The sequence below is a fragment of the Amycolatopsis sp. NPDC024027 genome (assembly GCF_040638975.1).
In the GTDB taxonomy this organism is placed as follows: Bacteria; Actinomycetota; Actinomycetes; order Mycobacteriales; family Pseudonocardiaceae; genus Amycolatopsis.
In genome coordinates this window covers 1-56240 of the sequence record NZ_JBEZYY010000017.1, presented here as the reverse complement: position 1 = coordinate 56240, position 56240 = coordinate 1, and the positions used below count along the sequence as shown (strand labels likewise).

At 71.5% G+C, this 56240-nt stretch carries 58 protein-coding genes and 1 pseudogene (1 of these 59 running past the window's edge); 24 read left to right on the top strand and 35 right to left on the bottom strand.

Annotated features, from left to right (window positions below; genetic code table 11):
* Positions 1-520, bottom strand: the 5' portion of a protein-coding gene (locus tag AB0F52_RS34125) for a methyltransferase domain-containing protein (protein ID WP_360179987.1). 206 nt of this gene lie to the left of the window's left edge; only the first 520 of its 726 coding nucleotides appear in the window; it begins with the start codon at positions 518-520; its stop codon lies off the left edge, out of view.
* Between the two features lie 106 nt (positions 521-626).
* On the opposite strand from AB0F52_RS34125, the gene AB0F52_RS34120 reads away from it, so the two are divergent.
* The 5 genes from AB0F52_RS34120 (at position 627) to AB0F52_RS34100 (ending at position 5542) form a co-directional block, all read left to right on the top strand.
* Positions 627-1529, top strand: a complete 903-nt coding sequence (locus AB0F52_RS34120; protein WP_360179985.1) for a ParA family protein — start codon at positions 627-629, stop codon at positions 1527-1529.
* A 3-nt stretch (positions 1530-1532) separates the two neighbouring features.
* Positions 1533-2342, top strand: coding sequence for a DNA-formamidopyrimidine glycosylase family protein (locus AB0F52_RS34115; protein WP_360179983.1), 810 nt, complete (start codon positions 1533-1535; stop codon positions 2340-2342).
* A 123-nt stretch (positions 2343-2465) separates the two neighbouring features.
* Complete coding sequence (add, locus tag AB0F52_RS34110) at positions 2466-3512, top strand: adenosine deaminase (protein WP_360179981.1); 1047 nt, start codon at positions 2466-2468, stop codon at positions 3510-3512.
* A gap of 366 nt (positions 3513-3878) precedes the next feature.
* The gene (locus tag AB0F52_RS34105) at positions 3879-4439 is read left to right on the top strand and encodes a GNAT family protein (protein ID WP_360179979.1); all 561 of its coding nucleotides are present in this window, start codon (positions 3879-3881) and stop codon (positions 4437-4439) included.
* A 65-nt stretch (positions 4440-4504) separates the two neighbouring features.
* Entirely contained in the window at positions 4505-5542 is a 1038-nt protein-coding gene (locus AB0F52_RS34100; protein ID WP_360179977.1) for a quinone-dependent dihydroorotate dehydrogenase, read from the top strand.
* Here the strand turns inward: AB0F52_RS34100 and AB0F52_RS34095 are convergent.
* The 7 genes from AB0F52_RS34095 to rimO all read right to left on the bottom strand — a co-directional run bounded on the left by AB0F52_RS34095 (position 5514) and on the right by rimO (position 12892).
* A complete protein-coding gene (locus tag AB0F52_RS34095; protein WP_360179975.1) occupies positions 5514-6923 on the bottom strand; it encodes an amidase family protein in 1410 nt (469 codons plus the stop codon). The genes AB0F52_RS34100 and AB0F52_RS34095 overlap by 29 nt on opposite strands.
* 531 nt (positions 6924-7454) lie before the next feature.
* Entirely contained in the window at positions 7455-8441 is a 987-nt protein-coding gene (locus AB0F52_RS34090; protein ID WP_360179973.1) for a hypothetical protein, read from the bottom strand.
* A gap of 22 nt (positions 8442-8463) precedes the next feature.
* The gene (locus AB0F52_RS34085; RefSeq protein ID WP_103335140.1) at positions 8464-9303 is read right to left on the bottom strand and encodes a PspA/IM30 family protein; all 840 of its coding nucleotides are present in this window, start codon (positions 9301-9303) and stop codon (positions 8464-8466) included.
* Positions 9304-9589: 286 nt separating this feature from the next.
* Positions 9590-10048, bottom strand: a complete 459-nt coding sequence (locus AB0F52_RS34080; protein ID WP_360179971.1) for a helix-turn-helix transcriptional regulator — start codon at positions 10046-10048, stop codon at positions 9590-9592.
* A gap of 99 nt (positions 10049-10147) precedes the next feature.
* Positions 10148-10636, bottom strand: a complete 489-nt coding sequence (locus AB0F52_RS34075) for a CinA family protein (RefSeq protein ID WP_360179969.1) — start codon at positions 10634-10636, stop codon at positions 10148-10150.
* Positions 10637-10826: 190 nt separating this feature from the next.
* Positions 10827-11468, bottom strand: a complete 642-nt coding sequence (pgsA, locus tag AB0F52_RS34070; RefSeq protein ID WP_360179967.1) for a CDP-diacylglycerol--glycerol-3-phosphate 3-phosphatidyltransferase — start codon at positions 11466-11468, stop codon at positions 10827-10829.
* Positions 11465-12892, bottom strand: coding sequence for a 30S ribosomal protein S12 methylthiotransferase RimO (gene rimO / locus AB0F52_RS34065; RefSeq protein ID WP_360179965.1), 1428 nt, complete (start codon positions 12890-12892; stop codon positions 11465-11467). Before rimO ends, pgsA begins: the two co-directional genes overlap by 4 nt.
* A 159-nt stretch (positions 12893-13051) precedes the next feature.
* Between rimO and AB0F52_RS34060 the strand changes: the two genes are divergently transcribed.
* The 3 genes from AB0F52_RS34060 to AB0F52_RS34050 all read left to right on the top strand — a co-directional run bounded on the left by AB0F52_RS34060 (position 13052) and on the right by AB0F52_RS34050 (position 14769).
* Positions 13052-13561 (top strand): amino-acid N-acetyltransferase, encoded by a 510-nt coding sequence (locus tag AB0F52_RS34060; protein WP_360179963.1) that lies wholly within the window; start codon positions 13052-13054, stop codon positions 13559-13561.
* Between the two features lie 110 nt (positions 13562-13671).
* Positions 13672-14106 carry a phospholipase gene (locus AB0F52_RS34055; protein WP_360179961.1) on the top strand — a complete coding sequence of 145 codons (435 nt, stop codon included), beginning with the start codon at positions 13672-13674 and terminating at the stop codon, positions 14104-14106.
* A 51-nt stretch (positions 14107-14157) separates the two neighbouring features.
* Positions 14158-14769, top strand: a complete 612-nt coding sequence (locus tag AB0F52_RS34050) for a nitroreductase family protein (RefSeq protein WP_360179959.1) — start codon at positions 14158-14160, stop codon at positions 14767-14769.
* On the opposite strand, the gene AB0F52_RS34045 is transcribed toward AB0F52_RS34050, so the two are convergent.
* Together AB0F52_RS34045 and AB0F52_RS34040 are read right to left on the bottom strand one after the other, a co-directional pair.
* Positions 14762-15193, bottom strand: a complete 432-nt coding sequence (locus AB0F52_RS34045; RefSeq protein WP_360179957.1) for a hypothetical protein — start codon at positions 15191-15193, stop codon at positions 14762-14764. The two genes, AB0F52_RS34050 and AB0F52_RS34045, sit on opposite strands and share 8 nt — an antisense overlap.
* Positions 15194-15232: 39 nt before the next feature.
* Positions 15233-17725, bottom strand: coding sequence for a DNA translocase FtsK 4TM domain-containing protein (locus tag AB0F52_RS34040; protein WP_360179955.1), 2493 nt, complete (start codon positions 17723-17725; stop codon positions 15233-15235).
* Positions 17726-17953: 228 nt separating this feature from the next.
* Here AB0F52_RS34040 and AB0F52_RS34035 point away from each other — a divergent pair, with 228 nt between their 5' ends.
* Positions 17954-18769 carry a lysophospholipid acyltransferase family protein gene (locus AB0F52_RS34035; protein ID WP_233225498.1) on the top strand — a complete coding sequence of 272 codons (816 nt, stop codon included), beginning with the start codon at positions 17954-17956 and terminating at the stop codon, positions 18767-18769.
* A gap of 34 nt (positions 18770-18803) precedes the next feature.
* Positions 18804-19418, top strand: coding sequence for an NAD(P)H:quinone oxidoreductase (gene wrbA, locus AB0F52_RS34030; protein ID WP_360179953.1), 615 nt, complete (start codon positions 18804-18806; stop codon positions 19416-19418).
* Positions 19419-19460: 42 nt separating this feature from the next.
* Here the strand turns inward: wrbA and AB0F52_RS34025 are convergent, their stop codons facing one another.
* Positions 19461-20042 carry a hypothetical protein gene (locus tag AB0F52_RS34025; RefSeq protein ID WP_360179951.1) on the bottom strand — a complete coding sequence of 194 codons (582 nt, stop codon included), beginning with the start codon at positions 20040-20042 and terminating at the stop codon, positions 19461-19463.
* Between the two features lie 203 nt (positions 20043-20245).
* Here AB0F52_RS34025 and AB0F52_RS34020 point away from each other — a divergent pair, with 203 nt between their 5' ends.
* Positions 20246-21193: an EamA family transporter gene (locus AB0F52_RS34020; protein WP_360179949.1), complete on the top strand. Its 948-nt coding sequence runs from the start codon at positions 20246-20248 to the stop codon at positions 21191-21193.
* Positions 21194-21270: 77 nt separating this feature from the next.
* Complete coding sequence (locus AB0F52_RS34015; protein WP_360179947.1) at positions 21271-22647, top strand: amino acid permease; 1377 nt, start codon at positions 21271-21273, stop codon at positions 22645-22647.
* 119 nt (positions 22648-22766) lie between these two features.
* On the opposite strand, the gene AB0F52_RS34010 is transcribed toward AB0F52_RS34015, so the two are convergent.
* The 8 genes from AB0F52_RS34010 to thyX all read right to left on the bottom strand — a co-directional run bounded on the left by AB0F52_RS34010 (position 22767) and on the right by thyX (position 32241).
* Positions 22767-24410: a substrate-binding domain-containing protein gene (locus AB0F52_RS34010; protein WP_360179945.1), complete on the bottom strand. Its 1644-nt coding sequence runs from the start codon at positions 24408-24410 to the stop codon at positions 22767-22769.
* 153 nt (positions 24411-24563) lie between these two features.
* Entirely contained in the window at positions 24564-26261 is a 1698-nt protein-coding gene (locus tag AB0F52_RS34005) for a ribonuclease J (RefSeq protein ID WP_360179943.1), read from the bottom strand.
* The gene (gene dapA, locus AB0F52_RS34000) at positions 26258-27271 is read right to left on the bottom strand and encodes a 4-hydroxy-tetrahydrodipicolinate synthase (protein ID WP_360179941.1); all 1014 of its coding nucleotides are present in this window, start codon (positions 27269-27271) and stop codon (positions 26258-26260) included. Before dapA ends, AB0F52_RS34005 begins: the two co-directional genes overlap by 4 nt.
* Before the next feature lie 90 nt (positions 27272-27361).
* Positions 27362-28840, bottom strand: coding sequence for a serine/threonine-protein kinase (locus AB0F52_RS33995; RefSeq protein ID WP_360179939.1), 1479 nt, complete (start codon positions 28838-28840; stop codon positions 27362-27364).
* 351 nt (positions 28841-29191) lie between these two features.
* On the bottom strand, positions 29192-29626 hold the full coding sequence (locus AB0F52_RS33990; protein WP_360179937.1) for a hypothetical protein: 435 nt from the start codon (positions 29624-29626) through the stop codon (positions 29192-29194).
* A gap of 24 nt (positions 29627-29650) precedes the next feature.
* Complete coding sequence (locus AB0F52_RS33985; protein WP_360179935.1) at positions 29651-30892, bottom strand: Nramp family divalent metal transporter; 1242 nt, start codon at positions 30890-30892, stop codon at positions 29651-29653.
* Between the two features lie 201 nt (positions 30893-31093).
* Positions 31094-31489, bottom strand: coding sequence for an ACT domain-containing protein (locus AB0F52_RS33980; protein WP_360179933.1), 396 nt, complete (start codon positions 31487-31489; stop codon positions 31094-31096).
* On the bottom strand, positions 31489-32241 hold the full coding sequence (gene thyX, locus AB0F52_RS33975; RefSeq protein WP_103335111.1) for an FAD-dependent thymidylate synthase: 753 nt from the start codon (positions 32239-32241) through the stop codon (positions 31489-31491). The genes AB0F52_RS33980 and thyX overlap by 1 nt, the downstream gene beginning before the upstream one ends.
* 119 nt (positions 32242-32360) lie before the next feature.
* Between thyX and AB0F52_RS33970 the strand changes: the two genes are divergently transcribed.
* The 7 genes from AB0F52_RS33970 (at position 32361) to AB0F52_RS33940 (ending at position 38595) form a co-directional block, all read left to right on the top strand.
* Entirely contained in the window at positions 32361-32882 is a 522-nt protein-coding gene (locus AB0F52_RS33970; RefSeq protein WP_360179931.1) for a toxin-antitoxin system HicB family antitoxin, read from the top strand.
* A gap of 12 nt (positions 32883-32894) precedes the next feature.
* On the top strand, positions 32895-33818 hold the full coding sequence (locus AB0F52_RS33965) for a DUF4097 family beta strand repeat-containing protein (protein ID WP_360179929.1): 924 nt from the start codon (positions 32895-32897) through the stop codon (positions 33816-33818).
* 234 nt (positions 33819-34052) lie between these two features.
* Positions 34053-35597: an amino acid adenylation domain-containing protein gene (locus tag AB0F52_RS33960; protein WP_360179927.1), complete on the top strand. Its 1545-nt coding sequence runs from the start codon at positions 34053-34055 to the stop codon at positions 35595-35597.
* Positions 35594-36841 (top strand): hypothetical protein, encoded by a 1248-nt coding sequence (locus tag AB0F52_RS33955; protein ID WP_360179925.1) that lies wholly within the window; start codon positions 35594-35596, stop codon positions 36839-36841. The genes AB0F52_RS33960 and AB0F52_RS33955 overlap by 4 nt, the downstream gene beginning before the upstream one ends.
* An 11-nt stretch (positions 36842-36852) precedes the next feature.
* Complete coding sequence (locus AB0F52_RS33950; RefSeq protein WP_360179923.1) at positions 36853-37632, top strand: enoyl-CoA hydratase-related protein; 780 nt, start codon at positions 36853-36855, stop codon at positions 37630-37632.
* Positions 37553-38158: a sigma-70 family RNA polymerase sigma factor gene (locus tag AB0F52_RS33945; protein ID WP_360179921.1), complete on the top strand. Its 606-nt coding sequence runs from the start codon at positions 37553-37555 to the stop codon at positions 38156-38158. The genes AB0F52_RS33950 and AB0F52_RS33945 overlap by 80 nt, the downstream gene beginning before the upstream one ends.
* Complete coding sequence (locus tag AB0F52_RS33940; protein WP_360179919.1) at positions 38155-38595, top strand: hypothetical protein; 441 nt, start codon at positions 38155-38157, stop codon at positions 38593-38595. Before AB0F52_RS33945 ends, AB0F52_RS33940 begins: the two co-directional genes overlap by 4 nt.
* 23 nt (positions 38596-38618) lie before the next feature.
* Here the strand turns inward: AB0F52_RS33940 and AB0F52_RS33935 are convergent, their stop codons facing one another.
* A complete protein-coding gene (locus AB0F52_RS33935) occupies positions 38619-39833 on the bottom strand; it encodes a crosslink repair DNA glycosylase YcaQ family protein (RefSeq protein WP_360179917.1) in 1215 nt (404 codons plus the stop codon).
* Between the two features lie 95 nt (positions 39834-39928).
* Between AB0F52_RS33935 and AB0F52_RS33930 the strand changes: the two genes are divergently transcribed.
* Positions 39929-40486, top strand: a complete 558-nt coding sequence (locus AB0F52_RS33930; protein ID WP_360179915.1) for a GNAT family N-acetyltransferase — start codon at positions 39929-39931, stop codon at positions 40484-40486.
* Between the two features lie 66 nt (positions 40487-40552).
* On the opposite strand, the pseudogene AB0F52_RS33925 reads toward AB0F52_RS33930, so the two are convergent.
* Positions 40553-40855, bottom strand: a pseudogene (locus AB0F52_RS33925) (GtrA family protein); the annotation flags it as partial.
* A gap of 246 nt (positions 40856-41101) precedes the next feature.
* Here AB0F52_RS33925 and AB0F52_RS33920 point away from each other — a divergent pair.
* Entirely contained in the window at positions 41102-41620 is a 519-nt protein-coding gene (locus AB0F52_RS33920) for a hypothetical protein (RefSeq protein WP_360179913.1), read from the top strand.
* Here AB0F52_RS33920 and AB0F52_RS33915 read toward each other — a convergent pair.
* From AB0F52_RS33915 to AB0F52_RS33900, 4 genes are read right to left on the bottom strand one after another with little or no spacing between them, the layout of a single operon-like run.
* Complete coding sequence (locus AB0F52_RS33915; protein ID WP_360179911.1) at positions 41585-41773, bottom strand: DUF397 domain-containing protein; 189 nt, start codon at positions 41771-41773, stop codon at positions 41585-41587. The two genes, AB0F52_RS33920 and AB0F52_RS33915, sit on opposite strands and share 36 nt — an antisense overlap.
* 12 nt (positions 41774-41785) lie before the next feature.
* A complete protein-coding gene (locus AB0F52_RS33910; protein ID WP_360180309.1) occupies positions 41786-42583 on the bottom strand; it encodes a Scr1 family TA system antitoxin-like transcriptional regulator in 798 nt (265 codons plus the stop codon).
* A 59-nt stretch (positions 42584-42642) separates the two neighbouring features.
* The gene (locus tag AB0F52_RS33905) at positions 42643-43395 is read right to left on the bottom strand and encodes a hypothetical protein (RefSeq protein ID WP_360179909.1); all 753 of its coding nucleotides are present in this window, start codon (positions 43393-43395) and stop codon (positions 42643-42645) included.
* Complete coding sequence (locus tag AB0F52_RS33900) at positions 43392-44243, bottom strand: LysR substrate-binding domain-containing protein (RefSeq protein WP_360179907.1); 852 nt, start codon at positions 44241-44243, stop codon at positions 43392-43394. Before AB0F52_RS33900 ends, AB0F52_RS33905 begins: the two co-directional genes overlap by 4 nt.
* A gap of 58 nt (positions 44244-44301) precedes the next feature.
* Between AB0F52_RS33900 and AB0F52_RS33895 the strand changes: the two genes are divergently transcribed.
* Positions 44302-45270 (top strand): 4,5-dihydroxyphthalate decarboxylase, encoded by a 969-nt coding sequence (locus tag AB0F52_RS33895; RefSeq protein ID WP_360179905.1) that lies wholly within the window; start codon positions 44302-44304, stop codon positions 45268-45270.
* Here the strand turns inward: AB0F52_RS33895 and AB0F52_RS33890 are convergent.
* The 9 genes from AB0F52_RS33890 to truB form a co-directional block, all read right to left on the bottom strand.
* The gene (locus AB0F52_RS33890; protein ID WP_360179903.1) at positions 45256-45714 is read right to left on the bottom strand and encodes a tetratricopeptide repeat protein; all 459 of its coding nucleotides are present in this window, start codon (positions 45712-45714) and stop codon (positions 45256-45258) included. The genes AB0F52_RS33895 and AB0F52_RS33890 overlap by 15 nt on opposite strands.
* Before the next feature lie 10 nt (positions 45715-45724).
* A complete protein-coding gene (dapB, locus tag AB0F52_RS33885) occupies positions 45725-46465 on the bottom strand; it encodes a 4-hydroxy-tetrahydrodipicolinate reductase (protein WP_360179901.1) in 741 nt (246 codons plus the stop codon).
* The gene (locus tag AB0F52_RS33880; protein ID WP_360179899.1) at positions 46462-47826 is read right to left on the bottom strand and encodes a pitrilysin family protein; all 1365 of its coding nucleotides are present in this window, start codon (positions 47824-47826) and stop codon (positions 46462-46464) included. Before AB0F52_RS33880 ends, dapB begins: the two co-directional genes overlap by 4 nt.
* 93 nt (positions 47827-47919) lie before the next feature.
* On the bottom strand, positions 47920-50175 hold the full coding sequence (locus tag AB0F52_RS33875; protein ID WP_360179897.1) for a polyribonucleotide nucleotidyltransferase: 2256 nt from the start codon (positions 50173-50175) through the stop codon (positions 47920-47922).
* A 234-nt stretch (positions 50176-50409) separates the two neighbouring features.
* Positions 50410-50679, bottom strand: a complete 270-nt coding sequence (rpsO, locus tag AB0F52_RS33870) for a 30S ribosomal protein S15 (protein ID WP_003084034.1) — start codon at positions 50677-50679, stop codon at positions 50410-50412.
* A gap of 144 nt (positions 50680-50823) precedes the next feature.
* Entirely contained in the window at positions 50824-51327 is a 504-nt protein-coding gene (gene thpR, locus AB0F52_RS33865; protein ID WP_360179895.1) for an RNA 2',3'-cyclic phosphodiesterase, read from the bottom strand.
* Entirely contained in the window at positions 51327-51800 is a 474-nt protein-coding gene (locus AB0F52_RS33860; RefSeq protein ID WP_360179893.1) for a helix-turn-helix transcriptional regulator, read from the bottom strand. Before AB0F52_RS33860 ends, thpR begins: the two co-directional genes overlap by 1 nt.
* A gap of 86 nt (positions 51801-51886) precedes the next feature.
* Positions 51887-52870, bottom strand: coding sequence for a bifunctional riboflavin kinase/FAD synthetase (locus AB0F52_RS33855; RefSeq protein ID WP_360179891.1), 984 nt, complete (start codon positions 52868-52870; stop codon positions 51887-51889).
* 27 nt (positions 52871-52897) lie between these two features.
* A complete protein-coding gene (gene truB, locus AB0F52_RS33850; RefSeq protein ID WP_360179889.1) occupies positions 52898-53803 on the bottom strand; it encodes a tRNA pseudouridine(55) synthase TruB in 906 nt (301 codons plus the stop codon).
* A 63-nt stretch (positions 53804-53866) separates the two neighbouring features.
* Here truB and AB0F52_RS33845 point away from each other — a divergent pair, with 63 nt between their 5' ends.
* Positions 53867-54370, top strand: coding sequence for a GNAT family N-acetyltransferase (locus AB0F52_RS33845; RefSeq protein ID WP_360179887.1), 504 nt, complete (start codon positions 53867-53869; stop codon positions 54368-54370).
* Complete coding sequence (locus AB0F52_RS33840; protein ID WP_360179885.1) at positions 54367-54615, top strand: VOC family protein; 249 nt, start codon at positions 54367-54369, stop codon at positions 54613-54615. Before AB0F52_RS33845 ends, AB0F52_RS33840 begins: the two co-directional genes overlap by 4 nt.
* On the opposite strand, the gene AB0F52_RS33835 is transcribed toward AB0F52_RS33840, so the two are convergent.
* Positions 54616-55938 (bottom strand): MFS transporter, encoded by a 1323-nt coding sequence (locus AB0F52_RS33835; protein ID WP_360179883.1) that lies wholly within the window; start codon positions 55936-55938, stop codon positions 54616-54618.
* Positions 55939-56240: the final 302 nt, after the last annotated feature.

Here is a 56240-nt window from a genome sequence, read left to right as displayed (position 1 = left end):
GCAGCACGGTGTCGCCCGGGGCGACGCCGCCGGCGCTTTCGAGCAGCTGCCGGGCCTCGCCGACCCGGCCCGCCAGTGCGCGGTGGAGCACGGCCGCGTGGCGGTTCGCCACCAGCACCGACACCGCGCCGCCCGGCGCCACCGCCGTCGCGAGGGCCGTGAGCACCGCCGAAGGGTCGTCGACGATCTCCAGCAGCCCGTGCGCCAGCACCAGGTCGGCCGAGCCGGCCTCGACGTACCGGCCCAGCGCGTCCGAGTCGTCCGCGACCACCGTGATCAGCTCGGAGACGCCTTCCTCCTCGGCCCGGCGCTGCAGCGTGGCCAGGGCGTTCGGGCTCGGCTCGACGACGGTCACCCGGCAGCCCGCCGCCGCGAACGGCACCGCCCAGCCGCCGCTGCCGCCGCCGACGTCGACGACGCGGGGGTGCTCGGCGCCCCGGGCGCGGGCGGCCTCGATCTCGGCCTCGAGCACCCGGCGGACGGCGCCCGAACCCCGGGCGGCCACGGTCTCCGTCTTCATGTCGCACAGGGTAGTGCCCGCCACCGCCCGCCTCCCGAGCTCCTCCCTTCGAGTGAACGGCCCTTGCCCGGCGGCGCCTCCCGCCCGCACCCGTAGGCTGGACTTCGTGCACACGGTCGCCGTACTCAGCCTCAAGGGAGGCGTCGGCAAGACGACGGTCGCTCTCGGTATCGCGTCCGCCGCCTTGCGTAGGGGCACGCGGACGCTGGTGGTCGACCTCGACCCGCAGGGCAACGCCACCACCTCGCTCGACCCGCCCTTCACCGACGCCACCCTCGCGGACGTGCTCGAAACCCCGACCCGGGAGATGCTGGAACGCGCGATCGCCCCGAGCGTGTGGAGCGAGGACGTCGACGTCCTCGTCGGCACCGAAGAGCTGGAGCTGCTCAACGACCCGGACGCCGACAGCGAGCGCCTGGCCAACTTCTCCCGCGCGCTGGACGAGCTGCACCGCACGCCGCTGCGCGAAACGCCGTACGAGCTGGTGGTCCTGGACTGCCCGCCGTCGCTGGGCCGGCTGACGAAGTCGGCGCTGGTCGCCGCGGACAGCGCGCTCATCGTCACCGAGCCGACGATGTACGCCGTCGCCGGCGCGTCCCGGGCCCTGGAGGCGATCGAGAAGATCCGCAAGGAGCTCAACCCTGACCTGCGCCCGATCGGCGTCCTGGTCAACAAGCTGCGGGTGCGCTCCTACGAGCACCAGTTCCGGATCGCCGAGCTGCGCGAGAACTTCGGCTCCCTGGTGATGCCGACGGCGATCACCGACCGGCTCGCGGTGCAGCAGGCCCAGGGCGCGTGCAGCCCGATCCACGAGTGGCACTCGCCGGGTGCCCAGGAGATCGCGCTGACGTTCAACATGGTGCTGGCGAAGATCCTCCGCTCGAACCGGGCGGGCCGGCACCGCATCGCCGGCGAAGAACCCGAAGGCCCGGACTGGCCCGAAGGCCCGGCCCCGGAGACCCCCGAGGCCCCCGACGCGCCCGCCGAGGTGTCCGAATCCGCGGGGTGAGCCGTGCCCGAAGGTGACACCGTCTTCCTGGTCGCCAAGCGCTTCGCGAACGCGATGACCGGGAAGACGTTGCTGCGCGGCGAATTCCGCGTGCCCCAACTGGCCACTGTGGACCTGTCCGGCCGCGAGGTGCTCGGCGTCGGGACGGTGGGCAAGCACCTGTTCACCCGCTTCTCCGGCGACCTGACCCTGCACTCGCACCTGATGATGGACGGGATGTGGGACGTCTACCCCGCCGGCGCGAAGTGGCGCCGGCCCGGCCACCACGCCCGCGTGATCTTCACCGCGGCCGGCGTCCAGGTGATCGGCTTCCGCGTCCACGACCTGAAACTCGTGGCCACCGGCAAGGAACGCGACCTCGTCGCCCACCTCGGCCCGGACCTGCTGGATCCGAAGTGGACGGACGAGCACCTGAAGCAGGCGATCGCGAACCTGACCGCCGCTCCGGCGCGCGAGCTCGGGCTCGCCCTGCTCGACCAGCGCGTGATGGCGGGCGTCGGGAACCTCTACAAGTGCGAGATCGCCTTCCTGCTCGGCGTGACCCCGTGGACGCCGGTGTCCGAAGTGGACGCCGAGCGCACGGTCGCGCTGGCCCGCAAGCTGCTGCTGGCCAACGCCCTCGCCGGGCGCTTCGACCAGAGCACCACCGGCCACCTCGACCGCAACCGCAAGAACTGGGTGTACGAGCGCACCCGCCAGGGCTGCTTCCGCTGCGGCGGCAAGCTCCTGGTCCGCACGCAGGGCCACGACGTCCAGCGACGGCCGACGTGGTTCTGCCCGAAGGACCAGCCGGGGCCGTACCCGGCGCAGTAAGCTGGCCCACGTGACGACGTTCAAGCTCCCGCTCTACGGGGCCGACACCGAACGCGGCGACCTCGCTCCCTGAGCGCCGCGCGCTCCGTCCGTCACCCGTTTGAAAACCCAGGGAGCTTCGTCATGCCCGAAATCCTGACCGGGCCGGCGCTGCGCGCGTTCGCGCACGCCCTGCCCAAGGTCGAACTGCACGTCCACCTGGTCGGCTCGGCGAGCCTGCCGACGGTGCTGGAACTGGCCCGGCGGCGCCCCGCCGCCGGCGTCCCCACCGGGGAACGCGAGCTCGCGCAGTTCTTCACCTTCCGCAACTTCGCTCACTTCCTCACCGTGTACCTCGCGGTCACCTCGCTCGTGCGCGACCGCCACGACGTCCACACCCTCGTGACGGGCTTGGCGGCGGATCTCGCCGCGCACAACTGCCGCTACGCCGAAGTCACCGTGACCCCGTACAACCACCTGCTCGACGGGATGTCCGGCGACGACCTGCTGGCCGGGCTCGAAACCGGCCGCGCCCACGCCGCCGAACTGGGCGTGGAACTGTCCTGGTGCTTCGACGTCCCGGGCGAAAAGGGCATCCGGGCCGGGCGGGAGACGCTGGTGTTCGCGCTGCGCGAACGTCCCGGAGGCCTGGTGTCGTTCGGGCTCGGCGGACCGGAACTGGGCGTCGGGCGGGCGCAGTTCGAGCCGTACTTCACGCGGGCGCGGGAAGCCGGGCTGCACAGCGTCCCGCACGCCGGGGAGACCACCGGGCCGGCCACGATCTGGTCCGCGCTGCACGACCTCGGCGCCGAGCGGATCGGGCACGGCACGAGCTGCGCGGCCGATCCCGCGCTGCTGGAACACCTTGCGGCCCATCGGATTCCGCTCGAGGTCTGCCCGACGTCGAACGTGCGGACCGGCCAGGTCGCGGACATCGCCGCGCACCCGGTGCGGCGCATGCTCGACCACGGCGTCGTCGTGACGCTCAACACCGACGACCCGCCGATGTTCGGCGCCACGCTCACCGGCGAGTACGTCGCCGTCGCCGAGGCGCTCGGGCTCACCACGGCCGAACTGGTGCGCTTGGCGGAGAACGCCGTCGACGCTTCCTTCCTCGACGAGCGGCGGAAAGCCGTCCTGCGGACCGAGATCACAGAAATGACGTTGCCGCGCACCACCGACTTCGCCTAGCTTGGAAGTACACGAGAGAGGAGGTGGTCCAAAGTTGTATATCGACAGGACTCGTGAGGTGGCTGTCCGCTAGCGGATGGCACGTGGAGGACTTTGAGCAGCGCTACAGCTGAGCCACCTTCGGCTCATCGCCTGCTCCACGTGATGCCTGATAGCGAATACCAGGCAGTCACCGTGCCCCCGGGGTTTCCGAGCACCAGTCCGGCTCGGACTCAAGCGTTTGACGGCGCTCGAGAGGCACCCCGGGGGTTCCTTCATGCGCTCATTTGGGCAGGTCATGCCACCCGGCGTCGCAGGATGACCGTCCGGCGATCAGCATTTCGCCGCATCGTCCCCCGGACGGCTGATGCTCGCTAGCCTGGAAGCATGCTCAGGCCCGACTACCCGATCACCACGGGACGCCTGCTCCTGCGCCCGTTCACGCCCGAGGACCTCGACGCGCTGAACTCCTTCCAGTCCCGCGCCGACGTCGCCCGCTACCTGTACTGGGGCCCGCGCAGCCGCGCCGAGTCGGCCGCCGCGCTCGCCAAACGGGTGCACAGCTCGACGTTGACGAAGGAAGGGCAGCTGCTGGCCGTGGCGGTCGAGCTGGCCGCGACGGGGCAGCTCATCGGCGACCTGAACCTGGAGTGGCTGAGCAGCGAACACCGCCAGGGCGAGATCGGGTTCGTCTTCCACCCGGACCACCACGGCAAGGGCCTGGCCGCCGAAGCGGCCACCGAGCTGCTGCGGCTGGGCTTCGAAGACCTGGGGCTGCACCGCATCATCGGCCGCTGCGACGGCCGGAACACCGCGTCCGCCGCGCTGATGGAACGCCTCGGCATGCGCCGCGAAGCGCACCTGAAGGAAAACGAGATCGTCAAGGGCGAGTGGACCGACGAGCTGATCTACGCGATGCTCGAGGACGAGTGGAAGGACCGCGATTAGTGGCCGCCTTCACTCCGGCGTGACGCTCGGGTAGCGGGCCCCAGGCGATTTGGCAGCATAGGGGCGTGTTCTTCGACAAGATCGTCCGCCCGGCGCTGTACCGGCTGTCCTCCCACGACCCCGAGCTGGTGCACGAGCGCACGATCGGCGTCCTGGCCCGGCTCGGGAAAGCCGCGCCCGCGCTGGGTGGCGCACTCCGCGTCGACGACCCGGTGACGGTGCTGGGCCTGCGGTTCCCCAACCGCGTCGGCCTGGCCGCCGGGATGGACAAGAACGGCCGCGCGCTGCCCGCGTGGGCCGCACTCGGCTTCGGGTTCGTCGAGGTCGGCACGGTGACGCGGCTGGCGCAGCCGGGCAACCCGAAGCCGCGGCTGTTCAGCCTCCCGGCGAGCGACGCGGTGATCAACCGCATGGGCTTCAACAACGACGGCGCCGAAGCCCTCGCGGCCAAGCTCGCCCGCGACGGCAAGCCGGGCGTCCCGCTGGGGGTCAGCATCGGCAAGTCGAAGGTGACGCCGCTCGAGGACGCCGTCGAGGACTACCGGTTTTCGCTGCGGGCGCTGCACCCGTACGCGGACTACTTCGCGATCAACGTCAGCTCGCCGAACACGCCGGGACTGCGGCAGCTGCAGGACCGCACCGCGCTCGCCGAACTGCTCGGCGAGCTGCGCTCGACGTCGCTGGAGCTCGCCGGCGGCGGTTCGCCGACGCCGGTGCTGGTGAAGGTCGCGCCCGACCTGACCGACGACGCGCTGGCCGAGCTGCTGGAGGTCGCGCTCGAACACGGCGTCGCCGGGATCATCGCCACGAACACGACGCTGGCGCGCGACGGCATCGCGTCCGCGGAAAGCGGCCTGGCCGGACAGGCGGGAGGACTGTCCGGCCGGCCGCTGACCGCCCGCGCGGCCGAGGTCGTGCGGTTCGTGCACGACCACACCGGCGGGAGCCTGCCGATCATCGGCGTCGGCGGGATCATGGGCCCGGACGACGCGATCCGGCTCGTCGACGCCGGCGCTTCGCTCGTGCAGCTCTACACGGGCTTCGCGCTGCACGGGCCGGGTTTGGTGCGCCGCGTCAGCCGGGGTCTCGCAGCCCGGCGGTAGACGCGAAGCGCACGTAGCCGCGCCAGGACTCGTAGCGCTCCAGGCCGGGGCCCTCCGCGGCCGGGTCGCAGCGCACCGCCAGCGGGGTGGTGCCGTCGGCCAGTTCGACGCGCTCCAGGACGAACGGCGGCTTCAGCGTCGCCGCGAAGCGCTCGAACGCGGCCGGGGACAGCCGCCAGCGCTCGCCGTCGAGGCCGGTGCCGCCGTCGAGGACGCCGGGCTGCGGTGGTTCGGTGTCCAGGAGCACCATCCGGTAGCCGTCGGTGGTCCGGACCGGTCCGGTGAACCGGGCGCCGAGCGCGGTGAGGTCGGCGTTGAGCGGCTGGCCGCGCAGGTGCGCGCCGAACACGACGACGTCCTCCCCCGGCTCGGGGTAGGGCGTCATCGGCTCGTCCGTGCAGACGGTCGCCAGGTCGAGGGCGATCTGGTCTTCGAACGCGCGTGTCAGGAAGGTGACGCCGAAGGGACGGCGATCGCCCGGCAGCACCGGGACGGTCACCGAGGCCACGTCGAGGAGGTTCGCGAAGGCCGTGCAGGAGGCGAGGCGGTGGCCCACGCCGGCCGGGTCGGCCAGCGCTTCGGCGATCCCGGGGTGCTCCGGCACGGTCGGCACGAGGAGGGCGTCGAAGCCGTCGAACCCCTGCTCGGGCCCGGAGATCGGGGTGAGCACGGCGCCGGCCGCGGTCAGCCGGGTGACGACGGTCTTGAGCGCGAGGCTCGCCGCCTCGCCGAGGGGGAGGTCGGCGGGGTAGGCGATCCGCGGGTGCTCACCGGCGCCGAGGCGGACGTCGGCGGGCCAGCTGCGGTCGCCACCGGTCATCAGCGTGAGGGCGCGATGGGCCGCGATCAGGCCGTTCGCGTACACGGACACGGTGTCGGCGGCGGGCAGCAGGCCGCGCGTCGGCTTCACCGCGACGACGGCGTTCAACGCCGCCGGGACGGCACCGCCGGTGCTCAGCGCCAGGTCGACGACGCCGAGCGCGACGGCGACCGCCGCGCCGTTGCCACCGGTCTTGGTGCGGTCCCAGGCGCCGGAGATCGGGGCGGCGCCGGTCTTGCCGAGCACGACGGCACCGGCGGCGGTGAGCCGGGTGACGACCGCGGCGCTGGTTTCCGGGACGCCGTGGCCGGAGGGCTGGGCCGCGACGTCGATCAGGTCCTGGACGGCGATGACCGTGCCGGCCAGCGGGAGGACCTCGCCGGCCTTGACGCGTTCGTCGACGGCCTTGGCGTCGACGAGGACGTCTTCGACGGCGCGGAGGGTGGTCCAGAGTTCGGGGCGGCCGGCCTCGGTGAGGCGTTCGAAGGCCGCGATGACGCGCTGGGAGGCGGTGGGTGGGGTGATCGGCACGGGATCCGGGTCCGGCGGGAGCGTGTTCACGGGGCGTCCTTTCCTCGGCGGTCCAGAAAGTCCACTGTGTACGGTCGGCGCCGGCGGTCCTCAGTGCACGGCGGGCCTCCCGGCGAGTGACACCTCTTCATGCATGACAGAAACGTTAGGGCGTGGACGTTTCCGTAGCCATCAGATTCCGATTACGCCCGGGTTTCGGCACCGGAAGGTGAACAGGGCACGACGCCGGGGTGAAACGCACGATCACGCACACCGCGTGACGACCAGCCGGTACCCCCGGTCGGCGGCCCCCGAACGGCCGAGTTTCAGATCCCAATGGCCCAATACCGGCCCGATCCGCGTGATGATGCCCGAAACTGACGTGACGAGGCGAGAACTCGCGTGACCGGAGCCGGAACTCGCGTGTCTGGAGGGGCATCACGCGTGTCTGGAGGGGCATCTCGCGTGTCTGAGGGGGCATCTCGCGTGATTGGAGAGGCATCGCCGTGATGCCCCTCGGATCACGCGAGATGCCTGTTGGCACACGCGTGATGCCCCTTCCGTCACGCGGGTTGCGCGGGGTCAGGAGAGTTCGCGGAGGGCCATTGCGAGGCCGGCCAGGCGGTCGGTGGCGTCGGTGAGGGCCTGCTTGGACGTCACCAGGCCGTCGCCGGCCGCGGCGACCGTGTGGCCAGCCGCGGCGACCAGGCCGCGGTAGCCCTCGAGGCCGTCGTCGAGCTGCTCGCGGAGCTTGGCCACCGCCGCGTCCAGGGCCGCCTTCTCGCGGGCGGGTGCCGAGTCGCGGCCGCGCTCGATCGCCTGGATGCGGGCCGCCAGGCCGCGCAAGGCGGCCGCCGCTTCGGTGGCCGTCTGGCGGGCGTCGGCGACGGACACCTCCGAGACCTGAAGCGTCCCCAGCGAAGTCGGCACCGAGAGCTGGCGCAGCAGCTCCGTCAGCGAGGCCTCGCACTCGGCGAGACGCTCCATCGGCTCACGGGCCGCCGAGCGGGCGGGCGGCAGCGGCGGCGGTCCGGCCGGCGCCGCCGGGATCGGGGTGCGCTTGAGTTCACGCAGCTTGAGGCCGGAGCGGACGCTGAACGTGCCGAAGATGACGGCTCCCGCGAACGCCGTGATCGCCTGCGGCATCATCGCGGCGTGGGTCGGGCTGATCCAGCCCACCGCGGCGGCCACCGTCACGACCGCGCACAGGATCGTCAGGATGATCCACAACGTCAGCGCCTTCGACGTCCGGCGCTTGCGGCGTTCGAGCTTCGCGGCCGGGTGGTTCCAGCGGTCCCACTTGGCCCGGGCCTCGGCGAACGCCGGGACCTGGCTCGCCATGGACGACAGCGAGGACGTCATGTCGGGCCGCCGGACCGGCGGCCGCTGCAGCGGGTTCGGGCGCCGCGGGGCGGGCTTCCCGCCGGCCTGCTCGGCCGGCGGGAAGTACTTCTGCACCTTCTGGAGGTGTTCCTGGGCGCGCACCGCGTAGTCGGGCAGCTTCTCGATGTGCTTCTCCAGCTTCGCGCTCAGCTCACTGAAGTCACGCCGCCTGCCCTGCTGCCCCATGGTGCTCGCCCCCTCGGTGTCGTCAGGCCGGGTTCTTGCCCTGCTCGGCCTGTACCCGTGCCTGGATCTCACGCTGGATGTCGGCCTGGCTGCTCGCCGCCGGAGCCGCCTTGCCGCCGTCGGTCACCTGGGCGACCGAGTCACCGTGCATCGACGCGCGGATCTGCTGCAGCCGCGACTGGCCGGCCATCTGCGTGGTGGAGGCCTGGACCTCCATCATGCGCCCTTGGACCGAGTTCTGCGCCAGTTCGGCCGAGCCCAGCGCCGTGGTGTAGCGCTTCTCGATCTTGTCGCGGACCTCTTCCAGCGACGGCGTGTTGCCCGGCGCGGCCAGCTGGCTCATCTGGTTCAGCGAAGCGGAGACCTGCTCCTGCATCTTCGCCTGCTCCAGCTGCGAGAGCAGCTTGGTGCGCTCGGCCAGCTTCTGCTGCAGCATCTGCGAGTTGCGCTCCACGGCCTTCTTGGCCTGGGCCGCGGCCTGCAGCGACTGGTCGTGCAGCGTCTTCAGGTCCTCGATGCTCTGCTCGGCCGTGACGAGCTGCGTCGCGAAGCTCTCCGCGGCGTTCTCGAACTCGGTGGCCTTCTGCTCGTCACCCTTGCCGCGCGCCTCGTCCGCGAGGACGAGCGCCTGCCGGGTGGAAGCCTGGAGCTTCTCGACCTCGCCGAGCTGCCGGTTGAGCTTCATCTCCAGCTGCCGCTGGTTGCCGATCACGGAGGCGGCCTGCTGCGTCAGCGCCTGGTGGTTGCGCTGCGCCTCCTCGATGGCCTGCTGGATCTGTACCTTCGGGTCGGCGTGCTCGTCGATCTTCGACGAGAACGCCGCCATCATGTACTTCCAGAACTTCACGAACGGGTTGGCCATCTCCTCCGCCTGCCTTCTTGCGTCCCACGGGCCTTGGTACTCGGGGTGGGGCGTCACTCCCCTGCATCTGCAACGCACCGACCCCGGCGTCGGGTTCCATCGTGTCAGGTCGGCCACGTCCGTTCCAGGCGACCCCGGGGGATTTCAGGGTTCGTCCCTGATCACCCCTGGAGGTAACGCCGACGGCCCCGGGCGGGTTGCCCGGGGCCGTCGGCCGAAATCAGGGGTGAAACGGTGCTCGAAGCCACCGCTGGCGGCGGCGAGCAGGCCTCGCCCCCGCCACACCTCACGCGGCGATCGTGGACGCCAGCTTCGGCTGCCCGATCGTCGTCCGCAACGTCGTGTTCATCCTCGGCGCGGGCGAAATCCGCAGGTCGGCGAGGTCGTTGCCGATCAGTTCCGACATCAGGCGGCCGCCTTCGATGCCGGCCGCCGAGGCTTCGGCGCCCCGCTTCTCCCGGGGCGTGCCTTCCACGATCCGCTCGTCGACCGGTGGGACCTCGACGTTGTCGAGAGCCGAAACATCCGCCGCCACGTGGTGCAGCAGCTCGCCGAGCGGAAGGTCCAGGGCCTGGCAGATGGACGCGAGCAGTTCGCTCGACGCCTCCTTCTGGCCCCGCTCGACCTCCGAGAGGTAGCCGAGGCTGACCCTGGCGGCGCGGGAGATGTCGCGCAGCGTACGACGCTGGTTGGTGCGGGCATGACGGAGCCGATCACCGATCGCCTCACGCAACAGCACGGTCATCACGCGCCTCCCTTCCGAACAAGTACCCCCTACGTTACCCAGAGCGGCACCCCGGGCGCAGGAGTTGGTGTGCACGTACGCCAAGGGCGAACGCGTATTTCACCCCAAATGTTCCCCGAGCAGGGCAAACGCGGCCAAGACCGACTCGGTCCTGATCAAGTCGCGATCGCCGCTCAAGGCCAGGGTTCGGACTGTACGTGTTCCCGGCCCGGCGAGCCCGACGTGCACGGTGCCCGGTTCGACGCCGTCCTGCGCCGACGGACCGGCCACGCCGGTGAGCCCGAGGCCCCAGGTGGCGCCGCACCGGTCTCGGGCGCCCTCGGCCAGCTGGGCGGCCACCTCGGGGTGGACGGCGCCGTGCTCGGCCAGCAGCCCGGGGTCGACGCCGGCCAGGGCGGTCTTCAGCTCGGTCGCGTAGACGACCAGGCCGCCGCGCAGCGCCGCGCTCGCCCCGGGCACGCGCGCGAGGGTGGCGCAGACGAGCCCGGCGGTCAGCGACTCGGCCGCCGCGACCGTCTCGCCCCGCGCGGTGAGCGCGCCGACGAGCCCGGCAGCCTGCTCATCCGCCGGAGGTCGCGAATGACTCATTCGGGACGCCGGAGGCCGCGAATGAGTCATTCGCGGCACCTCGGCCCAGGTAGGAGGAGCAGGTGCCGGAAAGCCCCGGCAGCGCCGCACCCCGCCACCCCGCGCGCAGCCCGGCCCGCCGGAGGTCGCGAATGAGTCATTCGCGACGCTGGAGGTCCCGAATGAGTCATTCGCGGCACGTCGGCCACCTTCAGCTACCGGTGACCCGGCGCCCGGCGGCCCGCAGCCGGACCGCCCGCACCAGGTAGTCGACGCCGGTGACCACGGTCAGCACCAGTGCCAGCCCCATCAACGCCCACCGCACCGGGTCCGCCCCCGCCGGCAGCGGCAGCAGGTACGCCGTGATCGCGGCGATCTGCGCCATCGTCTTGGCCTTCCCGCCCCGGCTGGCCGGGATCACGCCGTGCCGGATCACCCAGAACCGCAGCAGCGTCACGCCGATTTCGCGGACCGCGATGACGATCGTGACCCACCAGCCGAGCTCGCCCAGCACGCTCAGCCCGACCAGCGCGGCGCCGGTCAGCGCCTTGTCCGCGATCGGGTCGGCGATCTTGCCGAAGTCGGTGATCAGGCCGTACTTGCGGGCCACCCAGCCGTCCAGCTGGTCGGTGGCCGAGGCGATCGCGAACAGCCCGGTGGCGAGCGCGCGCCAGGTCGTGTCGTGACCGTCGCCGACGAACAGCGCGGCGACGAACAACGGCACCAGGACCAGCCGCGACAGCGTCAGGAGGTTCGCGAGGTTGAGCGTCGGGACCGGGGTCGGCTCCGGGACCTGGGCGGGGGCATCGCGGGCCAGGCCCTCGTCGGCGGCGTCGCTGGGGAGCGCACTCACCGGACGGCGTCCGGTACCGCGCGGACGATCAGGTCCACGCCCGCCGAGTCCACGACCTCGCAGCGCAGGAAGTCACCGACCTGCACCTTCTCCGGCGCGTCGAGGATGATGCACTCGCCGTCGACCTCGGGGGCCTGGTGCGCCGCGCGGCCGGTGAGCTCGCCGTCGTCGTCCAGCTCCACCAGGACGTCGACGAAGGTGCCGATCCGGTCCTCCGCACGCTGGGTGGTCAGCTCCTCGACCAGCGCCGAGATCCGGGTGACGCGCTCGGCGACGTCCTGGGGATCGAGCTTGCCGTCGAACGTCTCGGCCTCGGTGCCGTCCTCGTCCGAGTAGCCGAAGACGCCGACGGCGTCGAGGCGCGCGCCCGTCAGGAACCGCTCGAGCTCGGCCAGGTCGTGCTCGGTCTCGCCGGGGAACCCGACGATCACGTTGGTCCGGATGCCCGCCTCGGGCGCGTACTCGCGGATCTGCTCGCACAGCGCCAGGAACGAGTCCGTCGAGCCGAACCGGCGCATCCGGCGCAGCACCTGCTCGCTGGAGTGCTGGAACGACAGGTCGAAGTACTCCGCGACACCCGGCGTGGTCGCGATGGCCTTGACCAGCTGCGGGCGCGTTTCGGCCGGCTGCAGGTAGGACACGCGGACGCGCTCGATGCCGTCGATCTCCGCCAGCCGCGGCAGCAGGCGCTCCAGCGCGGTGGCGCCGTCGCGGCCGAAGTCCTTGCCGTAGGACGTCGAGTTCTCGCTGACCAGGAACAGCTCCTTGACGCCGTGCTCGGCCAGCCACATCGCCTCGGCGACGATCTCGTCCGGCTGCCGCGACACGAACGAGCCGCGGAACGACGGGATCGCGCAGAACGAGCAGCGCCGGTCGCAGCCGGAAGCGATCTTCAGCGCGGCCACCGGCGAGTCGTCGAGGCGCGTGCGCAGCACCCGCGGACCCCAGCCGTGGCCCGGGACCTCGACCTTCTCCGCGGCGGCGGGCCGCTCGACCGGGCTGATCGGGAGCAGCTTGCGGCGGTCGCCCGGCGTGTGCGAGGCGATCTTGCGGCCGGCGACGACGTCGTCGAGCCGGGCCGAGAGGTCGGCGTAGTGGTCGAAGCCCAGCACCGCGTCGGCCTCCGGGAGGCTGTCGGCGAGCTCGTGGCCGTAGCGCTCGGCCATGCAGCCGACGGCGACGACCTTCTTGCCCGTGTCGGACGCGGCGAGCAGCGTGTCGACGGAGTCCTTCTTGGCCGACTCGACGAAGCCGCAGGTGTTGACCACCACGACGTCGGACTCTTCGGGGTCGGCCGCCAGCTCCCAGCCGCCGGCCGCGAGCCGGCCCGCCAGCTCCTCCGAGTCGACCTCGTTGCGGGCGCAGCCCAGGGTCAGCAGGGAGACGCGTCGGGTGGCGGCTGGGTCCGTGGCAGGGGAAGGCACGAAGTTCAGGGTAGCCGCCGGTCCCGGGCGGCCCGACGACGGCGTAGCCCGGTCGTGACAACCGGGGCTTCGCCCCGGGCCGGGGGCTCCGCCACCCGGACCCCCGAAAAGCAAGCTGTGTCGCCGCGCGCGCCGGAGGATGTGGCAGGGTGGACGATCGTGCCGTCCGACTCCCTCCGCCCGACCGTCCGCCGCGCCCGGATCGCCGACGTGCGCAAGATCAAGGCCCTGGTCGACTCGGACGCGGGCCGCGTCCTGCTGGAGAAAGACCTGGTCACGCTGTACGAAGCGGTCCAGGAGTTCTGGGTCGCCGAAGTGGGTGACGAAGTGGTCGGGGCGGCCGCGCTGCACGTGCTCTGGGAGGACATCGCCGAGCTGCGCACCGTCGTGGTCGACAAGGCCGTCCGCGGCCAGGGGGTCGGGCGGGTGCTCGTGGCCCGCTTGGTCGACGAAGCACGTGAGCTCGGTCTCAAACGGCTGTTCGTGCTGACGTTCGAGACCCGCTTCTTCACCGGGCACGGGTTCGTGGAGATCGACGGCACGCCGGTGTCGCACGAGGTCTACGAGGAGATGCGGCGGTCGCACGACACCGGCGTCGCCGAATTCCTCGACCTCCCCTACGTCAAGCCGAACACCCTGGGCAATTCGCGCATGTTGCTCGAACTCTGAGGGAAAACCTCGACTCTGCGTGAAAACCTCCTTTCGGGCGGTGACGTGCGCCACCCGCCTGCCCGAAGCTGATCGGGCACTTGTCCTCCGATCGGCAAGGGAAGCACGCGATGCGCACGACACTGCGGAACCTGGGGGCCACCTTGACGGTGGCCGTTTCTGTCGGCGCGGGTGCCCTGCTGGGCACCGGCACCGCGGCCGCCGTCGACATTCCGGCGGTCACCGACCAGTACCTCTTCTCGACGTCCCTGTCCGGCTTCGAAACGATCCGGAACTCCGCGCCGTACTCCGGCCAGCTCGACTGGTCGTCCGACGGCTGTTCGTGGTCGCCGGACACCCCGTTCGGCTGGCAGTTCCTGCCGGGCTGCCACCGGCACGACTTCGGCTACCGCAACTACAAGAAGCAGGGCCGGTTCACCTCGGCGAACCGGCTGAAGATCGACGACAACCTCTACACCGACCTGAAGAGCGTCTGCGGGTCCAACATCGCCTGCAAGGGCGCGGCTTGGACGTACTACCAGGCGGTCCGCAAGTTCGGCGGCTGAGCCCCGGCGGCCCGGGCCGCGTCCTAGGCCCGGGCCCGTCAGGATGGGCTCATGGACACAGATCATCTTCTGAGCACCACCCGCGCGATCCGCCGGAAGCTCGACCTCGACCGGCCGGTGGAACCCGAGGTCGTCGAGGAGTGCCTGAACCTGGCGCTGCAGGCGCCGACGCCCGGCAACGTCCAGGCCTGGCGCTGGCTCGTGGTGCGCGACCAGGACGTGAAGAACCGGCTCGGCGCGATCTTCCGCGAAGTCGGCGAGGCCTACCTGGCGGAACGGGCGAGTGCCGCGCCGTCGCGGGCGCAGGCCTCCGGACGGCACCTGATCGACGTGATCGAGCGCGTCCCGGTCTTCGTGATCCCGGTCCTGGCCGGCCGCCCGGCCGGAGACAACGCCGTCGACGCGGCCTTCTACGGAGGCATCTTCCCGGCGGTGTGGAGCTTCCAGCTGGCGCTGCGCTCGCGAGGGCTGGGCTCGACGCTCACGACGTACCACCTGGCGCGGGAGGCCGAAGCCGCGGAGATCCTCGGTATCCCGGACGGCCACACGCAGGCCGGGCTGCTGCCGGTGGCGTACACGACGGTGCCGGACTTCAAGCCGGCGCCGCGCACGCCGCTGTCCGAAGTGGCCTTCCTCGACCACTGGGGCACGCCGCTCAGCTGATCCGGACGGTGGCCTCCCCGCCGTCCTCGCTGACGGACACCAGCTCGACCCGGCTGCCGGCGAACGACGTCGCCTGCGGGCCGGTGCGCAAGCCGCTGTGCAGCTCGGCCGTGGTGCTCTCGCCGCGGCCGGGCTGCTTCAGCAGGAACGCGAGGGTCGCCTCGCCCTGCCAGATGCACTGCATGCCGGGCCGGCACCGTGAGTCGGCGACAACCCGCGTGTAGCGCACGGTGAGGTCCTTCCCCTGCACGGCGGCCTCCTGCCCGAGCCGCAGGGTGACGTCGGGCCCGGCCGGGGCACTCACGGTCGACGGCGCCGGGGCGGGCCCGGCGGCGGCGGGCCGCCCCGCGGCGACCGAGCTCCCGGCGCCCACCGTGACGACGGCGAAGGCGAACAGTCCGGCTACGAATCGCTGTAGGTCCACGTGCTGTGGACGGAACGGACCGAGCCCGGGTTGCACGCGCTACTCGTCGTCGTCACTCGCGTCGGCGTCCACCGGGCCGCCGCCGCGGATCATGAACAGGACCGACTCCAGTTCCTCCGGCTTGATCAGCACGTCGCGGGCCTTCGAGCCCTCCGACGGGCCCACCACGCCGCGGCTCTCCAGCAGGTCCATCAGGCGGCCCGCCTTCGCGAACCCGACCCGCAGCTTGCGCTGCAGCATCGACGTCGAGCCGAACTGGGACGTCACGATCAGCTCCGCCGCCTGCAGCAGGACGTCGAGGTCGTCGCCGATGTCCGGGTCGATCTCCTTCTTCTCGCCGGCCTTCTGCGCGGTGACGCCGTCCTGGTAGTCCGGCTGCGCCTGCTCCTTGGCGTAGTTGACGACCGCGGAAATCTCTTCGTCGCCGACGAACGCGCCCTGGATGCGGACCGGTTTCCCGGCGCCCATCGGCAGGTACAGGGCGTCGCCCATGCCGATCAGCTTCTCCGCGCCCGGCTGATCCAAAATCACCCGCGAGTCGGTCAGCGACGACGTCGCGAAGGCCAGCCGCGAAGGCACGTTGGTCTTGATCAGGCCGGTGACGACGTCGACCGACGGCCGCTGGGTGGCCAGGACCAGGTGGATACCGGCCGCGCGGGCCTTCTGGGTGATCCGGACGATCGCGTCCTCGACGTCGCGCGGGGCGGTCATCATCAGGTCGGCGAGCTCGTCGACGATCGCCATGATGTACGGGTACGGCCGGTACTCGCGCTCGGACCCCGGCGGCGCGGTGATCTCGCCCGAACGCACCTTCTTGTTGTAGTCGTCGATGTGCCGGACCTTGTTGACCTGCATGTCCTGGTAGCGCTGCTCCATCTCCTCCACCAGCCAGGCCAGCGCGGCGGCGGCCTTCTTCGGCTGGGTGATGATAGGCGTGATCAGGTGCGGGATGCCCTCGTACGGCGTCAGCTCGACCATCTTCGGGTCGATCAGGATCATCCGGCACTCGTCCGGCGTCGCCCGCGCGAGCAGCGACACCAGCATCGAGTTGACGAAGCTCGACTTACCGGAACCGGTGGAACCGGCGACCAGCAGGTGGGGCATCTTCGTCAGGTTCGCGGTGACGAAGTGGCCCTCGATGTCCTTGCCGAGGCCGATCACCATCGGGTGGTTGTCCTTGACCGTGGACGGCGCGCGCAGGACGTCACCCAGGCGGACCATCTCGCGGTCGGAGTTGGGCACCTCGATGCCGACCGCGGACTTGCCCGGGATCGGCGCCAGCAGCCGGACGTTGTCGGTGGCCACCGCGTAGGCGATGTTCTTGGTCAGCGCGGTGATCTTCTCGACCTTCACGCCCGGGCCGAGCTCGACCTCGTAGCGCGTGACCGTCGGGCCGCGGGTGAAACCGGTGACCTGCGCGTCGACGTTGAACTGCTCCAGCACGCCGGTGATCGCCTCGATCATGGCGTCGTTGGCCTTGCTGCGGGACTTCGGTGCGTCGCCGAGCTTCAGCAGGTCGGGTGGCGGGAGCTGGTAGTCGCCCTCGACCGTGCGGGTGACCGCGAGCGGCGGTTCCGGGGTCTTCTTCGGCTTCTTCTCCGGGACCTCGGCGGGCGGCTTGGGCAGGGCCTTCGGCGGCTTGATCGGCGTCGGCACCTCGGCGAGGGCGGCGTCGAGGTCGAGCTGCCCGGCGGCCTCGGCGGCTTGGCGGCGCCGCGACGGCTTGCGCAGCCGCGCGGACTTCGGGTCGGTCTCGGTGACGGCGTCCTCGTCGGTCGCGAAGCCCGGGCGCTGGGCCTCGGCTTCGGCGAGCTCCTCTTCGTCGAGGCCCCAGTGGCGCAGCCGGTGCGGGATCTCGCGGACCGGCGTGCCGGTGAACACGAGCACGCCGAAGAACAGCGCGAGGATCAGCAGCGGCACGGCGACCCAGGTGGTGACGCCCATGGTGAGCAGGCCGCCGGAGAAGGCGCCGACGATGCCGCCGGCGTACATCCGGTCGTCGTTGGTGTCGGGCAGCGCGGTGAAGATGTGCAGCATCCCGAGCACGGACAGGACGACCATGATCGTGCCGACCACCATCCGCGGCCGCGTCTCCGGGTGCGGTTCGGACCGCATCAGCGCGACGGCGACGACGCCCAGGACCAGCGGCAACGTGACCGCTCCGGCGCCGAGGACGGTCCGGGTGGCGATCTCCACCCCGGTGCCGATCGGCCCGGCCGCCCGCCACCAGACGCCGACGGCCGCGACGATGCCGAGGCCGATCAGGCCCAGCGCGAGCCCGTCGCGGCGGTGTTCCGGCTCGAGCTCCCGGGTGCGGCCGACCGTGCGGGCCAGCGTGCCCAGGCCCTTGGCCAGCAGGTTCCAGGTCCCCCGGACGCCCTTGCCGAAGATTCCGGGCGTCTTGCGGCGCGAGCGTGGTGGAGGCTTGCGAGTGGACGACGTACGAGGCTTCGCGGGTGTACGCGGCTTACGCGCCGCTGCCCCCTTCGCGCCGCTTCCCGTGCTTCTCTTCCTCGTCGCCGACCCAGCCATGGCTCCAACGGTAACTCGCATTGCTGCTTAGCCCCGTGTGCCACTCTCGGCCCAAGGTGAACTTCTGCCTCACACCGCCGGTCGATCGGCCATCCGGGTGATGGGGAGGTCCGCCCGACGCAGTGAATGACTCATTCCTGTCGTCGGATGACAGGAATGAGTCATTCACTGCGTTCAGGACCGTGGTAGCGCAAACGGGTGAAATCGGCGTCTGCCATGCTCTGCCCCATGCTCGCGCTGCGCACCGACGAACCGCCCCGCCGTGCTCCCGCCATCTGGCGGACCATGCTGAACATCGACCGCGGGCTGGTGAACCTCGTCGGGCGGCTGACCGTCAGCGGCCGGGTGCCCGCGCAGCTGCGGGGCAAGCCGCTGCTCATGGCCGCGAACCACATCGGCGTGTTCGACGCCTTCGTGCTGATGGCGGCGTGCAAGCGGATCGGCATCAACCCGCGGTTCATGCTGGCCGGCGGCATCCTCGACGCGCCCGTGATCGGGCCGGCGCTGCGGGTCAGCGGGCACCTGCGGGTCGACCGCAAGCACGCCGGGACCGCCGTCGGGCAGTTCGCCGAGGCCGTCGAGGCGATGAAGACCACGCGCGAGCCGATCGTCGTCTACCCCGAGGGCCGGATCAGCCACGACCCCGGCCTGTGGCCGGAGCGCGGCAAGACCGGCGCGGCGCGGCTGGCGCTGGCGGCGGGCGTGCCGGTGATCCCGATCAGCCAGTGGGGCGCGCACGAGGCCGTCTACTGGGGCACCGAGACCGTCAACGGCCCGGCGGACCTGGTCCCGCTGGCCCGCTCGGGGCTCAGCGCCCCGCTGCGCCGCCCGCGGTTCCGCGTGCACTTCGGCGACCCCGTCGACCTTTCGGACATCGACACCCAGCGGCCCGGCGCCGGGGTGCGCGCGCACGCGAAGATCATGCAGGCCATCACCGACGGCCTCGTCCCGCTGCGCCGCGACGAGCTGGACCGGCCCAAGTTCCACGACCCGACCCGGCCGACCGACACGGTCAGCCCCTGGAAGCCGCCGTCCGTATTGTGAGACGCGCGGGCGAGCGGCCCTAGAGTCGGTGGACGTGAGCACACGGATACTCGTCGTCTACTACAGCTCGACCGGGAACACCGCCGCCCTCGCCGAATCGCTGGCCGCCGGGGCGCGCGAGACCGGCGCGGACGTGCGGGTGCGGACCGTGCCGGAAACCGTGCCCGCCGAAGCGATCGCGCAGAACCCGCGCTGGCAGGCCTGGGTGGACACCGGCCCGCACCACGAGCTCGCCACCCTCGGCGACCTGGAGTGGGCCGACGGGCTGGCCGTTGGCAGCCCGACCCGGTTCGGCGGCCCCGCGGCCCAGCTCAAGTCCTATTTGGACAGCACGGGTGGCCTGTGGGCGCGGGGAAAGCTGGCGGACAAGGTGGCGACGTCGTTCACGACGGCGTCCACCGCGCACGGCGGCCTCGAGTCGACGCTGCTGGCGATCAACAACGTCTTCTACCACTGGGGCGCGATCGTCGTCCCGCTCGGCTACACCGACCCGCACCTGAAGGAATCCGGCAACCCGTACGGCGGCTCGTTCGTGTCCCGGAAGTCCGCCGCGCCGGACGACGTCGCGCTCGACGCCCTGCGCCTGCAGGGCCGGCGGCTGGCCACCATCACCACGCACGTGGCGACCGGGCTGAAGCGCGCCGGGTGAGGCGTCCGGGTGCCACCGAAGCGGCGGCACCCGGACGTCGGGTCAGCGCCGGGCCGCGCGGCGGCGCAGCGCCCAGGCGCCGGCGCCGGCCGCACCCACGAGGGCGATCGCCCCGCCCGCGAGGAGCGGCGTGGCGGCGGATTCGTCGTCGGCCGGGCCACCACCGGTCTGCGGCGCGCCCTGCGGCTTCACCGCGACCTGCGGCGCGGGCTTCGCCGCCGGCTTGGCGGGCTGGGTCGACGGGGCGGGCTTGACGGGCTTCCCGACAGTGAAGGCCCGCATGAGGCCGCCGAAGCCTTCCGTGTGCTCGATGCAGGAAATGTTGGCGTCGTAGTTTCCCGGCCGCACCCCTTTGAACGTGAACGACTGCTTCTTCCCGTCAACCGTCATGACGTGGTAATCGATCCGCTCCTGCCCGCCGGACACACCGATACCCACTTCAGCCTTGACGCCGCTGGTGGCGCACGTCGCCGTGATGGTCACCGTGCTCCCCGACACGGTGATCTTCATGGATGTCGGGTCCGCCGCCGAAGCCACGCCCGGCGACAGCAGCGCCAACCCGGCGGCCACGCCCACGGCAGCAGCAATTCTCCCCATCATTTTCCCCTCCAGGATTCTTCGCACGACGAATACGTGTGCGAATCAAGAAAGAAACTCACTCCCCGCCGAACAATCGCGGGGCCCCCTGTTTCTTGCGACATCCGGAAGACGTCTGCCCCCATGCCCGGTTGCGACCCGGACGTAACGAAACAGACTCGGCACCCGCAACCCCGGGTAACCGGGATAATCGTTTCGGCGGTGACACCGGGCCACCTACAGTCGCGACGGTGACCACCGAACTTCCCGTCCTCGCGCCGCCCCGGGTCGCCCACCCGGGCCGCGGGACCACCTACGTCCTGCTCGCCGCGCTGTTCTTCAGCACGTCGGGCACCCTGGGCAAGTCCGTGATGGCCGCCGGGATCACCCCGGAGCAGGTGGCCGCGGCGCGGATCTCACTGGCGGGCGTCGTGCTGCTCACCGGAGTGGCGCTGGTGGCGCCGCGGAAGCTGCGGGTGCGCCGGGCGGAGCTGCCCGTCCTGGCCGGGTACGGCCTGCTCGGCGTGGCGGGTGTGCAGCTGCTCTACTTCGTCGCCGCCGGCCGGATCCCGGTCGGGATCGCCATCCTGCTGGAGTTCGTCTCGCCGGTGCTCATCGCGCTGTGGGTGCGGTTCGTGCGGCGGCACCGGCTGCCGCGGGCGGTGTGGGGCGGCATCGCGCTGGCCATGGCCGGGCTCGCGCTGGTCGCCCAGGTCTGGGAAGGCGTCACCCTCGACGGGCTCGGCCTGCTGGCCGGCTTCGGCGCGGCGCTGTGCTCGGCCGGGTACTTCCTGCTCGGCGAACGCGCGGTGGCCGGCATCGACCCGCTGGGCCTGGTCACCTGGGGCATGGTGATCGGCGCGGTCGCGATCAGCTTCGTCGCGCCGCCGTGGACGTGGCCGGCCGGGCTGCTCGGTGCGGAGGTCCGGTTCGGGACCTGGCACCCGCCGGTATGGCTGCTGCTGACCCTGCTGGTGCTGGTCGCGACGGTCCTCGCCTACGTCTGCGGCATCTCGTCGCTGCGGCACCTGCCGGCGTCGGTGGCGAGCGTGCTCGGGCTCGTCGAACCGGTGATCACGACGGTCGCGGCGTGGGTGCTGCTGGGCGAGCAGCTCGCCTGGCCGCAGCTGCTCGGGTCGGCGATCCTGCTGGGCGGCGCGTACGTCGTGCAGCGGAACTCGGCGATCCTCACCGGCTGAAGTTGCGCAAATTCTGCGCCTGACCTCGCCCGGGTGCAGAATTCCCGCGATCGATGCCCATCCGGGGAGGAAGCACCTTGACGACCAAGTCCGGGCTGCGGCCCGACCTGCGGCAGCGGCACGTCCGGATGATCGCCCTCGGCGGCATCATCGGCGCGAGCCTGTTCATCGGCAGCGGCGCGGTGATCCACACCGTGGGCCCGGCCGCCGTGCTGTCCTACGCCGTCGGCGGCCTGCTCGTCGTGCTGGTGATGCGGATGCTCGGCGAGATGGCGACCGCGTCGCCGGCGCTGGGCTCGTTCATGGAATACGCGCGTGACTCCCTCGGCGGCTGGGCGGGTTTCACGATCGGCTGGCTGTACTGGTACTTCTGGGTCGGCGTGGTCGCGTTCGAAGCGGTCGCGGGCGCGAAGATCCTGCAGGGCTGGATCCCCGGCGTGCCGCAGTGGGTGTTTTCGCTGGCGCTGATGCTGCTGCTGACGGCGACGAACCTCGCGTCGGCGCGGTCCTTCGGCGAGACGGAGTTCTGGCTGGCGTCGATCAAGGTCGCCACCATCGTCGTCTTCCTGCTGCTCGGGACGCTGTTCGTGCTCGGGCTCTGGCCGGACGCGCACTTCTCGGTGGGCAACATCGGCCTCGACGGCTTCGTCGCGAACGGGCCGTTTTCGGTGGTGCACGGCGTGGTCATCGTGATCTTCTCGTACTTCGGCGCGGAGATCGTCACGATCGCGGCGGCGGAGTCCGACCAGCCGGAGACGGCGGTCCGCAAGGCGACCTCGACGATCGTCTGGCGGGTGATCGTGTTCTACGTGGGTTCGGTGGCGTTGCTGGTGATGATCACCCCGTGGCGCGAGATCCCGAGCGAGACGAGCCCGTTCGCGGCGGCGTTCGGCCGCTTCGGCGTCCCGGCGGCGTCGACCATCGTCTCGGCGGTGGTCCTGACGGCAGCGTTGTCGGTGCTGAATTCGGGGCTGTACACGGCATCCCGGATGCTGTTCGCGCTGCGCCGCCACGGCTGGGCCCCGGCGTGGGTGTCGGACACGAACGGGCGGGGTGTCCCGTGGAAGGCGATTCTGGCGTCGACGTCGTTCGGGTACGTGGCGGTGGTGATGAGCTACGTGTCCCCGGACAAGATCTTCTACTTCATCATCAATTCGGCGGGCGCGGTGGCCCTGTTCGTGTACGCGATCATCTGCGGCTCACAGATCCGGATGAGGCGGCGGCTGGAGGAAACGGCGCCGGAGACGCTGAAGCTGCGGATGTGGGGCTATCCGTGGCTGAGCTGGGTGACGCTGGTGCTGACGCTCGTCGTGGTGGCCTCGATGCTGTTCGTGGACTCCGACGCGCGGGCACAGCTGTACCTGAGCTTGATCAGCTTGGCGGTGATCCTCGGCGTCTACGCCCTCATCCGCCGGCGATCCGACCGTGCGCCGGCGGGCATCACGCGTGATTGAAGGGGCATCACGCGTGATTGGGGAGGCATCATGCGTGATTGGCGGGGCATCGCGGTGATGCCCCGCTGATCACGGGCGATGCCCCTCGGGACACGCGTGATGCCCGCCGGATCACGGCCTCATCCGCCGGCGAGCCGGGACAGCGCCCCGAAAAACACGTCCGTGATCTTCGCCGGGTCCGGGGCCAGGAACGCCTGCCCCCCGGTCGCCGCGGTCAGCTGGTCCAGTTCCGCCTTGTCCGCGTCCGGGCCGATGCCCACGCCGATCAGCGGGATCGGACGGCGGGCGTCCTGGAGCTTCGCCAGCTCGGCCAGCAGGTCGGCGCGGGAAATCCCGTGCGGGTCCTCGTTGCGGCCGTCCGTCATCACGATCACCAGGTTCAACCGCCCCGGCTCCCATTCACGGCGGGCCGTGCGGTAAGTGTCCAGGACGCTGTCGTACAGGCCCGTTCCGCCGTCCGGGGTGGCCTTCACCTGGCCCAGCTTGTCCAGGGCTCCGCTCGCCAGGTGCTGGGCGACCGAGGCCATCGGGAGCAGCTCGCGGTAGTCCTTGTCGCCGTCCAAACGGGTCGAGAAGGCCAGCATGCGCAGCTGGGTCGCCGGCTTGAACAGGTGCATCGCCTTCGCCGCCGCCTCCATCGTCACCTGCATGCGGTTCAGGTTCGTCCCCGGGACCTGCGCGTTCATCGACCCCGACACGTCGATCAGCACCTGGACCCGCGCGCTCAGGTTGACGCCCGCCCACTGGTTGAGCAGCTCGTCGACCAGCGGCTCGGGCGGCAGGCTCTCCACCCGGATGCCCTCGGGCAGCACCCTCGGGTCGTCGGGGTGGTCGCGCAGCGCCTGGCCGCCCGCCGCGCGCAGGCCCGTCCGGGCGATCGCGTCCGCTCCCGCGTCGCCGAGCACCGCGTTGCGCAGCGCCTCGACGATGGGGCGCTGCTGCGGGGTGATCCCGCCCAGCTCCGTGAACGGGTAGTCCAAGGTGGGCACCGCCGTCGAATAGACGGCGACCAGCGGGGACTTCGGGTCCTCGACGTTGTGGCGCAGCAAGGCGTTCTCCGACGCGGGGAACGCCGTCACCGCGGCCGTGCCGCCGCTGTCGCTCGAGCCCGGCAGCCGCGCGATCAGCTCCGTCTCCGCGCCGAGCGTGTTGGCCGAGAACCGCCGCAGCGTCGCCACATACGCGGCCGAAGGCTCGGGCGCCGCCTTGACGCTGTCGCGCAGGCCGAGCAGCGCCATCGCGCCGACCGCGTCGCGCGCCGGGTCGGACATCCCCGGGACGACGCCGGGCGCAGCCAGCACCTCCGTCCAGGAGGGCACGTGGTCGGGCCAGCCGAGGCCCTTGACGACGTCCGCGGCGACCGCGAGCACCACCGGCGAGCTCGCCACCGACGCCCCGCTTTCGGGGACGTCGGAGGCGCCGAGCTGGTGGGCGCGGCGCAGCGCGAGCGTGGAATCCGGCACCCAGACCTGCGGCCGCGGGCTGCCGTCCGAGAGGGCCAAGCGCTCGGCCGCCTGCGTCGCCTCCCGCGTCTGGATCTCGATGCTGCCGCACCCCAGGTCCAGGCCGTGCGCGACGAGTGACAGCGCGGGCGCGATGTCCGCGGACGCGGTGACGAGAACCTTCGCGGGCTGCTCGCACGCCGGCCGGGCCCGCACGACCGTCACCGTCACCCACGCGGCGGCGCCGAGGACGAGCACGAGACCGGTCGCCAGGGCAGGCACGAGCAGCCGGCGTCGTCTACCGTCCGAATGACGTCCCATCGGCGCGGCCTCTCTGCGCGAGGCGGGTGGGGATCAAGGTTAGCCCGCAACAAACCCACCGCATGTGCGCCGGACGGCCTAACAGGCGGGCGAACTCACGCCGAAGGCGGCCTTCGGTGCGTTGAACGCACCGAAGACCGCCTCGGAGTAGGGCTAGACCGGGATGACCGTCGGGACGATCATCGGGCGGCGGCGGTAGGTGTCGGCCACCCAGCGGCCGACCACCCGGCGGACCGCCTGCGCGATCCGGTGCGTGTCGGTGATGCCCTCGGCCTCCGTGCGCGCCAGCTCCATCTCCACCAGCGGCACGACGGCGGCGAGCGCCTTCGGGTCGTCGGAGAAGCCGCGGCCGGACACCGTCGGGGCGCTGACCGGGCGGCCGGTGCTCGAATCCACCGCGACGCTGATCGAGATGAACCCGCCCTCGCCCAGCACCAGGCGGTCGGACAGGGTCGACTCGCCGACGTCGCCGACCGAAAGGCCGTCGACGTAGACGTGCCCGACCTCGACGCGGCCGGTGCGGGACGCCTTGCCGTCGACCAGGTCGACGACCACGCCGTCCTCGGCGATCACCACGTTGTCCGGCGCGACGCCGGTGCGGATGGCCAGCTCGCCGTTCGCGCGCAGGTGCTTCCACTCGCCGTGGACCGGCATCACGTTGCTCGGGCGCACCGCGTTGTACAGGTAGAGCAGCTCCCCCGCCGACGCGTGCCCGGACACGTGCACCTTGGCGTTGCCCTGGTGGACGACGTTCGCGCCGAGCCGGGTCAGGCCGTTGACCACGCCGAACACCGCGGTCTCGTTGCCCGGGATCATCGAGCTGGCCAGCACCACGGTGTCGCCCGCGCGGATCGAGATCTGCCGGTGCTCGCCGCGCGCCATCCGCGACAGCGCCGAGAGCGGCTCGCCCTGCGAACCCGTCGAGACGAACAGGACCTTGCTCTCCGGCAGGGTGCTCGCCTGGTCGAGGTCGACCAGCAGGCCGTCCGGCACGTTGAGCAGGCCCAGGTCGGCGGCGATGCCCATGTTGCGGACCATCGACCGGCCGACGAAGGCGATCCGGCGGCCGTGCCGCTGGGCGGCGTCGAGAACCTGCTGGACGCGGTGGACGTGGCTGGCGAAGCAGGCCACGATCACGCGCTGGTCGACCTTGCGGATGACGTCGTCGAGGACCGGGCCGATGTCGCGCTCGGGCATGACGAACCCGGGCACCTCGGCGTTGGTCGAGTCGACGCAGAACAGGTCGACGCCCTCGTCGCCGAGCCGGGAGAAGCCGGCCAGGTCGGTGAGGCGCCCGTCGAGCGGGAGCTGGTCGAGCTTGATGTCGCCGGTGTGCAGGACCACGCCCGCCGGGGTGCGGATGGCCACGGCCAGCGCGTCCGGGATGGAGTGGTTGACGGCGAAGAACTCGAGGTTGAAGACGCCGACGTCACGGCGCTCGCCCTCGCGGACCTCGATCAGCTTCGGCCGCTGCCGGTGTTCCTTGGCCTTGGCCGCGAGCAGCGCGTTGGTGAACTTCGAGCCGTAGATCGGCAGGTCCGGCCGCAGGCGCAGGAGGAACGGGACGGCACCGATGTGGTCTTCGTGCCCGTGGGTGAGCACCAGACCCTCGATGTCGTCCAGGCGGTCCTCGATCGCGCGGAAGTCGGGCAGGATCAGGTCGACGCCGGGCTGGTCGTCCTCGGGGAAGAGCACCCCGCAGTCGACGATGAGCAGCCGGCCGCCGTACTCGAAGACGGTCATGTTGCGCCCGACCTCGCCGATACCGCCCAGCGCGACGACGCGCAGAGCTCCGGCGGGCAGTGCGGGCGGGGCGTTGGTGGGGCCTGGACCTTGGGGAAGTGAGCTCACCGAGGCAGGGTCCCAACGCTGGTGTGCGAGGTCGGCGCGATGTAGGCCGCTCGCGAATCTGCATGTGCCACCCGCTCACCATGCCAGTCCTGAGCCGCCCTGTCGCCCAGCGGCACGCCGCCCTGGGCAAGATCAGCGGCGATCAGGGCCGTCTGCTCGGTGGTCGGCGCGACGATCGGCAGCCGCGGGTCGCCGATGTCGAAGCCGCGCAGCCGCAGCGCCGCCTTGCTGAAGGCGACCCCGCCGACCCGCGACATCGCGCGCAGCACCGGAAGCATGCCGCGGTGGTTGGTGCGCGCGGTGGAGGTGTCGCCGTTCTCGTAGGCGTCGATCATGGCGCGGATCCGGCCCGCGACGACGTGACCGATCACACTCACCACGCCGACGCCGCCGACGGAGATCCACGGCAGGTTCAGGCCGTCGTCGCCGGAGTAGTAGGCGAGGTGGGTGTTGGCGATCACCTCGGAGCCGGCGATGAGGTCGCCCTTGGCGTCCTTGACCGCGACGATCCGGGGGTGCTCGGCCAGCCGCAGGAGCGTGTCGACCTCGATCGGGACGACCGAGCGCGGCGGGATGTCGTAGAGCAGCACGGGCAGCCCGGTGCTTTCGGCGACGGTGGTGAAGTGCGCGTACAGCCCGGCCTGGCTGGGCCGCGAGTAGTACGGCGTGACGACCAGCAGGCCGTGCGCTCCGGCTTCTTCGGCCTGCTTGGCCTGCTCGATGCTGTGCGCGGTGTTGTTGGTACCCGCGCCGGCCACGACGGTCGCGCGGTCGCCGACGGCCTCGACCACGGCGCGGATGAGCTGCTGCTTCTCCGCGTCGCTCGTGGTCGGGCTCTCGCCGGTGGTGCCGTTGACCACGAGGCCGTCGTTCCCCAGCTCCACGAGGTGCTCGGCCAGCTCCTGCGCCCGCTTCAGGTCCAGCGCGCCGTCGGCGTCGAACGGGGTGGCCATCGCGGTGAGCACGCGCCCGAACGGCCGTCCGGGCGCTGCGGTAGGTGGGTTGGACATGGGGAGACGGTACCTCGCCGGTCCGACGAAAACCGCGCCGACCTGGTCACCAGGAGGATTTCCCGGGGTCGGCCGCTCGTCGCGGAACTTCTACTTGACCTTGGTCACGATCGGCGCGGTGACGGGACCGCCGTCGGCGCGGGCGAGCACGCAGTAGAACGCGCGGCTGGGCTCTTCACCGGGCTTCTCCGGGACCCTGCGCCACTCGGTTTCGGTGGGCACGAGCGCTCGGTAGGTGAGGTCCGGCCGCTTGACCTCGGGCACGATCGACGACCGGAACGCGGTCGCGCACGCCGCCTCGGCGCTCGCCGTCACCGCGGGCAGGCCGGGGTAGGCCGCGACCTTGGCGTCGTCGGAGGTCCAGTTCTCGACCGACAGCAGGCCACCGATCTCGTAGACCTCCAAGGTGTGCGCGTTGCCGCATTCGGCCTGGTTGTCGTCCTTGCTGATGATCGCGCCGTCTTGGACGGGCCCGTTGTAGCAGCGGTAGTAGTCGTTGATGTTCACGCGGATCTGCCCGCCGACGCCGTAGGTCATGGTCGGCTGCTTCTGCTTGTCGACGACGGGCGTCTCGTACGCCTTGCCCGCGAAGAAGCCGCCGACCAGGGCCGCCACGACCAGGACGGCCGCAGCCGTGAGCCACAGGGCGCGGTGGGTCTTCTTCGGCGGCTGCGGCGCGGCGGCGCCGAGCATCGCGGTGCCGCGCGGCGGGGTCGGCCGGACGCCCTGCGCCGTGGTCAGCAGGTTCTGGGCCTGGGCCGCGGTCAGCCGCACGTCCGGGTTGGTGACGAGGAGGCCGAGGATGGCCGCGGCGATCGGGCCCTGGCCGCGGGTGAGGTACGGGATCTCGGTCATGATCGCGTGCAGCGTCGCGGCGGTGGTCGCGCGCTCGAACGGGATCGAGCCTTCGACGGCGTAGAACAGCGTCGCCCCGAGGGACCACAGGTCGGAGGCGGGCATCGCTTCCCGGCCTTCGACGCGCTCCGGCGCCATGAAGGCCGGTGAGCCGACGATCATGCCGCTGGTGGTCAGCCGCGGGTCGTCGACGGCGTGGGCGATGCCGAAGTCGGTGAGCTTCACGCGGCCGTCCGGCGCGACGAGGATGTTCGCGGGCTTGACGTCCCGGTGCACGATCCCGGCCGCGTGGGCGGCCTGCAGCGCGGCGAGCACCCGCTCCCCCAGCTGGGCGGCCTGCGCGGCGGGCATCGGGCCCCGCTGCCGCACGAGGTCGGCGAGGCTGGGCGCTTCGACGAGCTCCATCACGATGAAGGTGGTGCCGCCGTCGGTGACGACGTCGTAGACGGTGACGATGGCGGGGTCGTTGAGCCGGCCGCCGGTGCGCACCTCGCGCAGGGCGCGTTCGGAGAAGACGGCGGCGGACTCGGCGTCGGGCAGCCGCAGTTCCTTGACCGCGACCTGCCGCCCGATGACCTGGTCCTGCGCCCGCCACACGACGCCCATGCCGCCCCGGCCGAGTTCGCCGAGCAGGAGGTAGCGGCCCGCGACGACCCGCTGACCAGGCGTGCTGGGCGCCTGCGGCGGGTAGGGCCGGGTCTGTTCGTCGGTCACGGTGCTCCTTCGGGCGGCGGTCGCGCAGATGCTAGTCCGACCGTCGCGGGGCGCCGCGGGTTCCGCGGAATTCGTGCCGCCGAACGGCCGGCACGCGTGCCTGAAAGGTCGACTCACGTGCCTGGAGGGACGACACGCGTAATTGGAGGGACGACACGCGTGTTTGAAGGGCCGACTCGCGTACCTGACGGTCGGCTCGCCGACCGGGACATCCCGCGGCCGTGCCCCGGACCCGGGTACTCGTGTCAGCAGCAGTTCGAGATTGCGTGTGGCGCCGACTCTCGCTCTCCAACCCTAGCGATAACTGACACATCGATGAGGCAGTTACTCCTAGGGTTGTCGGGCGGTTGGTCAGCGGCGGGTTTCGCCGTGGTAGGGGAGCCAGCGGTAGCCGGGGGCGAAGTCGCTGAACTCGGCGCGCTTGCCCGTCCGGATCCAGATGTCCTCGGCGACGACGAGGCCCGGGAAGATCGTCAGGTCCTTCTCCGCCATCAGCTCGTCGTAGCTGCGGAACCGGGCGGTCTCGATGCCGGCGAGCGCGTAGCGGTAGACCGGCGGCGCGATCCGGAGCAGCCAGTAGAGCCGGCGTCCGGCCGCGGTCATCGCCACCGCTTCCTCGTCGGTGTGCGCGCCGGTGCGGCTGAGGCCGTCCGGCGCGATCCCGCACCACCAGGCGTTGTCACGGCTGAAGACACCCGCCGGCCAGCCGTCGAAGTGCCGCGCCAGGTCGCGGGCGTGGGTCTCGCGATCCCCGCATTCGGCGTTGAGGGCGAAGGTCCAGGCCATGGCCGCGTTTCCCCGTTCCGTGGGTCAACCGGTGACCGTGAGGTAGATGAGCACCAGGTTGAGAGCGATGATGATCGCCGCGATCACCGAGGCCGCGACCGTCGTCGAGCGGCGGTTCGTGTCCTCCCCCATCAGATCACGGTCGGCCGTCAGGCGAATCAACGGCACCAGCGCGAACGGGATCCCGAACGACAACACCACCTGGGACACCACCAGTGCGGTGCTCGGGTCGGCGCCCAGCGCGAGCACCACGATCGCCGGCGTCAGGGTCACCAGACGACGCAGGACCAGCGGAATTCGCTTGTGCAGCAACCCCTGCATGATCATCGCGCCCGCGTACGCGCCCACCGACGTCGAGGCCAGGCCCGACGCCAGCAGGCCGATCGCGAACAGCAGCGCGATGCCCGGGCCGAGTGCCGAGGAGACCGCGCCGTGCGCGCCCTCGATGCTGTCGACGCCCGCCTGGCCCTGGAGGTTCGTCGCGGCCAGCAGCAGCATGCCCAGGTTCACCGCGCCCGCCAGGAGCATCGCCAAGCCGACGTCGGCGCGCGTCGCGCGCAACAGGCGGCGGCGTTGCAGGCCCTCGGGACGGCCGTGGCGGTCGCGGACCAGGCCCGAGTGCAGGTAGACCGCGTGCGGCATCACGGTCGCGCCGAGCATGGCCGCCGCGATGAGGATGCTGCCCGCGCCGTCGAACCTCGGGAGCAGGCCGCCGAGGGTTTCCGTGGGCGACGGCGGTTCGACGAACAGGCTGGCCAGGAAACCGACCGCGATCACCGCCAGCAGGCCGGTGACGACCCGCTCGAACGTGCGCTGGCCGCCGCGGTCCTGGACCGCCAGCAGCGTCAGCGAGACCGCGCCGGTGATCAGGCCGCCGACGACGAGCGGGAGGTCGAACAGCAGGTTGAGCGCGATCGCGCCGCCGACCACCTCGGCCAGGTCGGTGGCGATGGCGACGATCTCCGCCTGCGCCCAGTAGGCCAGCCGCGCTCGGCGGGACAGGCGGGCGCGGAGGGCCTCCGGCAGCGACATGCCGCTGATCAGCCCGAGCTTCGCCGACAGGTACTGCACCAGCACGGCCATCAGGTTCGCCGCGACGATCACCCAGACCAGCAGGTAACCGTAGCGGGCGCCGGCGCTGATGTTCGAGGCGACGTTCCCCGGGTCGACGTAGGCGATGGCGGCGACGAACGCCGGCCCGAGCAGGGCCGACCCGGTGCGCAGGCGGGTCACCAGTCCCGGCCGGACAGCCTCGGTCACAGCCATGACGCCCACCTCTCGAAAACCGGATGTCGGGAACCCAAAACCGAAGTTTAGGCATGCCGAACTTTGTTTTTCAAGGGTGACCACGCCCACCCACGACCCTGGATACCCCGATCGGCGGCGGCGAAAAGCGTCGCGAATGACTCATTCGGGACCTCTGAGGTCCCGAATGAGTCATTCGCGGCATCGGCGGCAGGGTGGGAGTCAGGCGTGGGCGACCTCGTGGCCGGAGTCGCGCAGCGCCGTGACCGCGTCGTCGAGGTCGCCGGCGCGGACCAGGATGTGGTCGGTGTCGAACGTCGACATCGAGAACAGCGTGACCCCGGCCGCGGCCAGCTCCGAGGCCAGCGCGGCGATGATGCCGGTGAGCGTGAACTCCAGCGGGCCGCGGACCGACAGCAGCCGCCAACCGTCCTCTGCGGCCGTGGACCCGGCCGGTTCGCGGCCGGCCGGGCAGATCACCGACAGTTCTTCGGGCGTCCTGGTCACCGAGACGAACGCTTCGCCGGGCGCGAAGAGCTCGGCGGGCACCGCGGCGTCCGCGGGCAGCCGCACGACGGCGTACTCGCCGGGCCGGACGTCGATCGCAAGTCGTTTCATCAGCCTTCCAGCACCTTCGGGCTCGTGGCGATCTCGGTGCCGTCCGGCAACGTCGAGATGGTGAAGTCCGCGAACACGTTCGCCGCGGCCTTCTGCAGCTGCCGCAGGCATTCCACGGCCAGCTCGCGGATTTCGACGTCGGCGTGCTCGGTCGCGCGCATCGCGACGAAGTGCCGCCAGGCGCGGTAGTTCCCGGTGACGACGATGCGGGTTTCGGTCGCGTTCGGCAGCACCGCGCGGGCGGCCTGGCGGGCCTGCTTGCGGCGCAGGGTCGCGCTCGGGACGTCGGCGAACTTCTCCTCGAGCCCGGCCAGCAGCTCGGTGTAGGCGTCGACGCTCGCCCGGGTCGCGGCGAGGAACTTCTCGTGCAGCACCGGGTCGTTCGCGATGATCTCCGGCTCGACGAACTCGGCATCGCGCTCCGGGACGTACCGCTGCGAAAGCTGGGAGTAGGAGAAGTGGCGGTGCCGGATCAGCTCGTGGGTCAGGGACCGGGAGATGCCGGTGATGTAGAAGGTCACCGAACCGTGCTCCAGCACCGAAAGGTGGCCGACGTCGATGATGTGCTCGAGGTAGCCGGCGTTGGTCGCGGTGGCCGGGTTCGGCTTCTTCCACGACTGGTAGCAGGCGCGGCCGGCGAACTCGGCGAGCGCTTCCCCGCCGTCCGCGTCGGTCGACCACGGCACGTCCCCGGGCGGGAAGAACTCCGTTTTCGCGATCAGCTGCACTCTGGGTGACACGGTTGCGGTCACGTCAGCACTCCTTCTCCGGCTCCCGCGCAGCCTAACCGCGTGAGGGCGGTCACTCCCGGGGGACACGTGACACCACCGGCCGCCTTGACTGACACCAGATATGACGTCATAGTGGTGTCATGGACTTGACGCCGTACATCGCCAACCTTCGCGAGGACCTCGCGAACACGGCTGCCGCCGGGGACGAGCACACCCGGCGGGCGGCCGCGCTGCTGTCCTCCGCGCTCGAACCCGCCGTCCGCCTGACGCTGATGAACGCCCTCGCCGACCTCGCCGCCGAGGTCACGGCCGCGTTGCCGGGCCAGGTGGTGGACGTCCGGCTCGACGGCCGGGACGTGCGGGTGGTCGTCACCGGCGCCGCCGAGGAGACGACGTCACGCGCGACACCACGTGACACCACACCACCGCCGCCGATCGACGGCGGTGACATCAGCCGGATCACCCTCCGGCTGGTCGAGCAGATCAAGGGCCAGGCCGAACGCGCGGCTGCCGCCCAGGGCGTCTCGCTGAACACCTTCGTTTCGCAGGCGGTGCAGGGCGCACTGGGCCACGGCGCGCTCGGCGGCGGGGGCCACAAGCACCAGGGTAAAGGCGACCGCGGCGGGAGCGGGTCACACCTGCACGGCTGGGTCGAAGGCTGAGGGGACGAGACGATGAGTGAAGAACAGACCACACCGGCCGAAGAGCCGAACGACGAACTGGTCCGGATCGACGAGTTCGAGACCGACGTCCCGCTGGAGCTCGACGTCAGCGTGACGATCGGCCGCGTCGAGGTCGTCCTCGAAGGCGACTCCGGCGCCCGCGTGGAGCTGCGGCACGACCAGGGCGAGCAGCAGCCGTGGGTGGCGGGGGTCAACAGCCTGCTGTCCTGGGTCGGCGAGCGCTTCGGCGACCAGCTGGGCGTCGACCCGGGCGCCTCCCCCGCCGAAGCCGTGCGGCAGAGCCGGATCGAGAAGCTCGGCAACCGCCTGGTCGTCCAGGCACCGAAGGCGTGGCAGCTGCGCAACGTCGCGCTCGCGGTGAAGGTCCACGCGCCGGCGGGCTCGCACGTCGAGGTGCGGGCGGGCGCGGCGGACGTCACCGTCACCGGCTCGGCCGGCCGCGTCGACCTGCTGACCGGCTCCGGCGAGGTCAAGCTCGACCGCGCCGACGGCTCGGCCACCATCCGCACCGGCAGCGGCGCCGTCAAGCTCGGCCCGACGCTGGGCGGGCTGCAGCTGCGCAGCGGCAGCGGCCCCGTCGAGGCGTCGTCGATCAGCGGGTCCGCGACGCTGGCCACCGGCACCGGCGACGTCTGGCTGGGCGCGGTCTCCGGCGAGGTGATGGCCCGCACCGGCAGCGGCGACCTGTCGGTGGCCGACGCCGCCTCGGGCTCGCTCGACCTGATCACCGGCTCGGGCGAGGTCCGGATCGGCATCCGCGGCGGGACCTCCGCCGAGGTCGACCTGACCTCCAGCGGCGGCCGCGTCTCCAGCGAGCTGGACGTCGCCGACAGCGCCCCCGAGGGCGGCGTGAAACTGAAGGTCCGAGCCCGCACCGGCACCGGCAACGCCGTGGTGACGCGCGCGGCGGGCTGAACAGGGGGATGAACGGGCCGTTCCCGGCGGGGGTGCCGGGGACGGCCCGTTCGCGCGAAATACCAGAGAAAGTGCCTCACAGAAATCCGGCGAACGATGGATGAATCCGTCGAAAAACCGTTTCGCCTGGTTACACCCGGAGAACCGCTGATTTTCTCGGATCGGCCTTGAACAAATCGGCAGGCTGTCTCGTTCCCATCGGTTGACCGCGCCGGCCTGGCGAAAGGTGACCGAGTGACCGCGCTGATCCGACCCTCCTCGCTGCACGGACTGACCACCGCCGACCGCACGCTGTTCCAGCGGTTCGGCACCGGAAAGGCCGCCGGAGTCCCGTTCCGCCGCATTCATGACGCCATATCGGCGCAGGCGCGGGCCCGTCCGGACGCACCGGCCGTGCTGCACTCGGGTGCATCGCTCACCTACGCCGAACTCGATCGGCGGTCGGCATCACTCGCGGCCGCGCTCGCCGGGCTCGGCGTGCGGCCCGGGCACCACGTCGGCCTGTTCCTCACCCGGTCGATCCCGATGGTGGTCGGCATCCTCGCCGTGCTGCGCGCCGGCGCGGCGTACGTGCCGCAGGACATCCGGATCACGCCCGCGACGCAGCTGCGGCACATCGTGGCCACCGCGGGCATCGACGTCGTCCTGACCACGCGCGAGCACGCCGGCGCGCTGCCCGCGGGCCTCGGCCGGGTCGTCGCCATCGACGGCGAACACCCCCCGCACGACCGGTGCGCCCCGCCCCCGCCGGAGGGCGGCGGCACCGCGATGGTGATCTTCACGTCCGGCACGACCGGACGGCCCAACGGCGTGCGGGTCACCCACGCAAACCTCGGCAACGTTCTGCTGACCGCCCCGGGCTCGCTCGGCATCCGGCCCGGCGACCGGGTGGCGCAGCTGCTGAACATCGCCTTCGACATGGCCGCCTGGGAAATCCTCGGTACCCTTTCCCACGGCGGCTGCCTGGTGATCCGCGGCAAGGACATCGAGGAGACCGCCCGCGCGGCCGACGTCCTCATCGCCACCCCCGGCGTACTGTCCACAGTGGATCCGAGGGCGTGCCCGCGGGTGCGGACCGTCGCCGTGGCGGGCGAGCGGTGCCCGGCCGCGCTGGCCGAGGCCTGGGCGCGGCGGGCGAGTTTCCACAACGCGTGCGGCCCCACCGAAGTGACCATCGTCAACACCGTGCAGCGCTACGATCCCCGGCTCGGCGAGCTGACGATCGGCCGTCCGGTGCCGAACACCACGGTGTACGTGCTCGACGACGAGCTGAGACCGTGCGCGATCGGGGAGGCCGGCGAGATGTGGGCGGGCGGCGCGTGCGTCACCGCGGGCTACGCCGGAAACGACGTCCTCACCGCCGAGCGCTACCGGCCGGACCCGTTCCTCGGCGGCGCGCACCGGATGTTCCGCACCCGGGACCTCGTCCGGTGGACCCCCGACGGCCAGCTGGAGCACCACGGGCGGACCGACGACCAGGTCAAGGTGCGCGGCTTCCGCGTCGAACTGGACGCGGTCACCGCGACGCTGGAACGCGCCCCGGGCTGCGACCGGGCGGCCACCGTGCTCTACGACGGCGGGCTCGTCGGCTTCGTGACCCCCTCGACCGCCGAGCCGGAGCTCATCCGGCGTTCGGCCGAAGCCGCGTTGCCGTACTACAGCGTGCCCGCGATGATCGTCCCGGTGGACCACCTGCCGCTCACCGAACGCGGCAAGGTCGACCGGCGGGCCCTGTTGTCGCGGTTGGACAGCTGCGAGCCGGCGGAGACGGTGGCATGACCGCCACGCTCCCCGCCACGCCGGAATCCGTGCGGGCCCGGCTGAAGCGCCGGCCGTGGACCCACCACAACCGGCTGGCCGGGGCGGTGGTCGTGGGCAACGCCGTCGCCGCCACCGCCGGTCCGCTCGACATTGCCGTCCTCCCTTGGCTGGTGCTCGGGAACCTGGCACTGGCCGTGCTGATCCGCCAGCAGCTGGTGATCAACCTGCTGTTCCGGCTGGCCACCGCCGCGCCGGTGCGGCGGTCGCTGCGGCTGCGCTGGACGCTGGGCAAGGTCTACCACTTCGCCGGGCTGCACGTCGGCGGCACGCTCTGCGCCACCGGCTGGTTCCTCGTGCTCACCGGCGTGCTGACCGCCCGCGGCGGGCCGGTGGCCCTGCTGCTGACCAGCTGGGCGATCGCGGGGGTCCTCGCCGTCGTGGTCGTGTTCGCGCTGCCCCGGGTGCGGGCGCGCCGGCACGACCTGTTCGAGCGCTCCCACCGGTTCGGCGGCTGGACGCTGCTGGTGCTGTTCACCGTCCACTCGGCGCTGCTGGGCGGCCCGGACTTCGTGGGCTCGGGCCCGTTCTGGGTGCTGCTGGTCGTCGTCACGAGCGTGGCGCTGCCGTGGCTGCGGCTGCGGCGGGTACCGGTGCGGATTTCCCGGCCCTCGCCGCACGTGGCGCTGCTGTCGTTCGACTACGGCGTGACGCCGTTCGCCGGCTCGTCGACGGCGCTGAGCCGGAACCCGTTGCTGGAGTGGCATTCCTTCGCCAACGTGCCCGCGCCCGGGCGCGCCGGGTTCCGGCTGACCGTGTCCCGGGCCGGCGACTGGACCGGCGCCCTGATCGACGACCTGCCCTCGCACCTGTGGGTGAAGGGCATCCCGACCGCCGGGGTGGGCAACATCGACAAGCTGTTCCGCCGGGTGGTCTGGGTGGCGACCGGCAGCGGGATCGGCCCGTGCCTGCCGCACCTGCTCTCCGGCGAGACGCCCGCTCGGCTCGTCTGGTCGACCCGCCACCCCCGGCGCACCTACGGCGACGAGCTCGTCGACGAAATCCTCGCCGTCCAGCCGGACGCCGTCGTGTGGGACACCGACGGCGCCGGCAAACCCGATCTGGTCGAACTCGCCCTGAGCGCGCACCGGGACTTCGACGCGGAAGCCGTGATCTGCATTTCGAACAAGAAGACAACGTGGCACGTCGTCGAGGCGCTGGAAGCCCGCGGGATTCCGGCCTTCGGCGCGATCTGGGACTCGTGAGGGAGACAGCTGTGGACCGGACCGTCGTAGTCGACCTGCAGGCACCCGTCGCGACCGTGACCGTGGACCGGCCGCGGGCCCGCAACGCGCTGTCGTCCCAGGTGCTCACCGAACTGCTCGCGGTGTGCTCGTCGCTGGGGGAAGACCCGGCGGTCGCGGGGGTCGTGCTCACCGGCGCGCCGGGGCCGGCGTTCGTCGCGGGGGCCGACATCCGCGAGATGGCGGCGCTGGATCCCGACGAGGGCGCGCGGTTCGGCGCGCTCGGCCAGGAGGTCACCCGGGCGTTGGAGGAGCTGCCGGTGCCGGTGATCGCCTGCGTGGACGGCTATGCGCTGGGCGGCGGCTGCGAACTCGCACTCGCGTGCGACTTCGTCTACGCGACCCCGAAGGCGGTCTTCGGCCAGCCGGAGGTCCTGCTCGGGCTGATCCCCGGGTTCGGCGGCTGCGTCCGGCTGCCCCGTCTGGTGGGGCCGGGCCGCGCCCGCGAGCTGATCTTCACCGGCCGGCACGTCGACGCGGCCGAGGCGCAGCGGATCGGGCTGGTCACCGAGCTGTTCGACAGCCGCGAAGCCATGCTCGCCGGGGCCCGCGCGACGATCACGGCGGTGTCGCGCAACTCGCGCGACGCGGTGGCGCTGGCGAAGGAGGCGGTGAACGCCGGCCGCGGGCGGCCGGTGGAGGACGCCCTGGAGCTGGAGCTCTCGGCGTTCCGTGCGGCGTTCACGAGTCCCGATATGCGCGAAGGCACCGGGGCGTTCCTCGCGAAACGCGAACCGGTGTTCGGGCGCTGACCGGGGTCGGTGCGCCATCAACGAGACGCACACGGCGCTGCTGCGGGCGCTGCACGACGAGCACGCCCCGGCCCTGTGGCGGTACGCCCTGCGCCTGACCGGCGACGACCAGCTCGCCCAGGACGTCGTCCAGGAATCCTTGCTGCGCCTGTGGAACAGCCCGGAGATCCTCGAGCAGGGCGAGCCGGCGTCGCGCGCGTGGCTGTTCACGGTGGCGCGCAACGTCGTGATCGACGAGCGCCGGAGTGCGCGCTCGCGCCGGGAGGTGCGGTCGCCGTGCGTCCCGGAGGAGTCCCGCACCGACCCGATCGACTCGGCCCTGGACGCGTGGGTGATCACGGACGTGCTGACGCAGCTGACCCCGGACCACCGGACGGTGATCGTCCGCGCGTACTACATGGGGCAGTCGGTCGCCGAGCTGGCGGTGGAGCTGGAGGTGCCGGAGGGAACGGTGCGCTCCAGGTTGTTCTACGGCTTGCGCGCGTTGCGGCTGGCGTTGCAGGAGAGGGGGTTGACGAGGCGTTGAGCGATCCGTACCGCGACTGGGACGCGGCGTACGTCCTCGGCGCCCTGTCCCCCGCCGAGCGCCGGGAGTACGAAGGGCACTTGGGGTGTTGCGTCGCCTGCGCGGCGGCGGTGGCTTCGTTCGCGGGGATGCCGGGGATCCTTTCGGTGGTGCCGCGGGAGACTTCGGTGGAGCTGCTGGAGCCGGTTTCGCCGCGGGCCTCGCTGGTGCCGGGATTGGTGCGGGCGGTCAGGGATTCGCGACGGCGCGGCCGGGCCCGGGTGGCGGCGGCGCTGGCGGGCGCGGCACTGGCGGGGGCGGTGGCCGGTTCGCGGTTGTTCGCGCACGGGTGTTCGCCAGATCCGCGGATCGACCGGACGACGCCGGCCCCGGCCACTACGCCGAGCGCGGGGCTCGATCCAGCCCGCCTCGAATCAGGTGGTGCGCCGCCGCACTGAAGGTCGCGACCTTGGGGCGGGGTCTAGCGGAGCAGGTTCCTCAGCGCCGGGGCCAGGTCTCCGCGTGCGCCGACCGTCACGCCCGACAAACCCAGCCACTCCGCCATGTGCCGCAGCTCCGCCGCCAGCTCGGGCAGCACCCTGGCCACGTCGGCGTCCTCCTCCGCGAATGCTCCCTGGACCCGCAGCACCCCCGCCGCGCGGTCGGCCTTCAGGTCCACCCGGGCGACGAGCGAGCCGTCCAGGAGGAACGGGAACACGTAGTACCCGTACACCCTCTTCGGCTCCGGGACGTAGATCTCGATCCGGTAGTGGAACCCGAACAACCGCTCGGTCCGGGCCCGCTCCCAGATCAGCGGGTCGAACGGGCACAGCAACGCCCGGCCCACCACGTTCCGCGGCGTCCGGGCCGACGCATGCCGATACGCCACCTGCTTCCAGCCGCGGACCGCTACCGGCTCCAGCTCTCCCGCCTCCACCAGCTCCGCCACCGCCTGGCGGGCCGGGGCCGGGCCGAGGCGGTAGTAGTCGCGCAGGTCCGTCTCCGTCGCCACCCCCAGCGCCCGCGCCGAACGCGAGATCAAGCCCCGCGCGCCCTCCTCCGCGGACACCGAGCGGGCCAGGATCTCCGGCGGGACCACCCGCTCGGTCAGGTCGTAGAGCCGCTCGAACGACCGCCGCGTGCCCGTGGTCAGCTGGCCGATGCCGAACAGGTACTCGCAGACGCGCTTGACCTCCGAGCGCTCCCACCACGAGCCCGGGCCGCGCCGCTGGGCGTCCGCCTCCACCGCCCGCTCGATGCCGCCCGCCCCGATCGGGCCCAGCTCCTTCACCACCGACAGGATCTCCTCGACCAGGCCCGGCGACTTCTCGATCAACGGCCCGTAGTGCCGCCACCAGCCGTCGCGCTTGGCGCCCGAGCGGATCAAGGGCCAGTCCTCGATCGGGAGCAGGCTCGCCTCGTGCGCCCACGTCTCCACCAGCATCCGCGGGCGACGCGCCGAGTGTGCCCACGCCGCTTCGTCGAGCAGCGCCGGGTCGTACGCGCCCAGCCGCGAGAACACCGGCATGTAGTGCGCCCGGACCGCGACGTTCACGGAATCCAGCTGCAGCAGCTGGACCCGCGACAACACCCGTTTCAGGTGCTGCCGCGAAGGGACGCCGGACGGACGCGGGTCGGTGAAGCCCTGTGCGGCCAGGAACGTCTTCCGGGCCGTCGAGACGCTGATCGTTTGCATGGTGAGCTCATGGTGCCACCCACCACCGACAAAAACCGGCACCATCCGTGCCCCACCACCGCACCTGGCGGAGGAGCTGCGCTAATTTCTGCGGCATGAGCGACGCCGCCGTCCGTCCCGCCGATCTGTCCGACGCCGCGGAGATCGCCCGCATCCAGCGCGAAACCTGGCACGCCGCCTACGAGGACCTGCTCGGCAAGCAGGCCCTCGCGCAGCTGGACGCCACCGACCTCGCCGGCACCTGGACCGAGACCATCGACTACCCCGGCAGCCTCGTCTACGTAGCCACCGAGGGCGAGTTCACCGTCGGCTTCTGCGTCGCCGGCCAGGCCCCCGAAGACGAGGTCGCCGCCGCGGACGGCAGCCTGCCCGAGGACGCCGCGACCACCGGGCTGATCGCCACCCTGCTCGTCGAGCCGCGCTGGGGGCGCCGCGGGCACGCCGGACGGCTACTCGCGACGGCCGCCGCGGGCCTGCGGGCCGACGGCGCCTCCCGGGGCATCGCCTGGGTCGCCCAGGGCGACCACGCCACCCTCGGCTTCTACCGCCGGGCCGGCTGGAACCCCGACGGCACCGTCCGCACCCTCGACACCGGCGAGCGCACCCTCCGCGAGGTCCGGCTCACCGGCACCCTCGACCTGTCCCTGGCCTGAGTCGCGGAAGATCACCCACCGCATCACGGCGTACATGAACACGCCCTCGCCCACGCCCGCGAGCACCCGCGAGACGTGGTATTCGACGCCCAGCGCCGTCAGCCCCGCGCCCACACCCAGCAGGAACGCCGCGTAATTGACAGCAATCGCACCTATGTAAAGCGCCAGCTGGGTTCCGACGGCGGCGTGGGAATGGAAGTTGAACGTCCGGTTCAGCGCGAAGCTCAGCCCGAACGCACAGACGTACGCCAGCGTGATCGCCAGCCACACCGGCCAGCCGAGCACGCCGTGGAAGACGGTCAGCAGCGTGAGGTCGACACCGAACGTGAACCCGTTGATCAGGCAGAACCCGAGAAAAGTCGGCGCCACGATCCGCGACAGACCCAGGGGCAGCACGCGCACGACGGCGCGGCACAGGGCGCCGAACCGGTCAGCGGGCGTACGGGGTTGCTCGGCGGCCACCCCGTCAGTGTTCCGGCGGAGAGTGACGGGAAGCCGTCCGGCAGGTGATCTTCTGGTGCGGACCACCGGCCGAAAGGTGGGGCCAACACCAGTGCACGGAGATTTCGAACTGATAACTTGGAAGAACGCGAGCGATTTTCAGGAGGTGACACGATGAGCTGGATCCTGCTGACGCTGGGCGTCGCGTTCGGTTCGGCCATCGTGCCGCTGATCAACGCCGAGGTCTTCCTGCTCGGGTTGTGCGCGAGCCAGCCCGGACTGCACTGGCTGTGGCTCGGGGCGGCGGTGGCCGTCGGGCAGATCGCCGGGAAGACCCTGTACTACCTGGCCGCGCGCGGGACGATCAAGCTGCCGAAGCCGCTGCACGACCGGCTGCACAGGGAGCGCCCGATGACGCCCCGGCGCGTGCGCTGGCAGCTGCGGACCAAGCGGATCCGCGGGTGGGTCGACGGGCTGCGTGAGCGCTGCCACCGGCACCCGCACTGGATGGCCGGGACGTATGGAGTGAGCTCCCTGGTCGGCCTGCCCCCGTTCATGGCGACGAGCGTGCTGGCCGGCCTGGTGCGGATGCGGCTCGCGACCTTCCTGACGACGGGGCTCGCCGGAAGGTGGATCCGCTTCAGTTTGATCGCGGCTTCACCCGCGGTGTTCGCGGGGTGGCTGCACCACTGAGCACGCCGAGATCAACGCGGTCCACGCGGCGCGCGAGACGGTGAGCTGGCCCAGGTGACGGGCTTTCGTGTCGCGCACACCAACAGTCTCGGCGAGGAGAACCTCGACGCATTCGATGTTTGCCGTATAGCTCGACTTCCGCCACGTCGACACGCTGCCTCCGACCTATCGCGCTGCCTCCCGAAGCAGTTCTCGCGAGACATCTTCGGACAATGCCTTGTCCAGCAAGACTTTAACGAGCTTGCGGTAGCTCGCGATAGCCTCCAACCCGTTGACGAAGGCGCTGGCGTGGTGGTGCTCGAGGAACACGATCGACGGATCGCTGGGGAAGTCGTAGAGAGCGAACATGCCGATCTTGCCGGGGTGGTAACCCACATCCGCGGGCACGATGCGCACTGAAATGTTAGATGTAACAGCTAAGGCGAGGAGGTGGTCGATCTGATCGGACATGGTGCCTGCTTCTCCGACCACCTCACGAATCGCCAGTTCGGAGATGATGGCCTTGAGTCGAACCGGCTCATATCCCGAGAGGATCCGCTGGCGTTTCAGCCGGGCCACCAGCCGCGCATCGACCACCTCCGTCTTGGTCTCGGAGGCGGAGAGAAGAGTGCGGGCATAGTCGGGAGTCTGCAGGAGCCCGGGAATGATCTGCGGGGACCAGTTGGTGATCAAGCTCGCCGACCGCTCGCACTGCATCACCCCGGTGAGCGCGGCAGGCAGGTCGGCCGGGTTGGAGTCCAGCCAGTTGGGATCCTTCACGTGCTGCACCAAGGCCAGAATCCGGTTGGTCACGGCCCGATCCACCCGCAGGTACCCGAGAATCCGCGCAACCTCCTCGACCGGCGGCACCCGGATCCCCAGCTCCCACTGCGACAGCAACCGCGGATCCACTTCCAGGGCCCGAGCCAGCTCGCGCAACCCGAACTTCCGCGCTTCACGCACCTCGCGCAGCGACGCGGACAACGCCCGTGAACCGGGAGAAGACGAAGTCGGTTTCATGCGGGCGATGCTACGAAACCGCGTCATTTCCCGAATGAACGACAACTGTCAGCGAATTGCCACACCCCGGTCCCCAAGACCGCAACCACGAAAGCCCACCCGCCGATCGGCTCGGCGAGCACCGCCACCAGAAAACAAAACGCCGAAAACCCGCCGAGCCCGCGCAGCACGCCGCGGGTGGTCGCGGCGGCCGCCGCGGGGCCCCCTTGCGCCAGGGCGAACACCGCCACGACGCTCGTCCCCGTCGGGAACGGCGCCAGCACGCCCGTCAGGTCCGGGCCGAGCCGCCCGGCCGCGGCCGTCAGGGCCACCACGAGCGCCGCCGTCGCGACCGCGCGAGCGGGCAAATCCCACCACGGCAGCGTCACCGGCCCGGCCTCCCCCGGCTCCGGCAGCAACCGGATGCCCGCCCAAGCCGCCGCCAGGGCCAACCCGAGTGCCACCCACACGGGCACCGGTGCGAACGACAACGCCAGATCCAGCGACAGGCACACCAGCCAACCGACCAGCAGAGTGCCGACCCAGCCGCGCGCCCGGGACACCCGCGCGAAGACCACCGCGAACGCGGCCAGCGACACGAGCCCCAGCAGCGACGCCGATGCCGCCCGCGCGACGAACGCCGATCCGTGCTCCAGGTACGTGATCAGCAGGATCGGCCCCGCGACGACCGGCATGGCGACCAGCAGGCCCGTCAGGCCCGGGCCCCAGCGCCGTCCGGCCAGGGACGACCCCACCACCAGCAGCGGCGCCAGGACGAGCTTGAGCAGCAGCGTCACCGGTTCGCCGCCGCCGCGATGCGCACGAAACCGCGGACCAGCGGGCTGCTCGACGCCTTCGGCCACGCCACCACCAGCTCGCTCGGCGGGCGGTCGGACACGGGAACGACCCGCAATCCCGCCGCCAGCGGCTGGTCCACCGGGGCGAGCGCCGCGACGGCGTTCCACAGCACCGCCTGCAGGCACTCCTGGATCGTCCGCAGGACCGGGGCGTCGGCGGCGGGCGGGCCGCCCGTCCAGTAGGCCGTCCAGCGGGCGTCGGCGCCGTCCGGGAGCCGGACCCAGCGGCGGCCGGACAGGTCGGCCGTCGCCACCTCGGGCCGGTCGGCCAGGGGGTCGTCGTCGCGCAGCACCACGCCCACGCGCACCGGGCGCAGCACGTGGACGCCGAGTCCCGCGCGTTCGAACGGCGTCCGGGTCAACGCCACGTCGACCAGGCCGGCGCGCAGGCCCGCGGTCGGGTCGGCGAGGTCCGTTTCGTGCACCCGGACGTCCACGTGCGGGTACTGCTCGCGGAACAGCGGGACCAGCCGGGCGCCGACCTGCTCCGCCGCGTCCGCCAAGGTGCCGACCGTCAGGGTCGCCGCGCCCGCCGCCGCGGTCACCCGGTCGCGGATGCGGCCCGCCCGGGCCAGCAGCGCGACGGCCTCGTCGTACAGGGCGGTACCCGCGGCGGTGAGCGCGACTCCCTTGGGCGTGCGTTCGAACAGTGTCGCGCCCAGCTCGTCCTCCAGCCCGCGCACCGCCCGGCTCAGCGGCGGCTGCGCCATGTGCAGGCGGCTCGCCGCGCGGCCGACGTGCCGCTCCTCGGCCACCGCGACGAAGTACCGGAGCACCCGCAGGTCCATACCGCCAGAGTATCGAGTCGGCCGAACCGGTCTTGGACGCCCCGGGCGGTCCGCACCGATGATCGGAATCATGAAAATCGGATGCTTCCCCTACGACACGACCCGGCCGCTGATCGAAAGCGCCGGCGTCGAAACCGCCGCCACGCTGCCCGAGATCTTCGAACGGACGGTCCGCGGCGAGTTCGACGTGGCCGAACTCGGCCTGACGTTCCACCTGCGCCTGCTGGAGGAAGGCACGCCGTACGTGGCGCTGCCGATCTTCCCGAACCGGGTGTTCCGGCACTCGTGCGTCTTCGTCAACACCCGCTCCGGGATCACCGGTCCCGGCGACCTCACCGGCCGGACGATCGGCGAGTTCGGGACCTACGGGCAGGACTCCGGTGTCTGGGCCAAGGGCATCCTGATGGACGAGTACGGGTTCGAGCCCGAGACGAACCGCTGGGTGATCGGCGGCCTCGAGCACCCGTCAGCGCCCTTCGGCTTCATCCCGCACCCGCACCCCGGCGCCGTCGACGTCACCCCGGCCGGCCCGGGCAAGACGCTGAACGACATGCTCGCCACCGGCGAGATCGACGCGCTGTTCTCCGCCAACGTCCCGCAGTGCGTGCTCGACGGGCACCCGGACGTCGCCCGGCTCTTCCCGGACTTCGTCGCGCGGGAACGCGACTACCACCGCCGCACCGGGATCTTCCCGATCATGCACACCGTCGTCGCCCGGCGGGACCTCCTGCGAGACGATCCCGGCCTGGCCGGCCGCGTCTACACGATGTTCGAAGCCGCGAAGGACGCCGCCGCCGAGCGCTACCGCCGCGGCCGGCGGCTCTACCAGGTCCAGACCATGCTGCCGTGGACGAACGCACTGGTCGACGAAACACTCGACGAGTTCGGCGAGGACTGGTGGCCCTACGGGATTTCCGCCAACCGCGCCACTTTGGACACGTACCTGCGGTACCACCACGAGCAGGGCTTGTCGTCACGCAGGTGGCAGATCGACGAGATCTTCGCGCCGGACCTACTCGGCACCTGAGCGGTCGGCGGCTTCCAGTTCCACGGCCTTCTTCATCGTCTCGCGCGCCCGGCGGCGGTCGCCCGCGATGTCGTACGCGTACGCGAGCTTGTACCAGGCCCGCCAGTTCTCCTGGTCGGCCTCGACCTCCGCGCGGCGCTGCTCGAACCACGCGTCGGCCGCCTCACGATCGACCCGGCCCGAAGGCCGGCGCGGGAGGTCCGAGACGTCCGGGAGCTCGCCCTCGGCGTCCAGCCGCCGGGACAGGCGCTGGACCTGCAGGCCGTTGCGCCAGGTCATCACCACCACCCAGACACCCAGGACCGGCAGCAGCAGCACGCCCGCCCCGAGCGCGATGCCGACGCCCGTGCCCGTCTTGAACAGCGCGAACGCCCGGTCCGCCAGCAGGAACAGGTACACGATCAGCGCCGCCGTCAGCAGCAGCGCCACATTGCGAGCTTTCACGAGCGGGCCGTCACAGGTCGAGGACGTTTTCCAGGCCGACCGTCAGGCCGGGGCGGTTCAGCACCTCACGCACGCCGAGCAGCACGCCCGGCATGAACGACGTCCGGTCGAGGGAGTCGTGCCGGATCGTCAGGGTCTCCCCCTCGCCGCCGAACAGGATCTCCTCGTGCGCGACCAGGCCCGGCAGGCGGACCGAGTGCACCCGGACCTCCTCGACCGAGGCGCCGCGGGCGCCGTCCAGCTCCGACGTCGTCGCGTCCGGGCCCGGCGTCACGCCCGCTTCCGCGCGGGCCGCGGCGATCATCCGGGCGGTGTGCGCCGCGGTGCCCGAAGGGGCGTCGGCCTTGCGGTTGTGGTGCAGCTCGATGATCTCGGCCGAGGCGTAGAACTTCGCCGCCTGGGCCGCGAACCGCATGGCCAGAACCGCGCCGAGAGCGAAGTTCGGCGCGATCAGCACACCCAGAGCAGGCTTCGGTTCCAGCAACGCGCGCAGGTCGGCCAACCGGGACTCGCTGAAGCCGGTGGTGCCGACGACCGCGTGGATGTCGTGCGCGACCAGGTACTCCAGGTTGCCCATGACGGCGTCGGGGTGGGTGAAGTCGACGACCACCTGGGCGTCGGCCAGCGGGGCGAAGTCGTCGCCCGCGTCCAGCGCGGCCACGAGCTTCATGTCCGCAGCGCCTTCGACGGCGTTCACCACCGTCGCCCCCATCCGGCCACGCGCGCCGAGCACACCGACGTTGATGGTCATGAAGCGATCACCTCGTGCAGGTCGTCCGGAAGGTCGTCGGCGTGAGCGTACGGCCCGACGACCGCCGCCGCCGAGACCCCGCCCGGCCGCGCGAACAAAGTGCGAGCGAGCGCACACACGTCCTCGGTGGTCACCGCGTCGATGCGGGCGATCGTGTCGTCGACGCCCAGGTAGTGGCCGTAGTTCAGCTCGTTCTTGCCGATCCGCGACATCCGCGACGACGTGTCCTCCAGGCCCAGCACCAGGCCGCCGCGCAGCTGGCCCTTGGCGCGGGCCACCTCGGCGCCGGTGAGGCCGTCGACGCCGACCTTGTCGAGCACCTCGCGGATGACGCCGGCGACGTCGCCGAGCTTCTCCGGCTGGCAACCCGCGTACACAGCCATGTGCCCGGTGTCGGCGTAGCTCGCGACCGACGAGTACACCTGGTAAGCCAAGCCGCGCTGCTCCCGGATCTCCTGGAACAGCCGCGAGGACATCCCGCCGCCGAGGGCCGCGTTGAGCACCGACAGCGCGAAGCGACGGTCGTCGTGGCGCGACAGCGACCGCAGGCCCAGCATGACGTGCGCCTGCTCGGTGTCGTCGGTGTGCAGGGCCAGCTTCGGCACGGTCTTGATCCGGGCGCGGCCCTCACGCGGCGCGATCGGCGACGCGGTCCCGTTCAGGCGCTCGCCGAGGGCCTTGCGCACCAGCCGCAGCACCTGGTTGTGGTCGATGTTCCCGGCCACGGAGAGGACCATCCGCGGCAGCGTGTACCGGCGCTTGTAGAAGTTCCGCAGCGCGGCGGGCGACATTTCCACGATCGACTGCTCGGTGCCGAGCACCGGGCGGCCGAGCGGGTGCTCGCCGAGGATCGCCGTCACGAACGTCTCGTGCAGCAGGTCCTCGGGGTCGTCGTCGCGCATCGAGATCTCTTCGAGGACGACGCTGCGCTCCATGTCCATGTCGCGGTCGGTGCACAGCGCCTCGAACACGACGTCGGTGACCAGGTCCATGGCGAGCGGGAGGTCGGCGTCGAGCACCTGCGCGTAGTAGCAGGTGTGCTCCTTCGCCGTGAAGGCGTTGAACTCACCGCCGACGGCGTCGATCTCCTCGGCGATCTGCGTGGCGTCGCGGTGCTTGGTGCCCTTGAACAGCAGGTGCTCGAGGTAGTGCGCGGCGCCGGCGACGGCAGCGGGCTCGTCGCGGGAGCCGATGCCGACCCACAGCCCGACCGTGGCCGAGCGGGACGCGGGAACGTGCTCGGTGATCACGCGCAGGCCGCCGGGCAGGACGCTGCGCTTGACGACCGCACCGTCCGGAGTGGACTCGAGCGTGCGGGTGGTGCCGACGGGCTGCTCGTGCCCGGAAACCTGCCGTGCCATGGGTTCCTTACTCACGATGCCGCGAAGGCCTCCCCACCGGGAGCGGCGAGGAGGCCTTCGACGGAACTGTTTTGAACCGGACGAGCCGGGTTACTAGGCGTCGGCCTTCTCGGCGTCGGCGACGGGCGCGTCACCCTCGGCGGCCGCGGCCGGAGCCTCGTCCTCCTTGACCACGATCAGGCTGATCTTGCCGCGGTTGTCGATGTCGGCGATCTCGACGCGGAGCTTGTCGCCCACGTTGACCACGTCCTCGACCTTGTTGATCCGCTTGCCGTTGCCCAGCTTGGAGATGTGCACCAGGCCGTCCTTGCCCGGCAGCAGCGAGACGAACGCGCCGAACGCGGCCGTCTTCACCACGGTGCCGAGGAAGCGCTCGCCGACCTTGGGCAGCTGCGGGTTGGCGATGGCGTTGATCAGGTCGATCGCCGCCTCCGCCGACGGGCCGTCGGCCGCGCCCACGTAGATCGTGCCGTCGTCCTCGATGGAGATGTCGGCACCGGTCTGCTCGGTGATCGAGTTGATCATCTTGCCCTTCGGGCCGATGACCTCGCCGATCTTGTCGACCGGGATCTTCACCGAGGTGACGCGCGGCGAGTACGGGCTCATCTCGTCCGGGCTGTCGATCGCCTCGGCGATGACCTCCAGGATGGTGAGCCGGGCGTCCTTCGCCTGCTTCAGCGCGGCCGCGAGGACCTCCGACGGGATGCCGTCGAGCTTCGTGTCCAGCTGCAGCGCGGTGATGATGTCCTTGGTGCCGGCGACCTTGAAGTCCATGTCGCCCAGGGCGTCCTCGGCACCGAGGATGTCGGTGAGCGCGACATAACGCGTCTCGCCGTCCACCTCATCGGAAACCAGGCCCATCGCGATGCCCGCGACCGGCGCCTTCAGCGGCACACCGGCGTTGTACAGCGCCATGGTGGACGCGCAGACCGAGCCCATCGAGGTCGAGCCGTTGGAGCCCAGCGCCTCGGAGACCTGGCGGATCGCGTACGGGAACTCGTCCCGCTTCGGCAGCACCGGCACCAGGGCGCGCTCGGCGAGCATGCCGTGGCCGATCTCGCGGCGCTTCGGCGAACCGACGCGCCCGGTCTCGCCGGTGGAGAACGGCGGGAAGTTGTAGTGGTGCATGTAGCGCTTGTGCGTCTCCGGCGACAGCGAGTCGATCTGCTGCTCCAGGCGCAGCATGTTCAGCGTGGTGACGCCCAGGATCTGGGTTTCGCCGCGCTCGAACAGCGCCGAACCGTGCGCCCGCGGGATCACGGCGACCTCGGCCGAGAGCGACCGGATGTCGGTGAGGCCACGGCCGTCCATGCGGATCTTCTCCGTGAGGACGCGCTGGCGCATGATCTTCTTCGTCAGGGCCTTGAACGCCCCGCCGATCTCCTTGTCACGGCCCTCGAAGGCTTCGCCTTCACCCAGGCCGATCTTCTCCAGGACGGCGGCCTTGACCTCGTCGGTCGCGGCGTCGCGGTCCTGCTTGCCCGGGATCTGCAGCGCGCGGGCCAGGTCGTCGGTGGCGATCGCCGCGACGGCCTCGTAGACGTCCTGCTCGTAAGCCAGGAAGACCGGGAACTCGCCGGTCGGCTTGGCGGCGACGTCGGCCAGCTTCTGCTGGGCCTCGCACAGGACCTTGATGAACGGCTTCGCAGCCTCGAGGCCCGCGGCGACCGCGGCCTCGTCCGGTGCCTTGCCGCCGGCGGCGATCAGGTCGAGCGTGTGCTCGGTGCCCTCGGCCTCGACCATCATGATCGCGACGTCGTCACCGACGATGCGGCCGGCGACGACCATGTTGAAGGTCGCCTTCTCCAGCTGCGACCAGGTCGGGAACGCGACCCACTGGTCCTCGACCAGCGCGACGCGCACGCCGCCGACCGGGCCCGAGAACGGCAGGCCGGCGATCTGGGTCGACGCCGAAGCGGCGTTGATGGCCAGCACGTCGTACGGGTCGTCCGGGTTGAGGCTCTGGACGGTGATGACGACCTGGATCTCGTTGCGGAGACCGTCGGTGAACGACGGGCGCAGCGGCCGGTCGATCAGGCGGCAGGTCAGGATCGCGTCGGTCGACGGGCGGCCCTCGCGGCGGAAGAACGCGCCGGGGATGCGGCCCGCCGCGTACATGCGCTCCTCGACGTCCACCGTCAGGGGGAAGAAGTCGAAGTGGTCCTTCGGGTGCTTCGACGCGGTCGTCGCCGAGAGCAGCATGGTCTCTTCGTCGAGGTACGCGACGACGGCGCCGGCGGCCTGCTTGGCCAGGCGGCCCGTCTCGAAGCGGACGGTGCGGGTGCCGAACCGGCCGTTGTCGATCACGGCTTCGGTCTCGTGCACGGTGACTCCGGTGGAGTCGGTCATAGATTGTTCTCCTCTTTGGTTCCTTCGTACGACGCGAGTCTCCCACCCTGGGACCCATTTCGCCTGAGGACGCTCGAGGAATGAGGCCGGTCTTCGATCGAAGCCCCCGGGACGCTTCCCGGGAACCACTACCGAGGACCGGCGGACGGACCCTCGTGCGCGCTCGCGCCGTTCTTCTTTTGAAGCTTTGCAACGAGGGGGAGCGACCGGTGGTCACTCCCCCTCGCGGTCAAGCTATCGGCGCAGGCCGAGGCGCTGGATCAGCGCACGGTAACGCTCGATGTCCACCTTCATCACGTAGTTCAGCAGCCGGCGGCGGCGGCCGACCAGCAGCAGGAGCCCGCGACGCGAGTGGTGGTCGTGCTTGTGAGCCTTGAGGTGCTCGGTGAGGCCGACGATCCGCTTGGTCAGCAGCGCGACCTGGGCCTCGGGGGATCCCGTGTCCGAGTCGTGCACGCCGTACTCGGCCAGGATCGACTTCTTCTCTTCGGTGGACAGCGCCACTTGTGTTGCTCCTCGAAATAATCAGTGCCGTGCGGCCCCGGGCGTGGATGCACGCCGGGAAGACGGTCACGGCCGCCACGGACTGCAGCCGGACCCGCTCGTGAGGTTACCAGCCCGCTGAACAGCGCCTTCAGGTGCGTGCGTTCAGCCGCGGCCCAGCTCGAACGCACGGGCCACGCGGTACCGGGGACCACCCGGCTCGCGCTCGCTGGTCATCAAGGCCACTTCCGCGGCCTGCCACCGCCGGCTCGTGAAACCACCGAGGCTTCTGGTCCAACGCGCGGCGCGCCCGGGTTCTTCCCGGGGGAACCGCGCGAGCGTCAGGTGGGCCCGGTAGGGCCTCGGTTCGGCGCCGGCGCCCGCGGCGTGCGCGAGCGGCTCCAGCTCCGATCCGGCGGCAGTCAACCACAGCACCCCGGGGAACGTCGCGGCCTTTTCCAGCCGGACGTCGACCGCCGGGCGCCCGGCCAGCCGCTCGCCCAGCCAGGCGGCGCGGGTTTCGACGTCGTCCTCCCCGTAGTAGGCGAGGGTGATGTGCCAGCGCTCCGGCGGCTCCCAGCGCAGGCCGTCGCCGGGTTCCCCGAGCATCTCGGCGATCGCCTCGACGACGTCGTCCGGCGGGAGCAGCGCGCTGAACAGGACCGGCATCAGGCGCCGTGGCCCGCCCGGCGGAGCAGGTCGGCGATGGCCGGGAAGTCGTCGTCGAGGCGCTTGGCGGCTTCGCCGAGGTCCTCGTCCTCGGCCAGGTCGCGCAGGTAGGCCAGGAGCTTCTGGTCCTCGTTGACCACCGGGATGTTGTCGCGCCCGACGGTGGGGCGGGAGTCGCGGACGTCCTCCATCGCGGCCAGCATCGCGTCGCGGTTGCCGGCGGCGACCTCGGGCACCAGGATCTTGCGCTCGAGCATGATCATCCTGGCCAGCACGACCGGGTTGCCGATCTTCGCCCGCCGCCCGCTCATCACCTGGCTGAGCATGGGGGCGCTGATCCCGAGGACCTCGGCCAGGAACGCCTGCGAAACGTCGAACGCGACCACGAGCCGGCGCACGCGGTCACCGAGCGGCTCCCCGTACCACTCGCGCTGCAACGCGATGTTCCGCTGGACGATCTTGTGGTCCTCCACCAGTCTCCCGCTCCCCTTTTTCTCTGCGCGCACACCGTCCGTGAGCATCTTGCCATCGCGGTCACGTGCGCGGATGCGGAAATCCCCTATTCGTCCCCGGTCAGGGCGCCCGGGGGCAGTTCGAGTGCCTTTCTCGTCTCGACCACGTCGTCGTCGATCTGCGCGACCAGCCCGGCCGAGTCGGCGAACCGCACCTGATCACGCAGCCGCGTCACGAAATCTATGGCCACGTGCTGGCCGTAGAAATCCTCGTCGACGTCGAGGACGAACGCCTCCACGGTCCGCTCGCGCCCGGAGAACGTCGGGTTGGTGCCCACCGAGACCGCGGCCCGCAGCCGGCGCGCCGGGTCGGCCGAACGGGTGAACCACGCGCTGTACACGCCGTCGGCCGGGACGGCGGCGAAGCGCGGGGTCGACAGGTTCGCCGTCGGGTAACCGAGCTCGTGGCCCCGGCCGTCGCCGCGGACGACGATCCCCTCCAGGCGGTGCGGGCGGCCGAGTGCCTCGGCGGCGGCGACCACGTCACCGGCGTCGATGCAGGACCGGACGTAGGTGCTCGAGAACGTGATCGCCGACTGGTCCTCTTCGGACAGTTCCTTGCCCTGCAGCTCGGCGCCGAACGCGGCGAAGCCGAACCGGCGGCCCAGGGTGCGCAGCAGTGCGACGTCGCCGGCCGCCTTGGCCCCGAAGGTGAAGTTGTCGCCGACGATCACCGCGGCCGCGTGCAGCCGGTCGACCAGCACCTCGTGCACGAACTCCTCCGGCCGCAGCCGGGACAGCTCGAGGGTGAACGGCAGCACGCAGAAGACGTCGACACCGAGGCCCTCGACGATCTCGGCCTTGCGCCGCAACGTCGTCAGCTGCGCCGGGTGACTGCCCGGGCGCAGCACCTCCGACGGGTGCGGGTCGAACGTCAGCATGACGCTCGGCAGGCCGCGCTCGGCCGCCGCCGCCACCGTCCGGCTGATCAGCTCCTGGTGCCCGCGGTGGACACCGTCGAACACGCCGATGGTGACCACGCACCGGCCCCAGCTGCCGGGAAGGTCCCCCAGTCCACGCCACCGCAGCACGTCACACTCCCGTCTCTCGAGCCCACCCTAGGCGGGCAGCAACACGACCACCGCGCGGGACACACCCTGTTCGTCGGCGGCCAGGGCGAGCACCCGGCCGTCGGGACCGAAGAGCCCGTAGGTGCCTTCGACGCCGGCCGCCGGGATGCGCTGGCCGTGGCGGACCGCTTTCGCCGTGGCGGCGTCGAGGTCGTGCCGCGGGAAGGCGGCGGCGACGGCGGCGTCGAGGTCGAGGCTCAGTTCGGGCTGTTCTTCGAGCTGGTCGAGGGTCCTCGCCTTGGCGAGGGTGAAGGGGCCGACCGTGGTGCGCCGGAGGGCCTTCAGGTGGCCGCCGACGCCGAGGTCCGCGCCCAGGTCGCGGGCCAGCGCCCGGACGTAGGTGCCGGAGGAGCACTCGACGACGGCGTCGACCTCGACGTGGTCCTCCTCGTGGCGGACGGCGAGGACGTCGAAGCGGTAGACGGTGACCGGGCGGGCCGGGATGACGACGTCCTCGCCGGCGCGGACGCGGGCGTAGGCGCGCTTGCCGTCGATCTTGACCGCGCTGACCGCGCTGGGCACCTGCTGGATGTCGCCGGTGAGCTTTTCGATGCCTTTTGCGATGTCTTCGTCTTTTACGTTCGCGGTCTCGGCCTGCGTGAGGATTTCGCCCTCGGCGTCGTCGGTCGTGGTGCTGCTGCCGAGGCTGAGGGTGGCCAGGTAGGTCTTGCGGTCCAGGGCCAGGTGGCCGAGCAGCTTGGTGGCGCGCTCGATGCCGAGCACCAGCACGCCGGTCGCCATCGGGTCGAGCGTGCCGGCGTGCCCGACCTTGCGGGTGCCCATGATCCGGCGGGCGCGCGCGACGACGTCGTGCGACGTCATGCCGGCGGGCTTGTCGACGATGACGAGGCCGGGAGGCGGGGCGGGACGGCGGGGCGGTTTCGGGCTGGACACGCGGCAAACCCTAGCGGCCGCTCCCCGTGGAACCGAGGACGCCTCGGGCGCCACGATGGAGGCGTGACGGAGATCGAAGTCCGGGCCGCCCGGCCCGCCGAACTGGAAACGGTCGCCGGACTCCGGTGGCGCTGGGTGGCCGAGCAGGACGGCCTCCCCGCCGACGGCCGCGCCGCGTTCGTGCGCGAGTTCGCCGCCTGGGTGCGGGAGCACGCGGCCACCCACCACTGCCTCGTCGCCGTGCGCGACGGGCGGGTGCTCGGGATGGCGTTCCTGGCGGTCACCGCGCGCGTGCCGACCCCGGCGGCGTTCTCGCGGGCCTGCGGTGACGTGCAGAGCGTGTACGTCGTCCCGGAGGCCCGCGACGGCGGCCTCGGCGGCCGGCTGATCGACGGCGTCCTGCGGCTGGCCGGGGAGCTGGGGCTGGAACGGGTCACCGTGCACTCGTCGTCGCGGGCCGTGCCCGCCTACCGGCGGCGCGGGTTCGCGGTCGCGCCGCAGCTGCTGCAGGCGCCGATCTCGCCGCCAAAAGCCGCTTCCGGGCCGGGGTCCTCGGCGGGGAGGTGAGCGCGGACGGGGACTGGCAAATGGTCCCGGTGGACGGCGCGCCGCGGATCGGCGTCCAGCTCGCGCCCGACCACACGCCGCCGCAGTGGCCGGACGGCCCGTCGCAGCAGCAGGTGCACCTCGACCTGTGGGTCGAAGACTTCGCCGAAGCACACGAAGAGGTGATGGCACTCGGCGCCACGGTGCTGAAAGCCGCGGCTGGGCACCCCTTCTGCCTGTGCTGGCTGGTCCCCCGGCGCGGGTGATCAGGCCGCGACGATCGGCGTCTCGGGGAGAGCGGCGTCCCAGCGGCGGCGGGTGATCCGCACCGGCAGCTCCTCGCCACGGGCCTCGGCGAGGAACAGGTGGGTGCGGGTCCGGCGCCACCACACGAGCATCCGGACCGTGCCGAAGGCCAGCACCGCGACCAATGCCAGCAGCGACAGCCGGAAGTTCCCGCCGGTGACCTGCAGCAGCACGCCGACGGCGAGGGCGGCGATCGTCGTCGCCACGAAGCCGCCGACGTTGACCACGCCGGTGGCCGTGCCGACGCGGCTGAGCGGGTTGTAGTCGCGGGCGAGGGCGAACCCGATCATCGACGCCGGGCCGCCGAGGGCGAGGAAGGCGAACGCGGGTACCAGCACCGGCAGCGGCACCGGGCCCGGCCAGCCCAGCAGCACCGCCCAGACCAGCGCGGCCCCGCCGATGTAGCCGCCGACCAGCGGCATCCGCAGCGACGGGCGGCGTCCGATCAGCCCGCCCAGCAGCGGGCCGCCCGCCATCGAGCCGAAGACGAACACGGTGAGCAGCGCGCTCGCCGTCGCCTTCGACTGCCCTTGGCCCTGGACCAGCCAGGGGACGCCCCACAGCAGCGTCAGGGCGTTCGGGGCGAACATCGTGCTGAAGTGGACCCAGAAGCCCAGGCGCGTCCCCGGCGTCCGCCAGGCTTCGGCGACCCGGCCGGCCAGCTCGCGCGGGCGGACGTCTTCTCGGACGGGCGGCTGTTCGCCCGCCGGGACGTCGCGGACCCGGAGGGCCACGACGACGGTGTAGAGGACGGTGACGGCGCCGGCGGCCAGGAAGGTGGGGGTCCAGCCGGCGCTGTCGAGCACCAGCGAGAGCGGGACGGTGGCGGCGAGGTTGCCGATGTAGCCGACGGCCGCGGTGAACGACGTCAGCAGCGCGTACTGGCGGCCCGGGAAGTGGGCCGCGACCAGGCGCAGGACGCTGACGAAGGTGAGCGCGTCGCCGAGGCCGAGCACCCCGCGGGCGAGCAGGCCGAGGCCGTAGGAATGGGCGACGCCGAGCAGGAGCTGACCGGCCCCGAGGACCAGCACGGCGACGGTGAGGACGCGGCGGGGGCCGTAGCGGTCGACCAGGACGCCGGTCGGGATCTGCATCGCGGCGTAGACGCCGACCTGCAGGACGGTGAAGGTGCCGAGCGCGGCCGCGCCGACGCCGAAGCGCTCGGCGGCCTGCAGCCCGGCGACCCCGAAGGAGGTCCGGTGGAAGACGGCGAGGAGGTAGACGGTGACGGCGGCGAGCCAGATCAGCCAGGACCGGGCGGTGGCACGGCCGGTGGCGGGCACAAGTTCCTCCAGGGTTGGGCGATTCGGGGCGCAGGACGCCCACGCTGCCGTCCCCACTACTTGTATCGCCTAAGCAACCACGAACCATAGCCACGACCCGGGTGGTTTTCCCCACAGGTAACCCCCATCACCCGTGCTCGGAGAGGCATTTCGCGTGATTGAAGGGGCATCTCGCGTGACTGGAGGGGCATCTCGCGAGATGCCTCCTGGGGCTGACCCGGTTTGACGGACAGGGTCGTTGAGGTGGTCAGGCTACCTGGCGGGTGGCTTCGTAGGTGTTGGGACTGAGGTAGCCGAGGCTG

Coding starts and splice junctions, on each gene's coding strand:
- add (WP_360179981.1), top strand. CDS start 2,466: ATGCCCGAAATCCTGACCGGGCCGGCGCTGCGCGCGTTCGCGCACGCC.
- AB0F52_RS34105 (WP_360179979.1), top strand. CDS start 3,879: ATGCTCAGGCCCGACTACCCGATCACCACGGGACGCCTGCTCCTGCGC.
- AB0F52_RS34090 (WP_360179973.1), bottom strand. CDS start 8,441: ATGGGGCAGCAGGGCAGGCGGCGTGACTTCAGTGAGCTGAGCGCGAAG.
- AB0F52_RS34085 (WP_103335140.1), bottom strand. CDS start 9,303: ATGGCCAACCCGTTCGTGAAGTTCTGGAAGTACATGATGGCGGCGTTC.
- AB0F52_RS34080 (WP_360179971.1), bottom strand. CDS start 10,048: ATGACCGTGCTGTTGCGTGAGGCGATCGGTGATCGGCTCCGTCATGCC.
- AB0F52_RS34075 (WP_360179969.1), bottom strand. CDS start 10,636: ATGAGTCATTCGCGACCTCCGGCGGATGAGCAGGCTGCCGGGCTCGTC.
- AB0F52_RS34055 (WP_360179961.1), top strand. CDS start 13,672: ATGCGCACGACACTGCGGAACCTGGGGGCCACCTTGACGGTGGCCGTT.
- AB0F52_RS34050 (WP_360179959.1), top strand. CDS start 14,158: ATGGACACAGATCATCTTCTGAGCACCACCCGCGCGATCCGCCGGAAG.
- AB0F52_RS34040 (WP_360179955.1), bottom strand. CDS start 17,725: ATGGCTGGGTCGGCGACGAGGAAGAGAAGCACGGGAAGCGGCGCGAAG.
- AB0F52_RS34035 (WP_233225498.1), top strand. CDS start 17,954: ATGCTCGCGCTGCGCACCGACGAACCGCCCCGCCGTGCTCCCGCCATC.
- AB0F52_RS34010 (WP_360179945.1), bottom strand. CDS start 24,410: ATGGGACGTCATTCGGACGGTAGACGACGCCGGCTGCTCGTGCCTGCC.
- dapA (WP_360179941.1), bottom strand. CDS start 27,271: ATGTCCAACCCACCTACCGCAGCGCCCGGACGGCCGTTCGGGCGCGTG.
- AB0F52_RS33990 (WP_360179937.1), bottom strand. CDS start 29,626: ATGGCCTGGACCTTCGCCCTCAACGCCGAATGCGGGGATCGCGAGACC.
- AB0F52_RS33985 (WP_360179935.1), bottom strand. CDS start 30,892: ATGGCTGTGACCGAGGCTGTCCGGCCGGGACTGGTGACCCGCCTGCGC.
- AB0F52_RS33980 (WP_360179933.1), bottom strand. CDS start 31,489: ATGAAACGACTTGCGATCGACGTCCGGCCCGGCGAGTACGCCGTCGTG.
- AB0F52_RS33970 (WP_360179931.1), top strand. CDS start 32,361: ATGGACTTGACGCCGTACATCGCCAACCTTCGCGAGGACCTCGCGAAC.
- AB0F52_RS33965 (WP_360179929.1), top strand. CDS start 32,895: ATGAGTGAAGAACAGACCACACCGGCCGAAGAGCCGAACGACGAACTG.
- AB0F52_RS33955 (WP_360179925.1), top strand. CDS start 35,594: ATGACCGCCACGCTCCCCGCCACGCCGGAATCCGTGCGGGCCCGGCTG.
- AB0F52_RS33935 (WP_360179917.1), bottom strand. CDS start 39,833: ATGCAAACGATCAGCGTCTCGACGGCCCGGAAGACGTTCCTGGCCGCA.
- AB0F52_RS33930 (WP_360179915.1), top strand. CDS start 39,929: ATGAGCGACGCCGCCGTCCGTCCCGCCGATCTGTCCGACGCCGCGGAG.
- AB0F52_RS33920 (WP_360179913.1), top strand. CDS start 41,102: ATGAGCTGGATCCTGCTGACGCTGGGCGTCGCGTTCGGTTCGGCCATC.
- AB0F52_RS33900 (WP_360179907.1), bottom strand. CDS start 44,243: ATGGACCTGCGGGTGCTCCGGTACTTCGTCGCGGTGGCCGAGGAGCGG.
- AB0F52_RS33895 (WP_360179905.1), top strand. CDS start 44,302: ATGATCGGAATCATGAAAATCGGATGCTTCCCCTACGACACGACCCGG.
- dapB (WP_360179901.1), bottom strand. CDS start 46,465: ATGACCATCAACGTCGGTGTGCTCGGCGCGCGTGGCCGGATGGGGGCG.
- AB0F52_RS33880 (WP_360179899.1), bottom strand. CDS start 47,826: ATGGCACGGCAGGTTTCCGGGCACGAGCAGCCCGTCGGCACCACCCGC.
- AB0F52_RS33875 (WP_360179897.1), bottom strand. CDS start 50,175: ATGACCGACTCCACCGGAGTCACCGTGCACGAGACCGAAGCCGTGATC.
- thpR (WP_360179895.1), bottom strand. CDS start 51,327: ATGCCGGTCCTGTTCAGCGCGCTGCTCCCGCCGGACGACGTCGTCGAG.